Origin of the sequence: Noviherbaspirillum humi (assembly GCF_900188095.1) — a bacterium.
GTDB classification, from domain to species: Bacteria; Pseudomonadota; Gammaproteobacteria; order Burkholderiales; family Burkholderiaceae_D; genus Noviherbaspirillum; species Noviherbaspirillum humi.
Genome location: NZ_FZOT01000024.1, coordinates 1 through 54,144, shown reverse-complemented (window position 1 = coordinate 54,144; position 54,144 = coordinate 1). Strand labels below are relative to the sequence as shown.

Genomic DNA, 54,144 nt, shown 5'->3' with positions numbered 1-54,144 from the left:
GGGGTGAAAGGCAGCGGCTTCGGCCGCTTCGGCGGCAAGGCGGCGATTGCCGAGTTCACCGACCTGCGCTGGATCTCGGTGCAGACCGCCCCGCGCCACTATCCGTTCTAATGCCAACTGCCGCAAATGCGGCTGAAGGCGGCAAACAGCGGCGAGGCGGCGTGCAGGCATGCCGCTCCGCCCCTTTCATGAACAGGCAGGCCCGGAGCACAAGCGCCCAGATGGGAAGCAGCCAGATATTGAGCATTGCGGACATGCAGCGGCAAGCGCATCGCTGCCTGCCGAAGTTCGTTGCGGATTACGTCGAGGGCGGAGCCGAGGACGAGCAATGTCTGCAGCGGAACCGGGCCGACCTGCAGGCGCTTTGCCTGCTGCCGCAACAGCTTCAGGACACGTCGTCGATCGACACCGCCATCCGGGTTTTCGGCCAGTCGTGGCGCGCCCCGTTCGGCATTGCGCCGCTCGGGCTGAGCGGACTGGTGCGGGCCGGCGGCGACATCGACATGGCTCGCGCGGCCGCCTCGGCCGGCGTGCCCTTCATCCTGTCCTCCGCTTCCAATTGCCGCATCGAGGCGGTGCGCGACGCCGCGCCCGAAGGCATGCAATGGCTGCAGCTCTATGTGATGAGCGACCGCGCCATCGCCGAACAGATGGTGCGGCGCGCGCGGCAGGCCCGGTATGCCGCCCTAGTGCTGACGGTGGATGTGCCGGTCAGCGGATATCGCCAGCGCGACATGCGCAACGGGCTCCGGCTGCCGTTTCGGCCGACGCCGCGCATGATGCTCGACATGATGAAGCGCCCGGCATGGCTGTGGCGCATGGCGCATGCCGGCATGCCGCGCTTCGTCAATCTGGTCGAATCCGAAACCGGGCAAGCCTCGCCGCAGGCCCAGGCTGCCCTGCTGGCGCGGGAAATGGACCGGCGCCTAGCATGGGAAGACATCGCCTGGCTGCGCCGCCTGTGGAATGGCCCGCTTCTGGTGGAGGGCTTGCTGCATCCCGCCGACGTGCAGCGGGCGCAGCGCGCCGGCGTGGATGGCGTGATCGTCTCCAACCACGGCGGACGCCAGCTGGATGCGGCGCCATCGACGATCCGCATGCTGCCGGCGGCGCTCGACGCAGCGGCGGGACGGCTGCCGGTATTCATCGACGGCGGCTTCAGGCGCGGCAGCGACATCGCCAAGGCGCTGGCGCTGGGCGCGGCCGGCGTCTTCATCGGCAGGCCAGCGCTGTATGGCCTGGCTGCTAATGGAGAAGAAGGCGTATCCACCGTACTGCGACTGCTCGAAGAGGAACTGGCACGAACGATGACGCTGCTCGGCACATCCGGCATAGGCAATCTGGGACCTCAGTACCTGCATCTGTCGGAACACACCTTGCCGGCGACGGACTTGCAGCGCGAATTTCAAAAGCCTCCAGGCATCGTCAGTGGCACCCAGCCGCTGGCGCGTGCCGGCGTCGGATGAGGCAGTACGCCTGGATTACTCAGTTTTATAAAAGTGCCGCAACGGCACGCTTCAATACCAACAATGAGGAGATTCAAAATGAAGATTGCATTCGGTATCGCCCTATCGGTCCTGGGCATGGCGGCCGGCCTGGCGCAGGCGCAGGACAAGCCCGTCCAGCTCAAGATTTCGACCTGGGTGCCGGCCCAGCATCCGCTCAATCCATCGCTTCAGGCCTGGGCGGACGACATCAAGAAGGCTTCCGGCGGCACCATCAGTTCGTCACTGTTCCCCTCGGAGCAGCTTGGCAAGGCCTTCGACCACTATGACATGACGCGCGACGGCATCGCCGACCTGGCCTACATCAGCCCGGGATACCAGCCGGGCCGCTTCCCGGTCATCGCCGGCGCGGCGCTGCCCTTCCTCTTCGCCAACGGCAAGGGCGGCACCGCGGCGCTGGACGAGTGGTATCGCCAGTACGCGGCCAAGGAAATGAAGGACATCAAGGTCTGCATGGCCTTCGTCCACGACCCGGGCTCCCTGCACTCGGTAAAGAAAGTCACGCTGCCGACCGACGTCAAGGGCATGAAGGTCAGGCCGGCGACGGCCACCGTCGGCCAGGTCATCACCGCCCTCGGCGGCACCAATGTGCAGGCCTCTGCGCCGGAATCGCGCGACATGCTGGAGCGCGGCGTGGCCGACGCGATCACTTTCCCCTGGGCCTCGCTCGGCCTGTTCGGCATCGACAAGGTCACCAAGTTCCACCTCGACGTGCCGCTGTACACCACGCCCTACGTGCTCGGCATGAACAAGGCCAAGTACGACGGCATGTCGGCGGCGCAGAAGAAGGTGATCGACGACCACTGCACCACCGCCTGGGCGGAGAAGATCGCCACGCCGTGGGCCGACTTCGAATTCGGCGGCCGCGCCAAGATCGCGGCGCTGAGCGGCCACGAGATGGTGAAGCTCACGCCCGACCAGCTCGGCCAGTGGAAGAAGGCGGTGGCGCCGGCGGAGAACCAGTGGGCCGAGAGCGTCAAGAAAGCGGGCCAGGATCCCGCCGCCGTGATGAACTCGCTCAAGCAGACCCTGGCCAAGCACAATTCCGGGCTGTGAAGCGCGCATGCAAATCGTCTGGGAGGCCAGCTTGAAACAATCGTTCATGGACAGGGTGATCGATACGATCGAATGGCTGGCCGCCATCTTCGTCGGCCTGGTCGCCCTGGATATCTTCGTCTCGGTGCTGCTGCGGAAGTTCTTCAACACCTCGATTCCGGACAGCTACGACTTCGGCCGCATGCTGCTCGGCATCCTGATCTTCTGGGGCATCGCCGCCACCAGCTACCGCGGCGGCCACATCACGGTGGACCTGGTATGGACCAACGTCGGCCCGCGCGCGCGGCGCTGGATCGACGTCTTCGCCACGCTGGTCCTGCTGTTCGTCGTGACGGTGCAGACCATCACGTTGTTTGACAAGGTAAGGCAGACCTATATCGACAATGTGCTGACCTATGACATGAACATTCCGACCTGGCCGTTCTTCGCGATCGGCTGGCTGGGCGACGTGTCGGCGGTGCTGCTGATCGCGATCAGGACTTACCGGCTTGTCTTTCAGCCCGAAGCGCTGGAAGACAAACACGACGCCAACTATAACGAGTAGGGTAGGACACATGAGTTCTGATGCAGTTGCCTTGATTGGCTTCGTTTCGCTGTTCGTGCTGATGCTGCTGCGGGTACCGGTCGGCATGGCCATGGGCCTGGTCGGCATCACCGGCTACAGCTACCTGACCGGCTTCGCGCCCGCCATGAAGCTGATCGGCCAGACCTCGATGCGCACGGTGACCGACTACACCTTCGGCGTCATCCCGATGTTCATGCTGATGGGCGCCTTCGTCTCGATCTCCGGCGTCAGCAAGGAACTGTTCCGCGCGGCGAACAGCTTCCTGGGGCATCTGAAAGGCGGGCTTGGCGTGGCGACGGTGGTAGCCTGCGGCGGCTTCGCCGCCATCTGCGGCTCTTCGGTGGCGACGGCGGCGACCTTCGCCGGCGTGGCTTATCCCGAGATGCGGCGCTACGGCTACCCGAAGTCCTTCTCCAGCGGCGTGATCGCCGCCGGCGGCACGCTCGGCGCCATGCTGCCGCCTTCGACGGTGCTGGCGGTCTACGCCATCATCACCCAGCAGGACATCGGCAAGCTGTTCATGGCCGGCATCCTGCCGGGCATGCTCGCGCTGGCGATGTACGTGCTGACCATCTCGATTCTGGTCAGGGTCAGGCCCGATCTGCTGCCGGCCGGCAAGGCCACGTCGTGGGGCGAGCGATTCCGGGGCCTGAAGGATGTCTGGGCGCCGCTGACGCTGTTCGCCTTCGTCATCGGCGGCCTCTACGGCGGCCTGTTCACGCCGACCGAAGCGGGCGGCATGGGCGCTGGCGGCGCCTTCCTGCTCGGCGTGCTGCGAAGGAAGCTGTCGCGCGCCCAGATCCGTGAGGCGCTGCTGCAGGCCACGCGCACCTCGGCCGCGGTGTTCACCGTGCTCATCGGCGCGCTGCTGTTCGGCTATTTCCTCACCATCACCCAGGTCCCGCAGAAGCTCACCGAGATGCTCACCGGCCTGGGGCTCGGCCGCTACGGCGTGCTGGCGCTGATCATGGTGATGTACCTGGTGCTGGGTTGCCTGATGGATGCCATGGCGATGATCATCCTGACCGTGCCGATCATATTCCCGGTGGTGACCGCGCTCGGCTTCGATCCGATATGGTTCGGCATCATCATCGTGATGACGGTGGAACTCGGCCTGATCCACCCACCGGTGGGCATGAACGTGTTCGTCATCAAGAGCGTGGTGCATGAGCTCAGCTTCTCCACCATCTTCAAGGGCGTCATTCCCTTCGTCATCACCGATCTGCTGCGCCTGGTCATCCTGATCGCCTTCCCGATCATCGCGCTGTATCTCCCCCAGCGCATGGGATAGGGCCGGCGAAACGCTCCTGCAATGACGTGCCCGGCGCTGCCGCGGGGCAGGCGCGTCATGGGAAAGGGCATCACCCATATCACCGAGGCTTCACATGGATTCCCTGATTCATCGCCTGCAGGCATTGCTGCGCGCCGATCAGTGCCTGGTCGGGCTGGACATCGAGCCGCGCTATCTCGGCGACACGATGGAAAAACTGTCCGGCGCGCTGCCGCTGGCGGTGGTGCGCCCGGAATCGGTGGCGCAGGTATCGGCGATCCTCAGGTCCTGCAACGATGCCGGCGTGGGGGTGGTCCCGCAGGGCGGCGCGACCGGGCTGGCGGGAGGCGCGACGCCGGCCGGCGATTGCATCGTCCTGTCGCTGGAGCGCATGCGCGGGGTCGAGGAAATCGATCCGGCGGCCCGGACCCTGACGGCGTGGGCGGGCACGCCGCTGCAGGCGGTGCAGGAGGCGGCCTGGGATGCGGGCTTCTTCTACCCGGTCGATATCGGCGGCCGCGGCTCCTGCCAAATCGGCGGCAACGTCGCCACCAATGCCGGCGGCAACCGCGTCATCCGCTACGGCATGACGCGGGACCAAGTGCTGGGGCTGGAAGTCGTGCTGGCGGACGGCACCGTGCTGACCTCGCTCAACAAGATGATGAAGAACAATGCCGGCTACGACCTGAAGCAGCATTTCATCGGCAGCGAGGGCACCCTCGGCGTGATCACCCGCGTGGTGCTGCGCCTGCAGCCGCAGCCGCGCAGCACCTGCACCGCGCTATGCGCGGTATCCGGATATGAGGATGTGCTCCGCCTGCTGCAGGCGCTGCAGGGCAGCCTCGGCAACGCGCTTTCCGCCTTCGAAGTGATGTGGCCGGATTTCTACGAACTGATCACGACCCGGGTTCCGGGGCGGCCGGCGCCGCTGGCGCAGGGCCATGGCGCCTATGTGCTGATCGAGGCCAGCGGGTCTGACGCGGCCAGGGACCAGGCGCTTTTCCAGGCGGCGCTGGAAGGGGTGCTGGAGCAGGGCATCGTGGAAGATGCGGTGATCGCCCAGTCGCAGGCCGAGGCACGGCGCTTGTGGGCGATCAGGGATGGCTCGGGCGAGTTTCGGTCGGTGTTCTGGCCCCATGTCGGCTTCGATGTCAGCCTGCCCGCGGGCGATATCGGCCGCTTCGTCGCGGCCTGCACCGATGCGGTCCGCCGGCGCTGGCCGGAGGCGAAGACTGTCTTCTTCGGCCATGTCGGCGATTCGAACATCCATATCGGCGTCAAGGCCGGGGAGGGCGATCAGCCGACCGATGACATCGACGCCATCGTCTACGGGCTGGTGCGGGACTGGGCCGGTTCGGTCTCGGCGGAGCATGGCATCGGCCTGCTGAAGCGGCACTACCTGCGCTATTCGCGAAGCGAGGAAGAGATCGCCCTGATGAAGCGCATCAAGCGCACGCTCGATCCGCGCAATATCCTAAACCCGGCGAAGATATTCGAGATGCAGTAGGCGCAGGCCGGGGCCATCGCGCCCTGCCGTCCGCGTCCGGGCTTCCCGCTTTCCCCGAATTGTCCGGCGCTTCAGGCGGCCGCAAAGTCCTGGATCATCTGGTTGAACACGGCCGGGCTGGCCGCGTTCATGCCGTGCGAGGCGCCGGCGACGGTTTGCTTGTCCGCATCGCGCATCCATTCGGCGAGCGCGCCCACGGTATGGCGATACATGCGCGGACTCCGTTCGCCTTCGATCAACAAGGTCCGGCACCCCACCTCGGCGGCGGCGGCGCGGGTGTAGGCCGGCAGAGGATCGCGGAACTGCTTCGGAAGCGTAGATGCATTATCGAATGCCATCGTGCGGAAGCCCGAGGGGCTCCTGCGCCATACGCCCGGCATGCTCACCGAGTCGACGAAGAGTTCCAGTCCGGCTTCGGTCGCGCCATTCTCGATCAGCTCCGCGACCTTCGCCCGCACCGCATGCACCGCCGGCGGCAGGACCGCTGCCGGCTCGCCATCGATCTGCAGCGGGCCGCCCGGATCGGCGAGGGTCAGCGTCTTCACCAGGTGCGGATACTCGCGCGCCAGCTGGAACGCAACGCAGCCGCCGCGTGAATGGCCGACCAGGTGCACCGGCCCGAGGTCCATGGCACTGATGAATTCGGCCAGTTCCGCCACATGGGTCTTCCAGCCGAATTCCGCCTGGATACTCGCATCGTCGACCGGCCAGTAATGGCTGAGACTGATCGAGATGCAGAGGAAATGCGCCGACAGGGAACGCGTCTGGCTGTTCCAGTAGCGGTAATCGCAGAGCGAACCGTGCACGAAGACCAGCGGTTCGCCGGAACCCGAAGCCACGTAGGGAATGCAGACGCCGGAAGGGATCCTGGCGAAGCACAGCTCGCGGGTGACGAATACGGATGGGTTGATTCTGGCGTTCATGGGCACCTCCTTTTCATCACTATGCCCGATACGCTTATCTAAGAAAATCGCGTAATATTGATCGTATTTATCAGATTTTCTGATGCCAACAGTCCGACACCCATGAAAGCACTCGACCTGGACGTTCTGGCCATGATCGTGGCGGTGGCCGATACCGGCAACATCAGCCGCGCGGCGGAGGTCGTGCATCGCTCCCAGTCTGCGGTGAGCATGCAGATCAAGACGCTCGAAACGGCGCTCGGCAAGCCGCTCTTCGTGCGCCGCCCGCGAAGCGTCACGCCGACGCAGGACGGCGAGGTGCTGCTGACCTTCGCACGGCGCATGCTGGCCCTGCGCGACGAAGCCTGGGCGGCGGTGGTGCGGCCCGACGTCACCGGCCGCGTCGTCATCGGCGTGCCCGACGACTATGCCGCCTCGCTGCTGCCGTCCATCTTCAAGAAATTTTCCGCGACCTATCCGCGGGTCGAGATCCAGGTGGTCGGATTGCCGAGCGTGGCGCTGGCGCCGATGGTGAAGGAAGGAACGGTCGACCTGGTCTGCGCGACGCGGGTCAAGGGCTTGTCGGGGGAATTCATCCGCTTCGAACCGATGGTTTGGGCCGCATCGCCGAGCGTGAACGACATCTGGCGCGAGCGGCCGCTGCCGATCGCGGTTTTCCTGCCGGGCAGCGTCGCGCGCGAAAACGCCGTGCGCAGCCTGGAACGGGCGAAGATCTCCTACCGGACTTCCTACGAGAGCCCGAGCCTGATGGGCTTGCTCAGCATGGTGGAGGCAGGGCTCGCCGTGGCGCCGCTTGCCCGCTGCGCGGTGCCTGCCCACCTGAGCCTGCTCGGCCAGGCGCAGGGACTGCCGGAAATGCCCGCGCTGGAAGTCATCCTTGCGCGCAGCGCCAAGTCGAATCGACCGCCGTGCGACTTCCTCGCCGAAAAGATCATGTCGGAGCTGCGGCGCTGAGTACGGTTTCAGCACACTTGCTTCCGAAGAAGTTTTGCTACACTGCCCGAAGACGCGGCCGCAACGGCCATCCGGTGCATGCGGCACGGTGCGTCAAACGACAAGAAAACGGAGGCCGGCACGAGGCCGGCGTCGTACCCACCACATCAGGGAGATCGGCATGCGCACCATGGCAACCTCATCGTTGAAATCATCTCGTACTGGCAAGGGAAGCAGAAAGGCACCGTGGGCGGCGCTTCGCGCGGCGGCGATACTGTGCCTGGCAACCGGACTCGCCGCATGCGGCTCGATGGCGCCGGGAGCCAAGGAGCGCACCGCGGCGGCATCCGAACTGGCGCCTTCCGGCAAGCTGCGGGCGGCCATCAATTTCGGCAATCCGATCCTGGCAACCAAGGATGCCGCCACCGGGGAAGCGCGCGGCGTTTCCGTGGATCTGGCGCGCGAACTCGGCAGGCGCCTCGGCGTGCCGGTTGAACTCGTCACCTATAACTCTGCCGGCAAGGTGGTGGACGGCGCCAGGACGAAGGAATGGGATATCGGCTTCGTCGCCATCGACCCGAAGCGCGCGCAGGACATGGATTATTCGGCGCCCTATGTGATCATCGAAGGCGCGTACCTGGTGCCGCAGGCATCGCCGATCAAGGTCAATGCCGACGTGGACCGCAAGGGCAACCGCATCGTGGTCGGCGCGGGAAGCGCCTACGATCTGTATCTGTCGCGGGAGATCAAGCAGGCGGAGCTGGTGCGGGCGCCCACCTCGCCGCTGGTCGCGGACATGATGGTCCGGGAATCCATGGAAGTGGCCGCCGGCGTAAAACAGCAGCTCGAGGCGGATGCGAAGCGCTTGCCCGGGCTGCGCCTGCTCGACGGCCGTTTCATGGTGATCAATCAGGCGATGGCGACGCCGAAGGAGCGGCCTGCCGGCAGCCGCTACCTGAGGGAGTTCGTCGAGGAGATGAAGCGCTCCGGCTTCGTCGCCGAGGCCTTGGCGCGCCACCGCATCGAAGGCGCCGCGGTGGCGCCGCCTGAGCAAAGGTAGCCGCACATCAACAAGGAAAAATAAAGGATCGGCACATGAGGCTTTTGGGTATCGCCGTCATGGTTTGCATTGGATACGGAATCTGGCATGCAGCCATTGGAGGAAAGCGGGTCAGCGACGCGCAGGTTCGGGAACTGTATCAACAGTATTGGGAAGCCTTCGACCGCGGGGATGCAAAGGCGGTCTGCGACTTGTTTTCCGACCAGGTGCACGGCCGATTCTCGAGCACCGCGCGCTCCATGCCCGTCACGGAAACGCTCGACAAGGCAACTGCCTGCGCATCCGTCGGGCAATTCCATGAGACGAAGCAGCGTCTCGAAGAGCGGGTAGGCAAGGCGCTTTACACCAACTTCGAGTACACCATCAAATCGATCGAGATCTCTCCCGACAGGAAGACCGCGACTGTCGAAGTGGCTACGGGAATGCGCATAGGCACCGAGCAGGGCGCGCTTCTCGACATGCGGTCGGAACAGACGGACGTGGTGAAGAGCAGCTTCGGCAAGGCGCAATTCGTGCAATCCGACGGCACGGTCAGCTTCTTTCGGTAGCACGGCGCCCGGCCGACCCGGCATGTCGCATGGCCGGGTCGTCCCGCGGCGCAGAAAGCCTACTGCACGAAAACTACGTCATCCTTGGGTTGCGGCGGAATCTTGATGGCGATCGCCTTCACCGGACCGTTCGCCACCATGGAGCCCGCGTGCGCCGTGCCTTTCGGGATGATGATCAGCGTTCCCGGCTTGAATTCCTTGCGCTCGTTCCCCAGCCACATCGAACCGCTGCCTTCGATGATGTACTGGATCTCATCGGTCTTCGGATGAATATGCTTGGCGACGTTGCCGGACTGGATGCCGACCGTCGCGTTCTCGGTCGTCACCAAGGGGCGCGCGTTCATTTCCGGGTTGGGCGTCGTGGGCAGGTCGGCATGCTTGAGGGCGGCCAAGTCGATCATCATCGGCTGCAGCGGCGCAGCTTGGGCATGGGCATCGTTGACGATGTGCCGGGCAAGGGGCGAGCAGAGCGCGCCCAGAACGAAGGCGCCGCATACGGCGGCGGCGAACGTGGCATTGGAATAACGCATGAAGTCTCCTGATTGTTGTGGATGAAAGCCATGGCCGGGCGAGGCATGTTTTCGCTGCGGCAAGGTGAAGTATAGAGCCAAGCCGGCGCGGCGGCTGCGCGTCATGGGCTGCGCCGGCGCATGGCCGGGCAGGACTGTTCCATGGAGCGGATGAGGAGGCGTTGCCGGCGGGCCTGATAGCCGACGCCGGCGGCCGATTCAGTGATGGCCGCTTTCATATGTCGTCCGGGACCTGGACGCCAGCCGGGAAAGCTTTCTTCTGCCGCCTGGGGAGAATCGTTTTACCGCCTGGCTAGAAAGGCGTTCATGTCGGCGATGCGGTAGGGCTTGGGGAGGAAGTCGAAATGCTGCGTCGCGGCTTCGGCGGCAACCAGGTCGGCGCGTCCCGATACCAGCAGCACGCGAAGCCAGGGATACATCTCGCGCGCGCGACGGGCCAATTCGATGCCGCTCATGCCGGGCATGGTCACATCGCTGATGAGGACCTGCACGTCCGGAGTGGCGCGGAGGCGATCGAGGGCTTCTTCCGCATTCGAGGCGGCAATCACTTCATGGCCGAGGAAGTGCAGGTAGTCGATCGCAAGTTCGAGCAGGTCGAGGTTGTCGTCAACCAGGAGTATCTTGCGATGTACCTGGTCTCGCGTTTCGGTTTCTCCCAGGTACTCAGATGCGGGCGGCATGATCGTCACAAGAGAAAAGTGCGCGGCAGGGGCGCATAGGTCAGCGACATCGCCGAAAAGGGCATGTTCCCTGAAACCCGATCGCTTCCTGCTCTCGGGGCATTCATTCGCGTTCCGGCCTGACGATGGCAATTACGCTGTAGTCATCGTCCGGGTTGAAAGGCACGACGACGTACCGGCTGTGCAGCAGCGTGTTCAGCAGCGCCTTATTGGCGAGCAAGTCGGCAGTCTGGAGGATGCGGTATATCCGGCCGTACTCGTTCTCGATGTCGACCTTGATGGTCTCCGCAACGGGCGCGGCGGGCAGATGCGCGAGCTGAAGCATCAGGTCCTGGTCACCCGGCAGGGCCATTTCTTCTTCAAAGGAATCAGGTTTCATTGTCGTATTTGCCATCAATCGATAAAGGATTGACGCAATCCGACTTTTTCGGTTCTCCAGCTTGACAAATTTCTGTCAGCTACCTGACATAACGTTGCATATTGCTAATGCCGCAGCGCCACAGCGGCTCCCTGATTTCCCGCAGCGCTCAGAAGGGCTGCGGGCTTTTTTTGCTTCAATCGCAGAAAAATTCAACGCTGCTGTGCGGCAATCAACCGCCAGGTTTTTACTGGCGCGGCGCTTCCGGTTGCGGATGGACGAAAGCCAGGCCTTCCTCGAAGGAGCGCAGAATCATGTCCACATGCAGTTCAATTAACTCCTCCGGCGCGAGCGCATCTTCGAAGGGCAGGCGGATCGTCACCAGCAACGCCTGCGGCAGGTCCGCCCGCAATTCGGCGGCGGCCGCCAGCCATGGCTCGAGCGCCGCATCGGTCGGATAGGTGATGAATACCGTCGAGACGAGGCCGCCCTTGTCGGCCCCGGGATTTTCCGACGCTGTGCCGATCACCACGCTTCTGGCATCGACCTCATCCTGGCGCAGCGCCCGCACCAGCAGTTCGCTCAGCAGGTCGTCGCGCTGGGAGCCAAGGCCGGCGCAGAGCACGACCGATTTCGCCGGCACGTCGAGCGGTCCCTGCCAGCGGCCGAAGCGGGCTTCGCGCAGCTGCCGCAGGTGAGCGCCGACGCTGGCGTCGATGAGTGAAGCCGGCCGCCGGCGCGGTCTGGCCAGACTGCCGGAGGAGGGCGTCAGCGCCTCGGCGATATCGATGATGGAGACGCGTATGCGCGCTTGCTGCGAGGCATCGATATCGCCTGAACTCAACTCATTGACCGCCAGCCCGAGTCCGGGCAGCAAGATCTGGTCGCAGTATCGTGCAAAGCCGTGTCGCCGCAGGTAGAGTTGCGCATCGCGGACGATGGCCTTGGTATCGCCGCTCAGCGCGCGCTGATAGAAGCGCTGTGCCGCCGTGACGTTCGGCGCCTCGCCGAGGAACACCGAAAGCGGTTCCAGCGCCCGCACATGCCGCCCCATGACTACCAGGCACAGCGTCAGTGGCGTCGACAGGAGCAGGCCCACTGGTCCCCACATCGCGCTCCAAAATAGCGCCGACAGGATCACCGCCAGCGGCGACAGTCCGGAACTGTGGCCGTACACCTTCGGTTCGACCACGTTCGCCACCAGCAGCTCGAGCACCAGGAACAGGCCGACGCAGTACAGGGACAGTGCCCAGCCGGGATCGATGGCGGCGACGAACAGGAGGGTGGCCGCGCCGGCGCCGAGAATGCCGAGGTAAGGCACGAAGCGCAGCGCGCCGCTAAGCGTGCCCCACAGCGCAGCGTGCGGGATGCCGCCCAGCCACAGCGCCAGCCCGACCGCCGCGCCGAAGGCGGCATTGACCACGAACTGGAAAAAGAAGAAGCGCGACACGCCCTGCGTCGCGTCGGCAAGCGTCTTGATGGTGCGGCTGGTCCGCGCATGCCCGGCGAACTGGACCAGCCGGTCCTTGAGCGACTCATGCTCCAGGGAGATGAACACCATCAGCAGCAGCACCAGGCCGGCTTCGCCGATCGGTCCGAGCGCCAAGGCCAGCAGCCGGGCCAGCGTGTCCTGGGTGGTGAGGCGCGGCGGGCGGATTTCCACCGGCACCGGCTGGCCGGGCGCAGGCGTCAACCCGGCGCCCTGGCGCGGCTTCGGCACATCGGCTGGCGGCTGCGGCACCAGGCCGCTCAGCTCGGCCTGGATGCGCGCGAAGGGGCGCTCGGTCAACTCCCGCACCTTGGCTACCTTGACGCGGATCGCCGCCCGGTACTGCGGCAGCTCGCGGGTGACCGCCGCCAGTTGTGACGCCAGGACGAGGGTCATGCCGACCACGCACGCGGCCGCAAGAAGAACCGCCGCCAGCGTGGCCGGCAGCCGTCCCCAGCCGAGGCGTTCCAGGGCCCGGATCAGGGGCGCCAGGATCAGGCTGAGGATGGCGGCCAGCGCGACCGGTTCGAGCACCTCGCGCCCGAAATGGAGCAGGGCCAGCAGGCAGGTCGCGCTGACCAGGGAACCGGCGGTCAGCCGGGAAAGGGATGGGAGTTCGCGCATGGGCTTGCCGTTGACGACACGGCCAGCGGTTCATGTCGACGAAAAAAGGCAAACGATATCGGAAAGCGCGCGATAGCGTCAAACGCCGTCCTTGCGCGGTGCGCGGGCCGAATCCTCATCGAATAACGGCCGGTGGAGCTCGTGAGATCGGACGTTGCCGGTCGACCGGACCGGCCGTTCCCGATGAAGCGCCGGTTCCCGGAACGGACCAGCCCATGTCCCGCGGCTATCGACAGGCGCCGTTCGATACTCCCGGCCGGTTGACGTCACCTGCCGCGTGTCCTACCTTGAAACTCTACCCATGGAGGAACCATGTCCAGGAAAGCAGAGAACGCAGAGAAAGCGGAGAAAGCGCAGCATCTTGCCCAGGTCGAACAACGCATTGCGGAAGAAGAGGAGCGGCTCATGCTTCAACGCCAGCGCATCGCGGAAGCACGGGCGATGGGGTGGCCGACAGAGGAACACGAGGTCTTGCTCTCGATCATGCAGAACAAGCTTCACGACATGCAGGTACAGCGGCGCCCCCTGATGCCGAAGCAGAAAGGCGCCCACTGACATTCCTGCCGGCGCATCACCGATCGGCTGACGGTTGCCGGCCCGCGGGAGAAGCGGGCCGGCCGCTGCCGGCGCATGCGTCCATCACGAACACCGAACGGCTCAAAGGCAGTAATCGACTCGCGCCGTTGTCAGGGCGATGGCGCGCTGCGCAGCGGGTGAAGTAGCCTGACGGGTCAGGACTGCTTTCCGCCCTTGCGATGCGCCCTGGGTTTGGCCGCATCCGCGCTGCGCCTGTCCGCTCCGGTGTTTCCCCGGGCAGGCGGCCTGTCTCCGGTCTGCTTGCGGTGCGCACCGTTGCGGGCGGTGGCGTCCTGCTCTCCGGGAGCATGGCTGATGCGCAGCTGCTGGCCGGAGACCGTCACCGTTTTCAACTGCTCGAAGATCTCCCTCGGCATGCCTGCCGGGAGTTCGAGCGTGCTGTAGTCAGCATGAATGTCGATGCGGCCGATATGCCTGGCCTCCAGGCCCGCTTCGTTGGCGATGGCGCCGACGATGTTGGCCGGCTTCACGCCATGCGCATGTCCCACTTCGATGCGGTAGGTCTGCATGCCCACGGGATTGCGGCCGGCGTCGCGCGCCTTTTTCGGTGCCGGCGTCTCGCTGGCCTGCGCGCCGCGTTCCTGCAGGTCCCTGCGTGGCGGCTTGCCGGGACGGTCGCCGGCGTCCTCCGGCGCAGACGGGCCGGCCTTCCCGCTCCTGCCGGCCGCCATGGACTCGCCCTCGCGGCTGATGCGCAGTTGCTGGCCGGCGACCCACACCTTCTTGAGGTGGTGGAGGAGATCGTCCGGCATGCCTTCTGGAAGATCCAGCGTGCTGTAATCGTCGTAGATTTCGATGCGGCCGATATGCCTGGCCTCCAGACCCGCTTCGTTGGCAATGGCGCCAACGATATTGCCCGGCTTCACACCGTGCACGTGGCCCACTTCGATGCGGTAGGCCTGCATGCCGGCTTCCGGCGGGCGGTCGACGCGCGGCTTTTTGGCGAAGGCGCGCTCGCCGAACTCCCGATCCGCCGGCCGGTCGGGTTGCACGAAGGTGCGGTTGTTGCGGTCGGGCCGAGCCGGGCGGTCCATGCGCTCGGCGCGATCGCCGGACGGATGGCCGCGCTCCGCGCGTTCATGCTGCGGCTCGCGCCGGTCCTGGTCGAGCAGCAGCGGCACGTCGCCGCGCGCCAGTTTCGCGAGCGCCGCGGCGATCTCGACCGCCGGGACATTGCTTTCGCGTTCATAGTCTTCGATAAGGGAGCGGAATTCTTCCAGCCCTCCCGCCGCCAGCGTTTCGCTGATCTGGTCCTTGAAGCGGGTGATGCGCACGTCGTTGACCGCCTGGATGGACGGCAGGGTCATGGGCGAAACCGGCTGGCGCGTCGCGCGCTCGATCGCCTTGAGCAGGTTGCGCTCGCGCGGCGCGATGAACAGGATCGCTTCGCCGCTGCGTCCGGCGCGGCCGGTACGGCCGATGCGGTGCGTGTAGCTCTCCGGGTCGTACGGCACGTCGTAGTTGATCACGTGGCTGATGCGTTCCACGTCCAGTCCCCGCGCCGCCACATCGGTCGCCACGAGGATGTCGATCTTGCCGTCCTTGAGCAGCTGGATCGTGCGTTCGCGCTGCTGCTGCGCCATGTCGCCATTGATGGCGGCGGCGGAGAAGCCGCGCGCCTGCAGCTTGGTCGCCAGCTCCTCCGTGCCGAGCTTGGTGCGCGCGAAGATGATCATGCCGTCGAAGGGCTCGGCTTCCAGGATGCGCGTGAGCGCATCGAGCTTGTGCAGGCCGCTGACCAGCCAGTAGCGCTGGCGGATGTTTTCCGCCGTCCCGGTTTTGGCAGCGATGGTGACTTCCGCCGGGTTGCGCAGGTAGGTCTGGGCGATGCGACGGATCGCGGAAGGCATGGTCGCGGAAAACAGCGCGGTCTGACGCGACTCCGGCGTTTGCTGCAGGATGGTTTCGACGTCGTCGATGAATCCCATGCGCAGCATCTCGTCCGCCTCGTCGAGCACCATGGTCTTGAGCTGGGAAAGGTCCAGGGATTGCTTTTCCATGTGATCGATCACGCGGCCGGGCGTGCCCACCACCACCTGCACGCCGCGCCGCAGCGCGCTCAGCTGCGGACCGTAGCTCTGGCCGCCGTATATCGGCAGCACATGAAAGCCGGGGATGTGCGTGGCATAGCGCTGGAAAGCCTCGGCGACCTGAATGGCCAGCTCGCGCGTCGGCGCCAGCACCAGGGCTTGCGGCACGCCCTGGCTGACGTCGATGCGCTCGAGGATGGGCAAGGCGAAGGCCGCGGTCTTGCCGGTGCCGGTCTGCGCCTGGCCGATGACATCCCGCCCTTCCAGCAGGACCGGGATGGTCGCCGCCTGGATGGGCGAAGGGGATTCGTAACCCAGTTCCTGCAGCACTTTCAGGATGGGCGGTTTCAGCTTGAGGTCAGTAAAAAGGGGGAAGGTATTGTCGGACATAACGGATCTCGCAGGGTCTCGAATCGAGACGGATGATGGATTTGCCGTGCAGTCTACTCCGATGCGACCGGGTACGATATTGGCCGGGCGTTTTTGCCGCATCGAAGACGCGCCGAATGCCGGCGCAGGCGTTGCGCCTGTTGTCTTGCGGATAGATGAGACTCGAAGGCGGCGCTCAGCGGCTGGATGAGGGCGGCCGGGGGCGCGAGGCGTCGGCCGGGGCGGGATGAGGAGCGCGCGGCTGATTCAGGATCCGGCGCAGCGCGCCGATCTTGCACCATGCGAAGTAATCGATGAACAGCACGAAAGCCAGCTCGCTGCCGGGCCTTTCGTCCTGGAGCCAATCCGGCAGGTGGCCGATGAACACCAGGTTGAGCAGGCCCACGGTGACGGCGACGAGCGCCTGCAGGCGATACAGCAGCAGCCTTCCTTCCTGACCCGACTCCTGGCAGTAATCGCGGTACAGGCTGTGGAAGAGGTCATGCGGAAGGCGGACCACCGCCCACAGAAAATACGCGAAGCAACGAAGCATGATGCAGTGTCCTGTAGCCGGTTGCGGCGTTGATGGAACGCCAGTCCAGTGCAAAGTGCGATACGCAATGACACGTTAACCGGTTACGCTTGAACTTATCGGGCGCTGCGTCAAACTTTGCGCTGCTTGCGGCAGCAAGGGCAAGTCGTTCAGCCGCCGTCCGGTGAATCGCGGCATCGGATTGGAAGCACCTGACGCGGCGGTATTGCTGGCTTTTTTGTCGAACGGAGATACGCCATGAAATTCCGCATGAACAGGAAAACCGCATTCGCCCCCGCGCTGATGGCGCTCGGCGCCGCCTTGCCGCTGCAGGCCGTGGCCGCATGGCCCGAGAAGCCTGTCCAGATGGTGGTGCCTTTCGGTCCAGGCGGCGCCAACGACCTCATGGCCCGCGTCGCCGCCACCGGCTTGTCGAAGCGGCTGGGGCAGCCGGTCATCATCGAGAACAAGCCGGGCGCGGGCGCCATCGTCGGCGCCGAGTACGTCGCCAAGTCCAAGCCGGACGGCTATACCTTCCTGATCGGCGCCGCCGGCGTCGTCACCAACAGCATGCTTCGGGCCAAGATGCCTTATGCCGATAGCGACCTGGTGCCGGTGGGCATGATCGCGGTGGCGCCTTCGGTCATCGTCGTCAATTCGGATTTCCCCGCCAGCAATCTGAAGGAGCTGATCGCTCAGGCCAAGTCCCGGGGCAAGGAGGGGTTGACCTTCGCCACCGCGGGGAGCGGCAGCACGCCGCACTTCGTCGAGGAAATGCTGAAGGAAGCAACAGCAATCCCGTTCGTGCTGGTTCCCTTCAAGAGCGGCCAGGAAGGCGTTAACAGCGTCATCGGCCATAACGTGGACGTCACTTCGGAAGCGAGCATCGTGGTCCTGCCGCAGGTCAAGGCCGGGCGGCTGAAGGCGCTGGCGACGACCTATCACAAGCGCATCTCCGCCTACGACCAGCTCCCGACGGCCGCGGAGCAGGGCTTCCCCGGCGTCTCCATCGGCCACTGGGCCGGCGTGTTCGCGCCGAAGGGCACCCCCCAGGAGGTGATCGACAGGATGAGCCGCGAGCTGCAGGAGGTGATGAAGTCCAAGGAAGCGGTCGATCAGCTGGTTCCTTCCGGCATCGAGCCGGCGCCCGGCACCACGGCCGATTTCACCGCCTTCCTGAACAAGGAGCGCACCCGGCTGGGCGCCTTGGCGAAGAAGGCGAACATGAAGTCGGAGTAGCCATCCGGCGGAAAACCGCATGCCCGAACCTGGCGGGAACCGGGCATGCGGTTTGACTGCTTCACTGGCCGGGCGCGAATCTGCCCGCCTGAAAATCCGCCACGGCCTGGAAGATTTCCTGGTTGGTGTTCATCACGAACGGCCCGTACTGGGCGATCGGCTCGTTGAGCGGCTGTCCGGCGATCAGCAACACCCGCGCAGCGCCGCCGGTCTTGATCGTCACGCCATCGGCTCCGGCTTCGTTCTTCAGGATGGCCATCGATTGCGCCGGCACCGTGCTGCCGCCGATGTCGGCCTCGCCCCGGCACACGTAGACGAAGGCATTGTGGCCGGCGGGCAGTGGCTGGGCGAAGCTGCCCGCCGCATCGAAATGCAGGTCGAGGTAAAGCGGCTGCGTCGCCTCCCGCTGCACCGCGCCGGCCACCCCGTGGCTTTGGCCGGCGATGACGCGCGCGGTCACGCCTTCCTCGGTTCGGAATTCCGGGATGCTGCCGCTGGCGATGTCGCGATACCAGGGCGCGCTCATCTTGTCCCTGGCGGGCAGGTTCAGCCATAGCTGGAACCCTTCCATGCGCCCATCCTGCTGCTCCGGAAGTTCGGAGTGGATCACGCCACGGCCGGCCGTCATCCATTGCACCCCGCCATTCTCCAGCAAGCCTTCGTTGCCGGCGCTGTCGCGGTGGCGCAGGCGGCCGGCGATCATGTAGGTCACGGTTTCGAAGCCGCGATGCGGATGGTCCGGGAAGCCGCCGATGTAATCCTGCGGATCGTCGGTGCCGAAGGCATCGAGCATGAGGAAGGGGTCGAGCCGGCGCTGCAGTGGCTGCGTCAGCACCCGGGTGAGCTTCACGCCGTCGCCGTCGGTGGCAGCGACGCCCTTGATCAGCCGCTCCACCGTGCGCGAGTGGCGGACGATGGCTCCCTTGATGCCGGGGATGTCGGACGTGACGGAGATTGCTTGGTCGGACATGGCGAATTCCTTTCTGGTGTTCGGAGACTGGCTAGCGGCGCCCGGGAAGCCAGCGGCAGCCAGCCCTCAGGCGGCCACCGACTCGTCGATCTCTGCGCGGGCCGCGGCCAGCCCTTGCTGTTCCGCTTCTGCGCCGAGGGCCAAGCCTTCGGCATAGACGAATTGCACGTCGTTCATGCCGAGGAAGCCCAGCACGGTTTTGAGGTAGGGCGCCTGGGTATCCGCCGCGGTGTCGCGATAGACGCCGCCGCGCGTCAGCGCCGCATACACCTTCTTGTTTTTCAGCAGGCCTTCCGGGCCGTTGGCAGTGTACTGGAAGGTCACCCGGGCGCGCGAAATGGCATCGATCCAGTTCTTCAACTGCGCCGGCACGCCGAAGTTGTACATCGGCACGCCCAGCACCACCACGTCGGCCGCCTGGATTTCCGCGATCAGGGCATCGTCCTGGGCCACACGGGCGGCCTGTTCCGGCGTGCGCTGCTCCGCCGGCGTGAACAAGGCCTGCAGCGCCGCTTCATTCAACTCGGCCGCCGGGGTGCGCGCGAGGTCGCGCACCGTGACGGCGGCGCCGGGGTGGGCAAGCTTCAGCCGTGCGGTGATGGCGTTGGCCAGGCTGGTGGAGTGGGAACCGTCGGCGCGGGCGCTGGAATTGACTTGCAGGATGTTAATGGCCTTGTCCTTGTCTGGGGTATCGGGGTATCGGAGAATCGATGAAGCCATTCTAGGCGTCGCAAAAACATACCGGAAGACGCTAGAATGGATAACATTGTTCCGCCAATGGGACAATGTTATCCATCAACCGACGAGAAGGGGCGCTGCCATGGACCTCGAGCCGAATGACTTGCTGCTGTTTGCCCGCGTGGCGGATGAAGGCAGTTTCAGCCGGGCGGCACAGCGGGTCGGCCTGCCCAAGTCCACCGTTTCGCGGCGCATCGCCGCCCTCGAAGGCCATCTCGGCGAACGTCTGCTGCTGCGCACGACGCGCCAGCTGACGCTTACCGATTTCGGCAGGAGCATGCTCGAGCATGCGCACCAGGTGGCGTCTGAAGTCGAGGCGGCTGCCTCCCTGGCCCAGCATCGGCAGGCGCGCCCTGCCGGGCGGCTGCGGGTATCGATGCCGGGGGATCTGGCCAACGTGGTGCTGGCTCCGATGCTCGCGCGCTTCCTGCGGGATTACCCCGCCATCCAACTGCAACTCGACCTGTCCCCGCGCCGGGTCGACTTGATCGGGGAGAACTTCGATCTCGCCATCCGCGCCGGCAGCCTGCCCGACGATGCAACGCTGGCCGCCCGGCGCCTGGCGGTCTTGTCGGTGGGGCTGTACGCATCGCCGGCTTACCTGGCACGGCAGGGCCGGCCGGCCCATCCCGCCGACCTGGCCGGGCATGCGGTGCTGCGGCTGCTGCAGCCGTCGGGCCAGGCGGCGAACTGGATTTTGAGCCGCAGGACCGAGCGCTTCGACCTGGCCGCGATGGCCACCGTGCAGAGCGGCGCCGTCAATTCGCCGGAACTGCTGATCCGCCTGGCCTGCCTTGATGCCGGCATCGTCGCCGTGCCCGATCACTTTGCCTATGCCCAGGTGCAAAGAGGCGAATTGGAGACCGTCCTGCCCGGGTGGAACCTGCCGTCCGAAACGGCCTGGGCCGTGTTCCCCGGCCGCCGCCTGATGCCCGCCCGCACCCGGGTCTTTCTCGACGCCCTTCAGCAGGAATTCTCCGGGCCGGCCTGCCAGGCGCAGGAAGAGAAGGTGCGCAGGATGCTGGACGGCGTGGAGAAGCGGCCGCCTGGCGATCAGCCGCGTTGAGCGTTTTACGCTTTCTTGCCTCGCTTGCCGGTCGGCCCGATGTCCTTTCCCTGCCGCCGGCTCTCCAGGGCACCCGATGCCGCGGCCTTGAGCAGGCGCCGGAAAGTCGGGCATTCGGCATGGCTCGGCGCCCGGCATGCGGCAGCGTGCCGCAGTCCCCGGCTCACCGCGCGCAATTGTGCGATGGTGCGGTTGATTTCATCGGCCTTGCTGGACAGAAGCTGCCGGTTGATGGCAGGGCCGCCGCTCGGCGACAGCATCGAGCCGATCTCATCCAGGGATAATCCCGCGGCCTGGCCTAGCGCGATCAAGGCGAGCTGATCCAGCACCTCCGGATTGAACTGCCGCCGCAGGCCCTGCCGGCCCGTCGAGGCAATCAATCCCTTGCGTTCGTAGTAGCGCAGCGTCGATGCCGGAACGCCGGAGCGTCCGGCAACCTCGGCGATATCCATGGCAAACCCTCCTTGACTTGAAGTCGACTTCAACTTCTATAGTGGGCTCATCAAGTTCACCCGTCAAACGAAAGGAGCATTGCCATGACCGCCACCGAAGCCTTTGTGCGAATCATTTTGCTTGGAACCGGCGCCACCGCCGTGATGGATGCCTGGCTTCTGCTGCTGAAACGCATGGGTGTGCAGACCCTGAATTTCGCGTTCATCGGCCGATGGGTCGGGCACTGCTTCCGCGGCACGCTGGTTCATCCATCCATCGGCAAGGCGCTGCCCATTCCCGGAGAACGCGTCCTCGGCTGGCTGGGCCACTATGCGATCGGCATCGCGTTCGCGGGCTTGCTGGTCGGCCTGGAAGGGACAGCCTGGATGCGCGCGCCGTCGCTCCTGCCCGCCGTCGCGGTTGGCCTGGGCACGGTCGCGGTGCCCCTGCTGGCGATGCAGCCCGCCATGGGCATGGGCATCGCCGCTTCCAGGACGCCGACTCCGTTCAGGAACTGCATGCGCAGCGTGGTCAATCACGCCGTCTTCGGCCTGGGCCTCTATCTCGCCTCGGCCGCCGTCGAATGGTTCATCCGGTAAAGGCTCTGTATCCGTGGCCGCAAGTCCGATCCCCGCTGGCATGGGAGAAGGGGACTGCTGGTGGGCGTGCGGACAAAAATAAATCCGACCGGGCCTCGAAAGTAATTGCATAGCTAACTTTTTATGCCTAAAATGCCTTCATGTTCGACCACTGCCTTTATTTCAATACCACTGCGCTGGCCCGCTCGCTGGAGCGGGTATGGACGCAGGCTTTCAAGCCATTCGGCCTCACACCCTCTCAAGCCTTCATGCTGCGGGTGGTGCTGGCCAAGCCGGCGCTGCTGCAGAACGAACTGGCCCGGGAACTGGCCATCTCCCGGCCCACCGCCAGCCGGACGCTGGATGGCTTGCAGAAGCTGGGACTGGTGGAACGCCGCGCCACCGAGACGGACGGCAGGGAGTTTGCCATCCATCCGACGGCCTTGGCGCAAGGCATGAAAGACGGCCTCAATGCCGCAAGCGCCGCGGTGACGAGGCGGCTGAAGCAGGAACTCGGTCAAGGCCACTTCGACGAAGCCGTGTCGAGGATGAGGAAAGTGCGCTCCACGCTGGAGTGAAATTTTTTTACCAATGTAGTTGCATAGCTAACTAAACGGAGAATGAAATGCCCATACTGAACGTCAAGGTAAGCGCTGCAAAGTCGCCTGAACTGACCAGGGAAATCGCCGAATTCCTTCTGGACCTCACCACGCGCATCCTCAGGAAGAAACGGGAAGTGACGTCGATTGCGATCGACTACGTCGACCCGGAAAGCTGGATAGTCGGCGGCAGATCGCTGAGCGAGCAGGGAAAGAACAGCTTTTATTTCGACATCAAGATCACGGACGAAACCAACACGAAGGATGAGAAAGCGCTTTATATCCGGGAGGCGTTCGACGGCTTCGCCAGGATCCTCGGCAGCGTGCACGAGGAAAGCTACATTTATGTGCAAGATGTGCGGGCGGCATCCTATGGCTACGGCGGCCTGACGCAGGAGTATCGCTACCACCACTAGATGAACCTCGCTTCGGCATGTCGCACGAGGGCGGCGCGCGGCCCTTCCGGAAAACCGGATGGAAGCGGCCGGGTTTCGCCGTTATCGCACGAACCGGCATCGGTGGACGAACACGACCGTCATGCCGGCTTAGTCCTTTCTCCAGCACTTATTGTCCGGCCCCGCCGGACCAAGCCATGAAATACAATGGCGGTAATAACCAAGAGGAGACCGCTCATGCAATTTCATCTCGACGGATTTCGCCCCGGCGATCCGCATCTTCATCCCGCTTCGCCCCTCGCCCGACCGCACACCGATAGCGCGCCTGCGCAGGTGGATGTCCTCATCGTCGGCTGCGGCCCGGCCGGGCTGACGCTCGCCGCGCAGCTCGCGGCGTTTCCTGAAATTCACACCGCCATCGTCGAGCAGAAGGACGGGCCGCTGGAGAAAGGGCAGGCCGACGGCATTGCCTGCCGCACGATGGAAATGTTCGAGGCCTTCAATTTCGCCGAGCGTGTCCTCAAGGAATCCTGCTGGATCAACGAGGTCACGTTCTGGAAGCCGGACGAAGATAACCCGCGCAACATCGTGCGCCATGGACGCGTGCAAGACACCGAGGACGGCCTGTCGGAGTTTCCGCACGTGGTGCTCAACCAGGCGCGCGTCCACGATTTCTACCTCGAGACCATGCGCAATTCGCCCAGCCGGCTGGAGCCGCATTACGCGCGCAAGCTGCTGGATGTGAAGGTGGACGAGTCGGCGGCGGATTATCCGGTGACGGTGACGCTGGAGCGCACGGATCCGGCGCATGCCGGGCAGCGGGAGACGGTGCGCGCCCGCTACGTGGTCGGCTGCGACGGCGCGCGCAGCGCCACCCGCGCCGCCATCGGACGCGAATTGATGGGCGAGGCGGCGCACCAGGCCTGGGGCGTGATGGATGTGCTGGCGGTGACCGACTTTCCGGACGTGCGCTACAAGGTGGCGATCCAGTCCCGCGCGGGCAGCCTGCTGATCATTCCGCGCGAGGGCGGGTATCTCGCGCGGCTGTACGTGGAAATGGACAAGCTGGGCGAGGATGAACGCGTGGCGCAGCGCCAGATCACGGTTGAGCAGCTGATCGGCGCGGCGCAGCGCATCTTCCATCCCTACACGCTGGATGTGAAGGAAGTGGCCTGGTGGTCGGTGTACGAGATCGGCCACCGCATCTGCGACAAGTACGACAACGTCACCGCCGGACAGGAGAATGAAAAGCTGCCGCGGGTATTCATCGCCGGCGACGCCTGCCATACCCACAGCCCGAAGGCGGGCCAGGGCATGAACTTCTCGATGCAGGACACCTTCAATCTCGGCTGGAAGCTGGCCGCCGTGCTGCGCGGCCAGTGTCCTCCCTCGCTGCTGCACAGCTACAACGCCGAGCGCCGGACGGTGGGAAAGCAGCTGATCGACTTCGACAGCGAGTGGGCCAGGATGATCAGCGAAAAGCCGGCCGATGGCAGCGGCGGCGGCGTGGACCCCAAGGAGTTCCAGAAGTATTTCGAGCAGCACCTGCGCTTCACCGCCGGCATGGGCACGAAGTACAGCGCCTCGCTGATTTGCGGCGACCAGACGCATCAAGCCCTGGCCACGGGCTTTGAAGTGGGAACGCGCTTCCACTCGGCCGAAGTGCTGCGCATTACCGATGCCAAGGTGGTCCATCTGGGCCACGCAGGCAAGGCCGACGGACGCTGGCGGCTTTACGCCTTCGCCGGCAGGAACGATGCTTCGGACGACGGCAGCGGCGTGCGCGCCCTGTGCCGCTTTCTCGAAACCTCGCCCGATTCGCCGGTGCGCCGATACACGGCCGCGAACCAGGACCCGGACGCCGTATTCGACCTGCGCGCCGTGTTCCAGGACAGCCATGTCGACCTCGCGATCGAAACCATGCCGGCACTGTTGTGGCCGCAGAAAGGGCGCCATGGCCTGCATGATTACGAGAAGGTGTTCAGCGCCAGGCTCAAGCATGGCCCCGATATCTTCGACCTGCGCGGCGTGAATCGGGAGCAGGGTGCGCTGGTGGTGGTTCGGCCAGACCAGTACATCGCCCTGGTGCTGCCTTTGGATGCCCACCGAGCCCTGGCCGATTTCTTTGCGGGCTTCATGTTGCCGCAAGGTTGAGGCGCAGTCGGGATCGCTTCAGACGAGCTGGAGCGATCCACCCCGCGTCCTTGATTGTCTTCCGGGGCCGGTTCAAGGCAGGCAACATCGCGCCCAAGCCCACGGCGCCGGAAGAGCCTTCTACGTTACCTGCGGCCCGAGCGATGAGATGTTCGTATAGATCTTCCGCAGCAACTGCTTGAGCAGCACCGCTTCTTCCAGCGATATGTTCGTCAGCGCGATTCTTTCGTACAGGTCTGCCAGCGGGGCAACCTGAACCGCCAGGTTCTTGCCGGATTTGGTTAACACCACCGTCACCGAACGCCTGTCTTCGAGCGAAGGCTTGCGCTTCACCAGTTCCTTCTTTTCCAGTGTGCCCACCAGGCGCGACAACGTCGAGATGTCGATGGACGTGTGCTCGGCAAGCTGCGTCATGCGCTGGCCGTTTTCGTGCAGCAGCGAGGCAAGCACGCGCCACATGGGCAGCGTGATGTTGAACTTCTGGATCTCGATGGAAAAGGATTCGCCGATGCGCACGCCTGCCCGGTTGAGCAGGTAGGGAAGGGCATTTTCAAGGGAATAGTCCTGCAGGACAAAATGATCAGCTTCGGCCATGGTGAAAGATTAGCACAAAAGTGCTTGCGTTTTCAAATAAAAGGTGGTGCAATATATTTGCATCTGCAAATAAAAATACCGCCGGAACGATGCTGAGCCACCGGTGGCAGGCATGAAAAGGTACGAACCTTTCTCAATGACAGGAGACGAGCATGCGCTTTCATTTCTCATTGGTTCCCGTGGCGGTCGCTGCTTTGCTGTCGGCATCGGCTGCATCGGCGCAGGTCAAGATAGGCTTTACCGGCGTGCTGTCGGGCGGCGAAGCGGCCGTCGGGCAGGATCAGATCGACGGTTTCATGCTCGGGCTGGAGCAGCTCAACGGCAAGCTCGGCGGGCAGGCCGCCACCGTGCTCCGGGAGGATGACCGCCTGAAGCCCGAACTCGGCTTGCAGACCGTGCGCAAGTACATCGAAAAGGACAAGGTCAATGTGATCCTCGGCCTGGGGTTTTCCAATGTGCTGATGGCCAGCCTCAAGCCGATCGCCGAGTCGGGCGTCGTCGCCATTGCCACGCAGGCCGGTCCGTCGCCGATCGCCGGAGCCGCCTGCTCGCCAAACCTGTTTTCGCTCGCCTGGCAGAACGATGGCGCAGCCGAAGCCATGGGCAAGTTCGTGCAGGAAAAGGGATACAAGAAGGTTTATCTGCTGGCGCCGAACTTCCAGGCAGGCAAGGACATGCTCGCCGGATTCAAGCGCTACTACAAGGGCGAGATCATCGATGAGGTGTACACCCAGATCGGCCAGACGGATTATTCCGCCGAAATCGCCCAGCTCGCCGGCAGCCAGGCCGACGCGGTATTTGCCTTCTATCCGGGCGGAATGGGCGTGAACTACATACGTCAGTCGAGCCAGGCCGGCCTGTTGAAGAAACTGCCGAATTTCTCCGTATTCACCGTCGATGGCACCACCATGCCAGCTCTCGGCGACGCCGCCGTCGGCACCTACTCGGGCGCGATGTGGGATGTCGCCGTCGACAATCCCGAAAACAAGAAATTCGTCTCTGCGTTCGAGGCCAGGTACAAGCGAACGCCGAGCGAGTATGCCGCCACGGGCTACGATGCCGCGCGTCTGCTCGATGTCGCCGTCGCCAAGGTGGGCGCCAATCTCAACGACAGGAAGGCGCTTGCCGCAGCGGTCAAGGCGGCAGGCCAGGAATTCAAGTCGGTCCGGGGCCCGTTCCGCTTCAACACGAACAATCTCCCGATCCAGAATTACTATGCCTTCGAGGTGGTGAAGGAGGGCGGCAAGCAGGCCATCAAGATGCTCGGCACCGTGCTGACCGAGCACAAGGACGCCTATTCCGCCAAATGCGGCATGTAGCAGCCCAGGCGCGCCTGACCCTTGCCGCTGCGGTATCCCGGCCGGCGGGCTGTCCTGGATGAAGTGCAAGACCGCTGCAGGGCAATCGTGCGGTCAGGCGTTGTTTAGTTCTGCGGCGACCCAGCCGCAGCGGCCTCTCGGCAGCATCTGGCCCCAATGGTCGATTTTCGCCGTATTCAGCATCACCAGTGAACCGGCATTTTATTTGTAAATGCAACAATAAGCGGCTGTGCACTCGACACCCGACTTGCAAGGAGAACTACTGATGAATGACCGAGCCAGATTCACCTACGGCGACCTCGGATTGCGCGATGCGATCGGACGCAGCTCCCCTGTCGCGGATGCGCCGTCGATAGACCAATTGATCGACAATGCCCGCGAACTGGTGCCCCGGCTGAAGGAAAGGGCGCAGCGTACCGAAGCGGAGCGCCGCGTCTCCGACCAGACCAGCCGCGAATTCCGGGATGCGGGCTTCTACAAGCTGATGCAGCCCGCGCGCTTCGGCGGCTATGAATACGGCTTCACCGCATTCATCGACATCATCAGCGAACTGGGGCGCGGATGCACCTCCTCTTCCTGGAGCTGTTCGCTGGGCGCCGTTCACCAGTGGCTGGTCGGCACCTTCCCGCTGCAGGCGCAGGAAGACGTCTGGAACGCCAATCCCGATGCCATCGTGTGCGTCTCCTATGCGCCATCCGTCAAGGCGGCGCGCACCGACGGCGGCTACCTGATTGAGGGTAAATGGCACTGGGCGTCGAATATCGACAACTCGCAGTGGGCACTGGTCGGCGTCATGTTTCCGCCGGATGACGAGCATCCGGCGCCTTACCCGGGCTTTCTGCTGGCGCCGCGCGAGGACTGGGAGATCGACGATACCTGGTTCGTCGCCGGCCAGGCGGGCACCGGCTCCAAGACGGTGGCCATCGACAAGCCGACTTTCGTGCCTGAGCACCGGAAGATCACCTTTGCCGAACTCTCGTCGAATGCACCGCCGGGCAGCCTGGTGAACCTCAATCCGCTCTATCGCATCCCGTTCCTGTCCGCCGTGCCGGTTTGCCTGGTGTCGCCGCTGCTGGGCACGGCCCAGGGCGCGATCGACGAATTCATCGCGATGGCCGGTTCGCGCGTGACGCGCGGCGCCGTCGCCGGCGGCGGCGCGCAGCTGTGCGACTTTTTCCCGGTGCAGTCGAGACTGGCCGAAGCGACCGCCTCGCTCGACGCGGCGCGCTTGCTGATCTACCGGGACACCGCCGAGGTCGAAGCCATGGCGGCCTGCGGACAAAAGATCAGCGTCGAACATCGCATCCGCAACCGGCGCGACCACGCATTCGCGGCCAAGCTGTCCCGTGAAGCCATCGATGCGCTGTTTACCTGCGTCGGCGGCGCCGGCCTGGCGCTGAGTCAGCCGCTGCAGCGCATGTGGCGTGACGGCAATGCGATTTCGAAGCACATCAGCCTGAACTGGGACGCCGTATCGTCCATGTGCGGCCAGCACTTGCTGGGCCTCGAACCCAAGGGCCAGTACTAACAAAGCCGGGGAAAACATGTACTCCTGGATCGATGGCCTGGAAGCCGCACCGCCGAACGCCGATTCGCGGCAGCTGCGCATGGCGTTGAGCGCTTTCATGACGGGCGTCTGCCTGGTCACCACCGTCGGCGAGGACGGCAAGCGCGAAGGCATGACGATCAACTCGTTCTCGTCCGTGTCGCTGCAGCCGCCGCTGGTTTTATGGAGCATTCGCGACGATGCCAGGAGCGCCGACGCGTTCCTCGGAAGCGGCCGATTCGCCATTCATGTCCTGGCGGAGGAACACCAGGAACTGGCCCTGCATTTCGCCCGACCCGCGCCCGACAAGTTCGAAAAGTATGTGTCCGAGTTCGAGGCTGGCCTGCACGGCTGCCCGCGCTTGCGCGGCGCGCTCGCCACGTTCGAATGCAGCACCTATTCGCGGCACAAGGAAGGCGACCACACCATCCTGATCGGCAGGGTGGAGCGGTTTTCATCCTGCGCTGCGGCGCCGCTGGTGGCGCACGCCGGCAGGCTGGGCCCGGTGGACGAGATTGCCGACGCGCTCAGGAAAGCCAGGGAAACCGCTTCCTGAATGTTTGAGAAAAACCGGCCTGGCGGGCCGGCGAGTTGGCTCGCGAAGCGCCGGATGATTGCTTATATGGATTCAACAGGAGACAAGCATGCAAGGAAAGATAGCGCTCGAAGAACATTTCGCCATCGCCGACACCATCGGCGATTCCCAGGTCTACGCCCGACCGGAAGTGTGGGAGGGACTGAAATCGAAGCTGCTCGATTTCGAGACCCAGCGCCTGGAGCAGATGGACAAGCATGGCGTCGAGTACGCCATCCTGTCGCTGAATTCGCCGGCGGTGCAGGCGATTCACGATGTTCCGCGCGCCATCGAGGTGGCACGCAAGGCCAACGACATCCTGGCGGAGCAGGTCGCGCGCCATCCGAAGCGCTTCGGCGGCTTCGCCGCGCTGCCGATGCAGGATCCGGAAGCCGCGGCGCGCGAGCTGGAGCGATGCGTGAAGGAGCTCGGTTTCCACGGCTTCCTGGTCAACGGCTTCTGCCAGGTCGGCGACGAGAATACGGTGGCCTACTACGACGCCGACCAGTACCGGGATTTCTGGCAGGCGGCGGCCGCGCTGGAAAAGCCGTTCTACATGCATCCGCGCGATCCGCTGCTGCAGCGCGAGCCGATCTACGAGGACAACCACTGGCTGACCGGCCCGACTTGGGCATTTGCGGTGGAGACCAGCGCCCATGCGCTGCGCCTGATGGGCAGCGGCCTGTTCGACCGCCATCCCCAGCTGCAGATGATCCTCGGACACTTCGGCGAGGGAATTCCGTTCAACATCTGGCGCATCGACCACATCCTGCGCAAGGGACGCCGGGGCCTGCGCGCCGACCGCGAGATCGGCGACTACCTGCGCAGCAATGTCCACCTCACCACCAGCGGCAATTTCCGGACGCCGACGCTGCTGAGCTCCATGCTGGAGATGGGCGCCGACCGCATCATGTTCTCGGTCGACTATCCGTTCGAGAAGCATGAGGATGCGGCGACCTGGTTCGACAGCGTTCACATCAGCGAGAACGACCGCGTCAAGATTGGACGGCAGAACGCGATCAGGCTGTTCGGGCTGGACCTCTGACTCGTTGCGCCATGCCGGCCGTCGCACGCGGGATACCGGTTGCGGCGGCTGCGGGCACGAAATGAGGGGGATCGATCCCGGGATCCGGTGCGCAGACCCGCTCCCACCTTGGAACAGGGGCCCGCGCAAGCGCGGGCGCTCAGGGCTTCAGGCGCTCATGAACCGGCCAGCGCTTCCTGCACCAGTTCGGCCTGTTCCTTGTCGCTCATGCGCTCCCAGGTTTCAGCCGGGATATTCATCGCTGCCTGGGTGCGCTCGCCGGCATCGCGCCAGGCATCTGCGATGGCATCGCCTTCGGTGGGCTGGTTTTGCTCGGAACTGGCATCCGCCGTGCTCCAGCTCCATCCCGATTTCCGGGTCACGCTGTCGAAGGCATAACCCAGCGCCTCCAGAATTTCCTTCCTGTCGGCCGCGCCCGACGACACCTTGCCGTTCTTGAAGCTGGAACCGCCTTTGGATTTCTTGAACATGTCGGAGCCGATGCCTTTCGTCTGCTATTTGGAGCGGAACACGATGCGCGCCTTGCTCAGGTCATAGGGCGTCATTTCCACGGTCACCTTATCCCCAGGCAAGATCTTGATGTAGTTTTTGCGCATCTTTCCGGAAATATGACCGAGCACCTTGTGCCCGTTTTCCAGTTCGATCGTGAAGGTTGCACTGGGAAGGTTTTCCAGGACCTTGCCCTGCATCTGGATGACATCGTCTTTGGACATTGATTGCCTTTCGTTGGTTTTTGAAGGGTGGCATTGCGCGCGCAGTCTACTGCAATCCTCGCGCCGCGTGCCGTTTGCCACCGCGTGATGAGAATGAAGATGGAGGCGATCCGGAATTAATCAACCATTTTTAGGCGTGCGACCGGCATCGCGTGGCCAGGCATGTTCCCTCCATCGATCGCTGCATGAGGCTGGCTTCCTGGCGCTCCTCGCCACATAGGTAAGCGCAGGGCATATGCGATCGTGAAGATGGATGCTTCAAGACCCCGCCGGCTGGGGGCTGGTATGACCAAGAATAAGAATCGTTAACATAGGTAAATAATCGGTTTGCGGTTCTATGCTAGCCTAGCAATGCCACTGGGGAACCCCGCCGGAAGCCGGGAGCGGACCACTCCAGGAGAGAAGCAGGCGCAGGATGGCTGCAATGGTGTTTTGGCAGCGGCATCAGAAGTCGATTGATCAGTTTCAGCGGTAGCGGACTGGCGCCACCCGGCGACCGGCCCAGCCAGATTCCAGAATTCATAACAGGAGACAGGAATGAAACGGTTCGCTTTGCTCGCTCTATCCCCCTTACTCATCGTAGCCGGCGGAACCGCATCCGCCGCCGACCCGATCGCCATCGGCATCAGCATTGCGCAATCCCCGCCGGGCTCCGTGGTCCAGGGCACTCAGGTCAAGGACGGCGTCGAGATCGTGAAGGACATGATCAATGCGCAGGGCGGCGTGCTCGGCCGCCAGATCAAGCTCGTCTACGAAGACAACCAGGGCATTCCCGAAAAAGGCCGCGCCGCCACCGAGAAGCTGATCGCCCGAGACAAGGTGGTTGCCGTCGCCGGCGGCCATCAGAGTTCGGTGTGCCTGGCCGAGATGGAAGTGGCGCATCGCTCCCAGGTCCCCTACATCAATACCAACTGCTGGTCGGACGACATCCGGAAGAAGGGCTATCCCGAAGTCTTCAACCCCTCCAACTACAACACCCGGGTGTCCACGGCCATGGCGGAGACCATCGGCGCCATGGGCGTCAAGCGCGTGGTGGCCTTTGCCGAAAACACCGACTACGGCATCGGGCAGGCCAAGCTGATGGCCGAGCTGATCAAGGCGAAGGCGCCCGGCGTCGAATTCAAGTACGAAACCCTCGACCGCGCCGGCAAGGACTTCACGCCGGCCATTCTGCCCCTGCGCGCCAATCCGCCCGACATGGTGGTCAACATCATGCTGCCGCCGGCCGCCTACATCGTGATGAATCAGCTGTACGAGCAGGGCGTGGCGCCGAGCGCGAAGACCTGGAGCTACGACGGCGCCGGCATCGCCGACTACCCGGACTTCTGGCAGAACGTCAAGGAGGCCGGGAAATACATGGTGTCGTTCGGCCTGTACCACCCGAAAATGCCGATGCCGGCTCTGGGCCAGCAGGTCGCCGCCGAATACAAGAAGCGGACCAAGAACGACCCCAACCGTCTCATCTTCCAGGCCGCCGACTCGCTGCTGCTGATCGTGGATGCGATCAAGCAGGGCAACAGCGCCGAACCGGCGTCCATCATCAAGACCATGCAGGGCATGAACTTCAGCGGCGTCCGCGGCAGCTTCCAGTTCTCGAAGGAGCCGGGCTACAAGTTCCAGCAATGGGTGGACATCCCCTATGTGAACTATCAGCTGACGGCGGTGAATCAGCCGATCGGGGATTCCGTCCTCATTCAGGGGCCGGGCGAAAAGCTCGACGTAAAAAAGCTGGTCAAGCCGGCCAAGTAAGCCCGCCCACCCATCCCCGCGGGGATGGGCGCCCACCTTCCCCTGGAACCGGTATGGAATCACTCGAAGACGTACTGGCCGGCTACGCCGAATGGTTAGGCCACGGCTATGGCAGCCGCGCCCGCGCGTGGAGCGCGAGGCTGCAGATCAACCGGCCGGAAATCGAAGCGTTTCGGGCCCTGCCGACGCCGGCATTGCCCGCCTATGCGGCTGCGCCGGCCCGGCTCGAAGCGCCGCATGGCGCCGGCCCGCAGGGCGGCGAAGCAGTTGCCGGCGGACTGGACGCGGCGACCGCCTGGCAGCGCGCGCGCAGCCATCCCGACTGGCATATCTTCACCCGCATCGCCGACACGCCGCCGCAAGCAGCGCCCGGCTTCCTTGCCGGCATGCCGATTGCCATCAAGGACCTGATGGCGGTGCGCGGCTATCCCTTGAGCTGCGGCAGCGGCCTGCCGGGACGGATGCAGGAGCAGGATGCCGAGGTGGTGGCCCGCATCCGCCGGCATGGCGGCGCCATCGTCGGCATCGCCAACCTGCACGAGCTGGCTTACGGCATCACCAGCGACAACCCGCATTTCGGCCGGGTGCGCAATCCCGTCGCGCCGGACCGCATGGCCGGCGGTTCCAGCGGCGGATCGGCGGCGGCGATCGCGGCCGGCATGGCGTCGGCGGCAATCGGCACCGATACCGCCGGCTCGATCCGCATACCGGCGGCCTGCTGCGGGATAGTGGGCTTCAAGCCCAACTATGACGCGCTGCCGCGCAGCGGGGTCGCCGATCTGGCGCCCACGCTGGACCACGTCGGCCCCATGGCCGACTCGGTGGAAACATGCGCCGCGCTGTTTGCGGCGATGCTCGACATGCCGGGAGTACCTTCATGGCGCCGCGGCGACCTTTCCGGGCTCAGGATCGCCAGGCTGGGCGGCTACTTCGAGCATCCGCTGGACCCGGCGGTGCGGCAGGCGGTCGACGCGGCATGGCAGGCGGCGGCAGGCGAGGGCGCCCAATGCAGCGTACGCGACCTCGACGGCTGCGAGATGGCGCCGGCGGTGCAGTTCCATACCATCTGCGCCGAGGCCACCGACGCCAACTGGGAACGCCTGCGGCAGGCGCCGGAGACGCTGGGCGAAGACGTGCGTGTGCGCCTCGAGATCGGCCTGTTCCTTCCCGGCCATCTCTATGTCAAGGCGCAGCGCCTGCGCCGGCAGCTGGCGGACCGCATGAACGCCATCCTGCAGGATGCCGACATCCTGCTCTGCGCCACGCTGCGCGCGCCTGCGCCGGCCGCCGGCGCCGCCACCGTCACCATCGACGGCACGACCTATCCGATGCACACCGCCACCACGCAGCTCACGCTGCCGTTCAACCTGACCGGCTTGCCGGCGCTGGCGCTGCCCTGGTCCCGCACCGCGGAGGGCGTGCCGGTCAGCATTCAGGTCGTCGGCCGCTCCGGCGCGGACTGGCAGGTGCTGGCGGCGGCGCACCGGCTGCAGCAACTGGCTCCATGGCGTCCCGGCGCGGACGCGGCGAACGGGAGGAAACCCAATGCTCACGGCTGACCTGTTCATCAACGGCCTGATCATCGGCCTGTTCTATGCGCTGATGGCGGTCGGGCTGTCGATGATCTTCGGCGTCCTGAAGATCGTCAATTTCGCCCATGGCGAGTTCTACATGGTCGGCGCCTATGCCTATGTGCTGATCTCCCTGAAGCTGGGCGTGTCGCCCTGGATCGCGCTGCCGCTGGCGGCGGCGGCCGGCGCGGCGCTCGGCTGGCTGGTGGAACGCCTGCTCATGCGGCCGCTTTATGCCGGCTACGGCAGCTGGAGCATCATGAAGGACGAGTATGCGGTGGTGGTGACCTTCGGCCTGTCGCTGCTGCTCATCAATCTGGTGGACAAGATCGTCGGTCCCTATCCCTACCGCGGCCCGAGTTTGATCGAAACTTCCCGCTTCGCGGTCGGGCCGATCATGCTGAACGGCCAGAAGCTGATCGCGGCCAGCCTGTCGCTGGCGATCCTCGTCGGCCTGGCGCTGTTCATCAAGCGCTCGCTGTGGGGACGGCAGATCCAGGCGGTGGCGCAAAACCGGCTCGGCGCCTCGCTCGCCGGCATCGACGCCACCCACGCCACCAGCATGATCTTCGCCATCTCCGGCCTGCTGGCGGCCTTGGCGGGCGGCCTGCTCGCGCCCGCCATCAACCCGGCGCCGGACGTCGGCGCCTTCCCGGCGGTGAAGTCCTATGTGATCGTGGTGCTGGGGGGAATGGGCTCGATTTGGGGCAGCATGGCCGCGGCGCTCCTGCTGGGCGTGCTCGAATCCTTCTTTGCCGTGTACGTGTCCTACGACTATCGCGACGCCTTCGGCTTGCTGATATTGATCCTCGTGTTGCTGTTCCGGCCCCAGGGACTTTTTGGCGAGAAGGGACGGGAAGTATGAGCACGATACGCAACCTCTGGTCCAGCCGCCTGCGCACCGACTTCCGCGCCGCGCTGGTGGTTCTGTTTCTGCTCGCGCTTGCGCCGCTGGCGGTGACCAACTCCTACGCCTTGGGCATCCTGATCGTCAGCATGTATTTCGCCATGCTGGCGCTGGGATGGAATCTGCTGGCCGGATTCACCGGCCAGTTCTCGCTCGCGCCTGCCGCTTTCGCTATGCTGGGCGGCTATGCCACCGCACTGCTCGGCTATCACTGGCAGGTGCCGCTCGCCGTCGGCATGCCGGCGGCCATCATGGCGACCGCCGGCATCGGCTGGGCGCTGGGCCGCATCGTGCTGCGACTGAAAGGACCCTACCTGTCGCTGACCACCTTGTCCTTCGCTGAGATCGCCCGAGTGCTGGTCGGCAACTCGCATGAATTCACCCGGGGCGACCAGGGCTTGAACGTGCCGACCCTGATGGACAGCCGGCTCGGCTACTACTATCTGTTCCTGGCGGTGCTGGCCCTGATCGTAGTCGGCCTGTACGGGTTGATGCGGGGCCGCGCCGGCCGCTTCTGGCTCGCCATCCGCGACGACGAAATCGGCGCCGAAACCCGCGGCATCGACGTGGTTCGCTACAAGACCCTGGCCTTCGCGCTGTCCTGCGCGATCTGCGGCTTCGCCGGCTCGCTGTATGGCACCTTCAGCCAGCTGGTGAGCCCGGAGCTGGGCCTGCTGCTGCAGACCGGCCTGGTGATCTCCATGGTCGTCATCGGCGGCATCGGAACCCTCACCGGCCCGCTCATCGGCGCGCTCCCGGTGTACCTCGCGTCGGAGTGGCTGCGCGATTTCGGCAACATCCAGATGATCGTGTTCGCGTTCGCGGTGATCATCTTCGCCCGCTTCTTCCGCACCGGATTATGGGGGCTGGCGACCGCCTGGCGGTCGCGTCCGCTTCGCGCGGCGAAGCACGGACCGGTCGCGCAGGGATCGGAAAAAACGGCGGGAGACGCGCCATGACGCTGCTCAGGACGATCGGCTTGTGCAAGCACTTCGGCGGTGTGGCGGCGGTCGACAAGGTCGATCTCTCGGTGAACGCCGGCGAGATCCTTGGGCTGGTGGGGCCCAACGGGTCGGGCAAGACGACCCTGCTCAACATGCTCTCCGGTTTTCTCGCGCCCGATGCCGGCGAAATCCGCTTCGGCGACGAGAACGTGACGCGCATGGCGACCGTGCAGCTGGCGCGCCGCGGACTGCTGCGCATGTTCCAGATGACCCGCGTCTTTCCCCGCATCTCCTGCGTCGACAATCTGCTGGTGGCCGGCATGGCCATGGGATTGACGGAGAAGGAAGCGGCGGAGCGGGGCGCCATGCTGCTGGAGGAGCTGACCCTCACGCCCGTGCAATACCTCGACGCCGGATCGCTGTCCGGCGGACAGCGCAAGCTGCTGGAATTCGGCATGTGCTTCATCAAGCCGCCGCGCATCGCGCTGCTGGACGAGCCCTTTGCCGCCGTGCATCCCGTCATGCGCGAGACGATGGCGGGGTTCATACGGCGCCGCCATGCGCAGGGCCAGACCTTCATCCTGGTCAGCCACGACATGCCCATCGTCGTCGAGCTGTGCCAGCGCACGGCATGCATGAACCTGGGCCGCGTGATCGCGGAAGGAGCGACCCGCGCCGTACTGGAAAGCCCGCCTGTCATCGAAGCTTACCTGGGGAGCTCGAGCCATGCCTGAACGCCTGCTTTCGCTGGACAAGGTGACCGCCGGCTATGCGCAGGACATCGACGTGCTGCGCGATGTCTCGCTCGACGTGCATGCCGGCGAAGTGAGCGGCCTGATCGGACTCAACGGCGCCGGCAAGTCGACGGTCGTCAAGACCATCTGCGGCTTCCTGGCGCCCAAGGAAGGGAGCGTGCGCTTTCGCGGCGAAGACATCAGCGGCCTGCCTCCCCACACGCTGATCGACCACGGCATATGCTGCATACCGCAGGAGTCCAGCCTGTTCCCGTACCTGACCGTCGAAGAGAACCTGCTGCTGCCGCTGCAGGGACGGGCGCGGCAATACGGCGCGGTGCTCAGGCAGCGCTACGAGCAGGCGCTCGACGAATTTCCCACGGTGCGCGAAAAACGGAAAGCCCAGGCCGGCGATCTTTCCGGCGGCCAGCAGAAGCAGGTGGAGTTTGCGAAGGCATGGCTGCAGCAGCCGATGCTGTGCCTGATCGACGAACCCAGCATCGGCCTGTCGCCCTTGCTTGCCGAAAGCGTCTTCACCTGGATAGAAAAGTTCGCGCAGTCGGGAATGGGCATACTGCTCATCGACCACAATGTCAGGCGCGTGGTCAGGATGTCGGACCGGGTGCATGTCCTCAGCCTGGGCCGCATCACCGCCGCCGGCCAGCGCAAGGACTTCGAAGGCGACCTGCATGAACAGGTGAAGCAATGGCTGGGGCTGAATTTCTGATGCGCCGCCTGACATGCCTCGAATTGAACGCCGCTGCGTTCGCGCCGTTCGGCGCGGTCATCGATGGCGAGGGCAGGGCGCCCGAATCGATCAACGACGGCACCACTCAGCGCTATGCCGACTTGGCGCGCCTGGATCTGTGCGCCAATGCCGGCGACGGCGCTCCCCTGATCCATTTGTACGTCGCCTCGGCACGCAGGTTTCCGCTCCGGCTGGCGCGGCTCGAACGGCATCGGCGAGCCAGCCAGGTTTTCATTCCGCTCAACGGACAGCGTTTCATCATCGTGGTGGCGCCGGGCGGACCGTTGCCGGACTGGGAGCGCATGCAGGCTTTTTTGAGCAAGCCCGGGCAGGCGGTCAGCCTGCATCGCGGCTGCTGGCATCACGGCCTGGTCGCGCTGAATGACAGCGACCGTTTCGCCGTCATTGAAGGCGGCGCCTACCGCACGGACACCGAAGAATTGGACGCGCCGGAAGACATTCTGCTCGAACTGCCGGAATGAGATGAAGACGGCCCAATGCGCGTGAGGTCATCGTGGTTGCTCCGGAATTGGCCCGACACCTCCTGAACGCCGTTGGAACAGTGCCCAGCCCAAACCGCCTGGCTGGCGGCTACTTGCGCAAATCGAGACATCCTGATTGCTCCGGTTCTGTCCATGGCCGCCCCCAAACCCGTTCGTCGTCATAGGGTTATCCTGCGGAAAAGCGGACATTTGAACTTTGCTCAAACCGGACATTTCTACTTGGGACCTACAACTCGTTATTCCTATAATTTGCATTATGTAAAACAAAGCTTGAAGCGAAAAGGATCATTCCTGGAGCCAGTCGTCCTCCAAGTTTCCGCTGGCTTGGTTCGGCAACCGGCTCCATTCCCGGGATGACCGATAATCCGGCCATCCGCGAAGGCCGGCCGCGAGAACGTTACCCTCATTGGATGCGCTAGTTCATCGGCCGCGGCCATTTTCAAACGCGGAATGCGCTTACCGCCTCGGTGAGTTGCATCGCCTGCTCCTGCATCGATCGCGCGGCGGCCGCAGCCTGTTCCACCAGCGCCGCGTTCTGCTGGGTCACTTGCTCCATTTCCGATACGGCGTGGTTGACCTGTTCGATGCCCGCGCCCTGTTCCCGGCTGGCAGTCAAGATGTCGCCCATGATGCCGGTGACGCGCTGCACGCTGGCGACGACTTCCTCCATGGTCGACCCCGCCTCGGTGACGAGCCTGCTTCCCGCCGAAACCGTCTCGACGGAGGCCGTGATCAGGCCCTCGATTTCCTTGGCGGCCGCGCCCGAGCGCTGCGCCAGGCTCCTGACCTCCGCCGCCACCACGGCAAACCCGCGGCCCTGCTCGCCAGCCCTGGCCGCCTCGACCGCCGCATTCAGCGCCAGGATGTTGGTCTGGAAGGCGATGCCCTCGATGACCGATACGATGTCGGCAATCCGCTTCGCATCGGAATCGATCGACTCCATCGCCTCGACGACTTGGGCAACCACCTTGCCGCCTTTTACCGCGACATTGGAGGTTTGTACCGACACCCGGTTGGCGCCTTCGGCATTGTCGGCATTCTGCTTCACCGTGGCGGTCAGCTGTTCCATGGAAGACGCGGTTTCGCCAAGCGAGGACGCTTGCTGCTCGGTGCGCGCCGAGAGATCCAGGTTCCCCGCCGCGATCTCGCTCGATTCGTTTGCGATGGTCTCGGCGCTGCTGCGGATCCGCTGCACCATCGAGCCAAGATTGCCGTTCATGCGCTGGAGCGCGGCCAGCAGCTGGCCCAGCTCGTCGTCGGCCAGTTTTCCGAACCGGCTGGTCAGATCGCCTTGGGCCACTTTCTCGGCGACCGCCACCGCTTCACGCAGCGGCCGGGTGATGGACCGCGACAGGAGGACTCCGCCAATGGCCGCGCCCAGGAAGCCGAGCGCCATCAGCCCGATGCTCACCTTCATCGCCTGCTCGGCCGACGCGTGGGCCTCCTGCACGCCCTCCTTGGTGGCGTCGACGATCCGGGTGCGCGCCTGATCGAGCAACTCGGCCGGCGCGCGGTCCTTGCCATTGACGGCTGCATCTGCCGCCGCGAAATCGAAGTCGGAGTGGGTGAAAAGCTCGAAGCCTTTGCGGTAGTCCTCGCCCATCTTTCGATGGGCTTGCGCGAACCGGTCGATCAGGTCGCGCGACTCCCCGGCCGGCAACGCGTCGTGCAGCTTGCGCGCGCCCTCTCCCACCGACTTCTCGCGCTTCTGGAACGCCGTCCAGTACTTGTCGAGCTGCTTCGGATCCTTGCCGCGCAACAGAATGTTCTTCCATTCCTGCACCTGGGTCTTGAAGTCGACCAGGAGCGTGCCGACCGCCTGCTCGTTCTCATAATCGACTTCGATGATGCGGGTGTAATTGGCCGAGGTTCGATCCAGCTGGAAGATGCCGATCGAGCCGGCAAGCGCGACGATGAGCGATACGGAGACGAAGGCGAGTGGAAGCTTGCGGGATAGGTTCATGAATGGCCAGTGGAGTATTGCCGTTGGATCGGCTTAAAGGTGCTCGTTCTTGGTGCGGCGCCGGCGGAATGCACTATCCAGGCGCAAAAGATGCCGCTTGATGAACGCGGTTTCGAGCTATTAATGTGTCAAACCACGCTTTTGGGCTGCTGAGTTGCGAAGTAGCAATTATAGTGCCGCGCTGCGATCCCTGATGAAATCGGCGGCATATCCAGGCAAGGTGCGACCGAAATCCAACGATATCGGCCGCAGCGATGGCGCAACCCTCGGAATGCGTGACTCAGGCGGGGAATGAAAAACCCGGGCAGAACTCCAGGTCGTGCGCAGCATTGGCGGCACAAGCAATTCATCGCCGTTTCGCTGCCGTCAGCGTGCAGGCCCAGAAAAAAGCCCGGTGACCGCGTGGCGGTGACCGGGCGAATCCAATTCGAGAGAATCAGAGGAGACGGATTGATGATAGCCAGCGGCTGCCATCCCGTCCAATAGGCAAGGCAGATACGTATTATTCATCGCGCGAATGAGATCGATGTTTTTCCACATGGTGGACATGAATCCGGTGATGCCATTTCGCTGAAGTTCGCAGCAACCTTTAACGGTTGTTCATGCCGCCACGCTGATGGGTGCATTAAGGATGCGTGAGGATTATTGGGGCCTGCAGGCGTCCCGGGCCTGCTTGATCGCCTGCCGCGCCAGCCAGGCGCCGAGCAGCTGCGCCGCGTCGTCGTCGCCCATGCCATCCGCGCACAACTGCTGCAACTCCTCTGCGATCGCCTGCCTGTCCTGGGCATCGCTGTCATCGAAATAAGCCAGCAGCGACGCCAGCGCACCGGCCTCCGGCAGGTACTGCCGCACCAGCACGTGCAGCGCGACCGGCCTCTCGGGCGCGATCATGGGCAGCGGCCAGATCCAGTCGGCAACCGCAACCAGTCCGCGCAGGCAATCGGCAGTAATCAGGGTAGTCATGAGCGCAGTATGGCGCAACGCGCCAGCAGGCGCCACAACGCGCAGCGGAATGGACGATCCAGGTTCGCCGCAACGAGGCCCGGAGCGGCGTATCAGCCGTTGGAATACGGACGCTGCCGGCCGGTGCGGCATCCGCGATCGCGCCGTTCTTCATCGGCCCGCGCAGCGCCATCGCCCTGCGCTGGGCCAGCTTTTCCGGAGTTTCGGCGGCAGTCGGTGCCGATGTGTGCGTCTGACGGCCCCCGGAACCCGCGGTTCACGATCGATCAACTGGAGCCGGATCGTGTCGCCGTTTGATGTTGCGCCACGACCACGCTTGGCCAGCATCAGGCCGAGACCGATACCCGGGGGGCGGCCGGCACGCCCGGTGCGGTGCCGATGTGCATATGGGGATTGGCCGCGAACAGTTCGGCCACCCACTCGACGAACACCCGTACTTTCGCCGACAGGTGCCGGTTTTGGGGATACACCACATGGATCGGCAAGGGATCGCTGCGCCAGTCCGGAAGAATCTGCACCATCCGCCCCGTATCGACATACTTGCTCACCAGGTAGTCGGCCATCTGGATGATCCCCAGCCCGGCCACGCCCGCCTCGACGTAGGCATTGGAATCGTTCAAGGCGATCCCGCCGCGCATCGGCATGACGATGTACTCGTCATCACGCCGGAAATCCCAGTCGTAGGTCTTGCCGGTCTTCGGCGAAAAGAAATTCACGCAACGGTGCTGGGCAAGGTCGCGCGGATGCTGCGGCATGCCATGGCGCGCCAGATAGGAGGGCGTCGCCGCCGTGATGAAGTTGATCACGCCGACGCGGCGCGCGATCAGGCTCGTATCCATCAGTTCCCCGCCGCGCACGGCGCAGTCGACGCCCTCCTCGATCAGGTCCACCGGCCGGTCGGAACTGCCGAGCTCGAGCGCGATGTCGGGATAGCGCTCGAAAAACGTCGGCAAGGCCGGCACCAGGATCTCGCTCGACAGCCCGGTAGGCGCGTCCACCCGCAGCCGGCCGCTGGGCGACAACCGCGAGCGCGACAACGATTCCTCGGCATCCCGGACATCGGACAGGATGCGCAGGCAGCGCTCGTAGTAGGCGGCGCCGTCGGTGGTGACGGTCACCTGCCGCGTGGTCCGGTGCAGCAGCTTTGCCGAGAGGGCCGCTTCCAGCGATTGCACCAGGGTCGACACGGTCGCCTTGGGCAGCTGCAGCATCTCGGCGGCTCGCGTGAAGCTTCCGGTATCCACGACCTGTACGAAGATTTCCATGGCTTGCAGCTTGTTCATTACCCTTCCCCGTGTTGAGCCCTTATTGTTCAGGATTCTGAACAATTGATTCGTAAATGAACTATTTATCATATCTCAGCTGGGGACTATAGTGCCGTTACGGTTGCAGATGAGTTCATTCCATTGCAAGCGTGCACGAACCGACTCCGGGACTACCATGAACACCAGACAACCGCCCGCCCTTGCCGCCGTACCCGCCGACCTGGCAACCCTCCAGGAGGGCAAGCGATGAGCCCGGCATCCCAGATCCGCCCCCAAACGCTTGCAGTGCGCGAGCTGGAAGTCGGCGGCGCCGAGGGGCCGCTGGCGGCGCGCCTGTACAAGGCCAGCGCGGATGGCCGGCGCGACGTGCTGATCGTCTTTTTCCACGGCGGCGGCTTCGTCGATGGCGACCTGGAGCAGCCGGACCCCTTCCTGCGCCACCTGGCCGAGGCCAGCGGGTATCCGGTGGTGCTGTCCTCGAGCTACACCCCGGCCACCGTGAAACCGTTCCCGGCCGCGGTCGAAGATGCGCATGCGGTGCTGCTGTGGGCCAAGAAGAATCGCAGCAAGCTCGGCTGGACCGGCAAGCGCATGCTGGTGGCCGGCATCGAGGCCGGCGCCAACCTGGCCGCGGTGTGCGCGCTGATGGCGCGCGACCGGGGCGCGCCCACGCTGGCCGGCCAGATCCTGATCATGCCGATGCTCGATCCGGGCCTGTCCACCTGCTCGATGCGCGAGATGCCGAGCTGCCCCGACGAAGCCCGTGTGGTCGACGAATGCGCGGCGGCCTACCGCGATTACCTGCCCCATCCGGCCGACCGCAGTCATCCGTACGCGTCGCCGCTGCAGTCGAGCCGCTTGAAGAACCTGCCGCCGGCGCTGATCCTGTCGGCCGAGGATGACCCGCTGCGCGACGAGGCGGAGGCTTACGGCAGCAAGCTGATCCAGTTCGGGGTGCCGACCACCGTCAGGCGGCTGCAGGCCACCCGCCTGCAGGAACCGAATGCGCGCAACGAATGCGCCTGCCAGGCCCATGCGCTGAGCGAGATCGCGAACTTCATCGCCGGCCTCGACGAGGAATCGCCGCCCGAGAGCTGTTGACCCTGCACTGCACGACTGACCACGCACCATTAATCGAGCCTTAATAACGCGCCACGCGCGGGGACCCGCTTTTTCCTGAAATTTCCCGAAGCAGACCGGAAAGGCCTGGCTTCGCCCGATGATTAACAAATAAGCAACAAAGGAGGAATATCATGAGACAGATGAATCGATTCGGGACCGCGCTGCGGCCCCTCTTGCTGGCCCTGGGAGCGACCGGCATCGCCGCCGCGCTGGCCGGCTGCTCCGATGCCGCCGGCCAGGCCGCCGCTGGTCCCGCGCCGGATGCCGGACCGGCGGTGACGGCCTCCGCCGTGCTCGAGCAGCCGGTGGCGGAGACCCAGGAATTTTCCGGGCGCCTGGAAGCAGTGGAGCGCGTCGAGATTCGCCCGCGCGTCGCCGGCTTCATCACGTCGGTCAACTTCAAGCCGGGCACCGACGTGAAGAAAGGCGACGTGCTGTTCGTCATCGACCCGCGCCCGTACCAGGCCGAAGCCGACCGCGCCGAGGCGGCCGCGAAGTCGGCCCGGGCCCGCGCCGACCTCGCGCGGCTGGAGCTTCAACGCGCCGAGCGCCTGCTCGGCGACAAGGCCATCGCCCAGCGCGAATATGAGGAAAAGGCTGCCGCCCAGAAGGAACTCGATGCCAGCGCCCTCGCCGCCGCGGCCCAGGCCGAGGCCGCGCGGCTGAACCTGTCCTATACCCGGGTCACGGCGCCGATCAGCGGGCGCGTCTCGAAAGCCGAGGTCACGCTCGGCAACCTGGTGGACGCCTCCGCCGTGCTGACCTCGGTGGTATCGCTCGACCGCATCTATGCCAGCTTCGACGGCGACGAGGAAACCTTCCTGCGCGTGAGCCGGCGCGCCCGCGCCGGGCAGGCGGTGCCGGTGCGGGTCGGCCTGGTCAACGAGGACGGGTTTCCGCATGAAGGCGCACTGGAGTTCGTCGACAACCAGCTCGACGCCCGCAGCGGCAGCGTGCGCATGCGCGCCGCCTTCGCCAACGCCGACCGCAGCATGACGCCGGGCCTGTTCGCGCGCGTCCAGATCGGCGGTGAAAGGTCCAGGGCGCTGCTCGTCACCGACCGCGCCATCGGCACCGACCAGAGCCGCAAATTCGTGTTCGTCGTCGGCGACGGCGGCAAGGCCGAGTACCGCGAGATCAAGCTTGGGCCGGTGGTCGATGGCCTGCGCATCGTGCGCGCCGGCCTGAAGCCGGGCGACAAGGTCATCGTCAACGGCCTGCAGCGCGTGCGGCCGGGCGCGCCGGTCAGTGCCCAGGTCGTGCCGATGGTCGCCGGCGCGGCGCAGGCCAAGGACGCGAATGCCACGCTGGCCATGACAAACACGGCAAACAAGGAATAACACGCCATGAACATTTCACGCTTTTTCGTCGACAAGCCGATCTTCGCCGCGGTGCTGTCGATCCTGGTCTTCGTGGCCGGCCTCATCGCGATGTTCCTGCTGCCGGTCTCGGAATACCCGGACGTGGTGCCGCCTTCGGTGGTGGTGCGCGCCCAGTACCCGGGCGCCAATCCGCAGGTGATCGCCGAAACCGTCGCCACGCCGCTCGAGGAGCAGATCAACGGCGTCGAGGACATGCTCTACATGAGCTCGCAAAACACCTCGGACGGCGCGCTGATGCTGACCGTGACCTTCAAGATCGGCACCAACGTCGAGCAGGCCGAGACCGCGGTGCAGAACCGGGTGCAGCGCGCGCTGCCGCGCCTGCCGGAAGAGGTGCGGCAGATCGGCGTCACGACCGTCAAGAGTTCGCCCAACCTGACCATGGTGGTGCACCTGAATTCACCGGACGGCCGCTACGACGACCTCTACCTGCGCAATTACGCGCTGCTGAACATCAAGGATCAGCTGGCGCGCATCCACGGCATCGGCGAAGTGCAGCTGTTCGGCTCCGGCGACTACGCAATGCGCGTCTGGCTCGACCCGCAGAAGGCGGCGGCGCGCAATCTGTCCGCCGGCGACATCGTCGCCGCCATCCGCGAGCAGAACGTGCAGGTCGCCGCCGGCGTGGTCGGCCAGGGTCCGTCCCGGGACGCGGACTTCCAGCTGACCGTCAACACCCAGGGCCGGCTGAAGACGGTCGAGGAATTCGGCGGCATCGTCGTCAAGACCAATGCCGACGGGGCGCCGACCCTGCTCAAGGATGTGGCGCGCCTGGAGCTCGGCTCGAATTCCTACGCGCTGCGCTCGCTGCTGGACAACAAGTCCGCGGTCGCCATCCCGATCTTCGAGGCGCCGAACGCCAACGCGCTGCAGCTGTCGGCCGACGTGCGCGCCAAGATGGCGGAACTGGCGAAGGACTTTCCCGAAGGCGTCGGCTACGAGATCGTGTACGACCCGACGCAGTTCGTGCGCGAGTCGATCAACTCCGTCGTGTACACCCTGATCGAAGCGGTGGCGCTGGTGGCGCTGGTCGTCATCGTGTTCCTGCAGACCTGGCGCGCGTCGCTGATCCCGCTGCTGGCCGTGCCGGTGTCGGTGGTCGGCACCTTCGCCGTGATGCTGCTGTTCGGCTTTTCGATCAACACGCTGTCGCTGTTCGGCCTGGTGCTGGCCATCGGCATCGTGGTCGACGATGCCATCGTGGTGGTGGAGAACGTCGAGCGCAACATCGCCGGCGGCCTGAATCCGCACGACGCCACCGTGCAGGCAATGAAGGAAGTCAGCGGCCCGATCATCGCCATCGCGCTGGTGCTGTGCGCCGTGTTCGTGCCGATCGCCTTCGTGTCCGGCCTGACCGGCCAGTTCTACCGCCAGTTCGCGCTGACCATCGCGATCTCGACCGTCATCTCCGCCTTCAACTCGCTGACGCTGGCGCCGGCGCTGTCGGCGGTGCTGCTGCAGCCGCATGACGCCCCCCGTGACCGCCTGACGCGCTTGATGGATGCGGTGTTCGGCCGCTTCTTCGCCGCCTTCAACCGCTTCTTCGGCCGCTCCTCGCAGCGCTATGCCGACAGCGTGCAGGGCGTGCTGCGCCGCAAGCGCGCAGCGCTGGCAGCCTATGCGCTGCTGGCCGTCGCCGGCGTGTTCGTATTCAAGGCGGTGCCGCCCGGCTTCGTGCCGTCGCAGGACAAGGCGTACCTGATCGGCTTCGCTCAGCTGCCGGACGCCGCCTCGCTCGACCGTACCGACGCGGTGATCCGCAAGATGTCCGACATCGCCGCCGCCATACCCGGCGTGGAGTCCTCGGTGGCCTTCCCCGGCCTGTCGATCAACGGCTTCACCAATGCGCCGAATGCCGGCATCGTCTTCACCACGCTCAAGCCGTTCGACCAGCGCCAGGGCAAGTCGCAAAGCGCCGAAGCGATCGCGGCCGACATCAACCGCCGCATGGGCGCCATCGAGGATGCCTTCGTGATGGTGCTGCCGCCGCCTCCCGTCAACGGCCTGGGCACCACCGGCGGCTTCAAGATGATGATCGAGGACCGCAGCAACCTCGGCCATGAAGCACTGAACAAGGCAGTCCAGGCGGTGCAGGCCAAGGCTGCGACGGACAAGCGACTGCAGGGCGTGTTCTCGGGCTACCAGATCAACGTGCCGCAGCTGTTCGCCGATGTCGACCGCGTCCGCGCCAAGCAGATGGGCGTGCCGCTGGCCGAGATCAACCAGGCGCTGCAGATCTACCTCGGCTCGCTCTACGTCAACGACTTCAACCAGTTCGGCCGCACCTATCAGGTGCGGGTGCAGGCCGACGCCCAGTTCCGTTCGCAGCGCGAGCAGATCGCCCAGCTCAAGGTGCGCAACGGCAGGGGCGAGATGATTCCGCTGTCCTCGATCATGAAGATCCGCGACGCCTACGGGCCGGACCGGGTGCAGCGCTACAACAACTATGTCGCCGCCGAGATCAACGGCGCGCCGGCACCGGGCGTTTCCTCCGGCCAGGCACAGGCGATCATGGAAGAAATCGTGCGGGAGACGCTGCCCAAGGGCATCAGCTACGAGTGGACCGACCTCACCTACCAGGACATCCTGGCCGGCAACACCATGCTCTATGTGTTCCCGCTGTGCGTGCTGCTGGTGTTCCTGGTGCTGGCCGCCCAGTACGAAAGCTGGACCCTGCCGCTGGCGGTGATCCTGATCGTGCCGATGTCGATCCTGTGCGCACTCGTCGGAGTCAAGCTGAGCGGCGGCGACAACAACATCTTCACGCAGATTGCGCTGTTCGTGCTGGTCGGCCTGGCGTCGAAGAACGCCATCCTGATCGTCGAGTTCGCGCTGGAGCTGGAACGCCACGGCCATGGCATCGCCAGCGCCGCGCTGGAAGCCTGCCGCCTGCGGCTGCGCCCCATCCTGATGACGTCGATCGCCTTCATCATGGGCGTGGTGCCGCTGGTGTTTTCGCACGGCGCCGGCGCCGAGATGCGGCATGCGATGGGCATCGCGGTGTTTGCCGGCATGCTCGGCGTCACGTTCTTCGGCCTGTTCCTCACGCCGCTGTTCTATGTCCTGGTACGCACGCTTGCGAAAGGGCTCGGCAAGCCGGCCCAGGCCGGCGCGCCGTCGGTCGGCATCGCGGACCGTTCGCCTGCACTGTAAGGAAATCACTGATATGAAAACCACCCAATCATTGGGCGTCGCCCTGCTTGCCGCGCTGCTGCTCGCCGCCTGTGCCGCCCCCGAATTCCGGCAGCCGGACGTCGCCATCCCGGCGGCGTTTCGAGAAGCCCAGCGGCCCGCCGCAATCCCGGGAGGCGAGGCGGTAGTCAGGGCAGCCGACGGCACCACCTGGCAAGTCGGCCGGCCGGCCGAGGCGCAGCCGCGCGGCGAATGGTGGCGCGCCTTCAACGACGCGACCCTGAACGCCTTGATCGATCAGGCCACTGCCAGCAACCAGACCCTGGCGGTGGCAGCTGCCCGGGTCAGGCAGGCGCGCGCAATCGCCGGCATCGCCGAGGCGGATCGGAGTCCGCAGGCCGGCATCGGCATCAGCGCCGACCGCGTACGCCGCTCGCCGCTGGAAGTGAACCTGCCGCCGGGCACGCCGGTGCCGACGGCCAACGTCTATGCCGCGCGCCTGTCGGCCAGCTATGAGGTCGACCTGTTCGGCCGCGTCTCCTCCAGCGTCGCCGCCGCCCGCGGCGAGGCCGGCGCCATGGAAGCGACCTACCGGTCGGTGCTGCTGTCGTTGCAGGCCGACGTGGCACAGACGTATTTCCGGATGCGTTCGCTGGATGCCGAGCTGGCGACGCTGGAGCACACGGTGCAGCTGCGCGAGGAAAGCGTGCGCATCACCGGCCGCCGCTTCGAGCTGGGCGATATCGGCGAACTCGACCTGGTGCGCGCCAGGAGCGCGCTGGCCACCGCGCGCGCCGAGGCCGTCGGCCTGCAGCGCCAGCGGGCGGCAGCCGAGCATGCGCTGGCGGTATTGCTCGGCCAGCCCGCCTCCGCCATCAGCGCACCGGTCAGCCCGCTGGACGAAGCGCTGGCGCTGCCGGTCGTCCCGGCCGGCCTGCCGTCGGCGCTGCTGCAGCGCCGGCCCGACATCGCCATCGCCCAGCGCGGCATGGAAGCGGCGAATGCCCGCATCGGCGTGTCCCGCGCCGCCATGTTTCCCGCGCTCACCATCGGCGCTGCCGCCGGCGGCATCGGGACCAGCTTCGCCGACGTGTTCAAATGGAGCAGCCGCTCCTGGCTGCTGGGCGCGGCGCTGGCCGCTCCCCTGCTCGACGGCGGGCGCATCCGCAGCGACGTGGCGCGCAGCGAGGCGGCGCTGGAGGAGGCGGTTGCCGCCTACCGCCAGAGCGTGCTGACCGCATTCGCCGAAGTCGAGGACAACCTGGCCGCGCTGCGCATCCTCGCGCTGCAGGGCGCCGAAATCGATAATGCGGTCGCATCGGCGCGCCGCTCGGCGGACCTCGCGCAGACGCTGTACCGCGCCGGTCGCAGCAGCTATCTCGACTTGCTCGATGCCCAGCGCAACCTGGCTGCCGCCGAGCGCAATGCGGTGCAGTTGCGGGGTGACCGCGCGGTCACCACCGTGGCGCTGATACGCGCGCTGGGCGGCTCTTGGGATGCGCCGCTCGCCGGCGGAAACCAGGTGATCGGCGCTGCAGACGGCGACTGAAACACGCCGGGCCTGCCGCCGGTTCGCTTGAGGCGGCAAGCGCCGGCCCGGGATACCCTGCCCCGTTGGCTACCCTCGGCGCCGCGAAACACGCCGCATGCCGAGGATCGCCTATGCAGGATGCGGCCGTTGCTTCGTTCGTCGCCGGCCATTTCCGGTGCGGCAGCATGGGGAAGCCAGGGCAGCACCACGGCAGCGAAAGGACGATGCGCGGGATAAGAAAACGAAATGCCATGTCTACATCAATGACAGGAACGATCTCGATGGCTTAACCGGAGCCCAAAATGATTCTCGGAAATCCAGGCCGATTCTTGCCGCCCGCCCTGCTGGGCCTGGCACTGTTGTCCGGGTGCGCGTCGCCAACTATCGGACCCGATTTCTACGGCGCTCCCGCGGCGGTATCGCAGATCAACCGGACCATTGCGATTCATCCAGACACAAGGTGGGTGAATGCGGAAGGCGGAGAAACCATCAACTTCGTCACGCCAGGCGGCACATTCGCCTGGCAGTTCTTTGCAACCGCTCCGCGCCGCTTCGATCTCAATTTCGTCGCACCCCCGGGCATGCTTGACCACCGGGTGGAAGCCTTCATCTCTCCAGACCGCCGCTACATCGGTTCGGGCGACCGCAGAAAATAACGGCGGCACCCACCTGACGGCTGTTCGTCCGAGCAAAACCGCGGCGGGCGGCATGACGCCGCCTGGGTCTCATTTTTGCCTTAGCCCCGTGGCCGCCTCTGGCGTTTCCGACCGAGGATCCCTTGCAAGGCCAGAACTGCTACAGTTTCTCGAGCCACTACCGGTCAATTCTTGGAGCAGATAATGAAAGGCAAGATTGCATTTGAAGAACACATGTCCCTGCATGAGACGCTGGAAGACTCGCGCACGTTCGCCGGAGGTTCAGCCAACTGGGAAGACTTCGCACGCCGGATCCTGGACATCGACAGCGAACGCCTGGAGAACATGGACAGAAATGGCATCGAGTACGCAATCTTGTCGCTGAACGCACCGGCGGTGCAGGCCATTCTGAATACCCGGCAAGCCATCGAGGTCTCGCGCCGCGCCAACGACCGGATGGCCGAAGCGGTAGCCAAGCACCCGAAGCGCTTCGGCGGGTTTGCGGCATTGCCGATGCAAGACCCGGATGCGGCGGCGGCCGAGCTGACCCGCTGCGTGAAGGAACTTGGATTCAAGGGCGCGCTCGTCAACGGCTTCACGCAGAAAGACACGCCCGACTCGGCAATCTACTATGACATTCCGGCCTACCGCGGGTTTTGGTCGGTCGTATCCCAGCTTGACGTACCGTTCTATCTCCACCCCCGCACGCAAATCCCGGCCCGGGCCCAGCCGTATGAAGGGCATCCCTGGCTGATGAGCTCGCCCTGGGGCTTCGCGGTCGAGACGTCGATCCATGCGCTTCGGCTCTGCGGATCCGGGCTGTTCGACGACTTCCCCAACCTGCGCATCATCATCGGTCACCTCGGTGAACACATTCCCTACGACCTGTGGCGCATCGATGCGCGCATGCGGTTTTCACCTCGCGGCTATACCGGCAAGCGCTACCTCGGTGAATACTTCAAGGACCATTTCTATGTCACCACGAGCGGCAATTTCTGCGATCCGTCGTTCCGCTGCTGCCTGGACGTGATGGGTACCGATCGCGTGCTGTTCTCGGCGGACTATCCGTTCGAGACCATGGAAGATGCCGCTAACTGGTTCGACAATACGCCGCTTTCCGAAGACGACCGCCTGCGCATCGGCCGCACTAACGCCATTGAACTTTTCAAACTCGCGCTGTAACCGTCCTCATCGCAACGCAGCCGGTCTCTGACCAACTCAGCCATCGACCGGCAAGTCAAGCACGCGCTCGCGCAGAAAAGTCGTGCGACGCAGGGTTCTGCCCCAGGTGCCGCGCTGCATGGCGGCGCTCTGTCCTCCTGGAGCCTTCCACCGAAACAAAGCCCTGGCAAGCAAATCCCTGCAGGGGGCGCGCAACGGCCTATACTGAAATCAGCCAGTAAAGTGCTGAAGCGGGCTTTGAGCAATACATTCGTCGCCTCAGTTAATGCCAGTACATTCTCATGGATGGAGGCATCATGTACCGCTCGATTCTCGTTGCCTACGATGGCACTGCCGAAAGCCGTTCAGCCTTGCTTGAATGCATTCGGCTCAATCCGCCGCCCTCCACGCAAATTCATCTACTGGCCATCGCGTATGTAAGTCCCGCACCGCTGATGGGCGAGTATGTGACGGAAGCCACTTACTCCAGTATCGAAGAACAGACGGCGATTGAAAAAAGCAAGTTAAGTAAAGCGGTCGATGAAGGGTGCAAGCTGCTGCAAGATGCCGAGCTCCAGGTGGTGAGTCACGTGGAAGCCGGAGAACCTGCGGATGTCATTCGCGACATGGCGGACCACCTCGATGTGGACCTCGTCATCGTGGGGCATCATCGGCACAAATCCTGGGTCCAGCGTTGGTGGCGCGGATCGACTGATGCCGTCCTGCTGGAGAAATTGCGATGCACCCTCATGATTGCCGCAGATTTTCCAAGTGGGAAGCGAGGCACTGTGCAGCGCTGATCGAGCTCACAGGGGTTGGCCCTGGCGACATTACCTACTGGCTGGCATATGGCGTAGAAGTCGACCGGACAGGGTGGCCCCTGCGCAAGCGCCGCAACGCCGCAATGCGCCCTTCCTGCTTGAACCCTTCGGGCAGCCACGGGACCTCCACGGTCCTGCCTGCACACAGGACCGACTCAGCAGGCGCCACGCATGCGTGGCGAAACCCCTGCTCCATCCTGCGTCGTTGCGGCTCCTTGCCGTAGCCCCGCTACGTCGTGATGCCACCCTTGCAGGGCGCGTACCGGCTTGCAAGCCGGTACAGCTGCGCAGGCGGGCAGCATGCTGCCCGAATTCCCTGCTTCGCCTTGGCGTTTCACCGTTTCGCGTGGCTGCGCTCATGTCACAAAGATACTTAACAGGCTCTAAGAACCTGTCAAAGGCGCGAATCATTGATTGCGCTTGGCAATCTCATTGCCGACATAGCCACCGCCAACCGCACCAGCGATGGTGGCAAGGGTACGACCGTTGCCGCCCCCGACCTGATTGCCGAGCAAGCCGCCGACGACCGCCCCTACACCGATTCCAACCGGATGATATTGTTCGGTCCGAGCCTGGGGAGCAGGCTGCGAGTACACGGGTGTGGGTGCGGGTGCGGCTTGAGCGATTTGTGCCGGCTGACGGTGGGTGACATAACGGTGATGGACGACCGTCTTGTGTTCAGCGACCGGAGCGGTTGCCGGTACCGGCGCTGCGGCCGCCGCGTTCACAAGCGGTGCCGAGGTTGCGGCCGGCGGTATCGCCTGGGCGACCGGCGCAGCGGCGCTGTGTGAGGAGGGAAGGATGCCGGAAATGGCAGCTGCGCCTACCAGGCTTACCAGCATGACGGAAGCGGCAGCACCGGCGATGAGTGGGTGGATGCGACTGGTTTCCATAAATTTTTCTCCGTGAATGAGTGGTCTCGTACTCCAGTAACGGGCCAGGCCGTCATTCGGTCGCTAATGAACTGTATCCGAGGTAAGCAATTGTTAATGGACGGAATCGACCCAGCGTAATGAAGAGCGTGTAAATGGATTTTTTCAAAATAGCAGTGTTGTATGCGCTTACGGCGATCGCGGAGATTCTTGGGTGCTATCTGCCTTGGCTCGTACTCAAGCAAGCGAAGCCGACATGGCTGCTTCTTCCGGGCGCGATGTCGCTCGGCGTGTTTGCCTGGCTTCTGACCCTGCACCCCGCTGCTGCCGGTCGCACCTATGCAGCATACGGCGGCATGTACATCGCCATCGCCCTGCTTTGGTTGAATCTCGTGGAAGGAGTGCGGTTGACTCGCTGGAACTTGGCAGGAGCAGCCTTGGCGTTGTGCGGCATGGCGGTCATCGCAATGCAGCCTTCAAATAGCTAGCCGCCTAGTGTGATGAGAACGCGACGATGGGCATCGGCTGCCACGGCCTGAAAACAATAAAGGCACCAACCCTCCTTATTACTTTGCAAAGCCTGTCTCCAGAAGCGCCGGGCAGCCAGCTCCTTCCCATCCAGTTGTTCTCATCCAATCGATTTTGCCCCGTCACCTGCGGCGTATTTATAAATCGGTGCCGCGCATGCGCATTGGTTGCGCTTTGGCCGCCAGCCTGCTTCCCAAATTCAGCAACATCCGCTCGTCGAGTCCACGATTGTCTCGCCAACTTTTGATGAGTGCTGCGACCCACAGAGAAAAGCCGGTTCGACTGCCACAGACAAACCAACACTCGGGCCGAGGTCGTTGGATCCGCCCCGACACCGGTTCAGCGCACCAGGAGCAGCGCTCCCGCACCACGCCTGCAAATACCGCTTTGTTTTCAAGGGCTTGAGCATTTTTCCGCCTTATGCGGCATGGCTGGCACGGTCCTCGCGATATAGGGCTCGAGTGCGACAGATTTCACTCACCACACCAACCAGCCATCCAGGAGAATCGACATGAAAACCATCATCATCCAAGACCTGCACATCGAAACCGCCCTCGACGGCGAAGCCCTGCGCGCCGTGCGCGGCGGCACCTATGCCTTCCGCATGCCGGCCTGGTCCGCTCCCAGCTTCGACCTGCACCTGTCCGACACCAAGTTCGACGCTTCCCAGCAACTGATGCAGGGCCAGAACACCCAGGTCAACAACGGCAACAACGTCGCCTTTGCCTCCGGCATCACGGCCAACGTCACGCCGACCCAGAACGGCAGCAACAACATCAACTTCCATTGATCCACCCGCCACACCCTTAATCCCATTCACGAATCAGCCCAGGAGAACCATCATGAAAACCCTCATCCTCAAAGACCTGTCCGTTGCCACCACCGAACTCGGCGCCGCCCACCTGTCCGCCATTGTCGGCGGCATGGGTTCCTGCCTGCCGGCCATGCCGTCCTATTGCCTGCCTTCCCTGCCCTACGGTGGCCCGAGCGTATCGCTGAGCAAGAGCGACACCAGCTTCAACGCCAGCCAGCAGCTGAGCCAGTGCCAGGACACCCTGGTCAACAACGGCAACAA

Annotated in this window: 53 protein-coding genes; 36 read left to right on the top strand and 17 right to left on the bottom strand. The window is 64.6% G+C overall.

Annotated features, from left to right (window positions below; genetic code table 11):
- Positions 1-254: 254 nt before the first annotated feature.
- The 5 genes from CHB88_RS22225 (at position 255) to CHB88_RS22205 (ending at position 5,903) form a co-directional block, all read left to right on the top strand.
- The gene (locus tag CHB88_RS22225; RefSeq protein ID WP_245845176.1) at positions 255-1,466 is read left to right on the top strand and encodes an alpha-hydroxy acid oxidase; all 1,212 of its coding nucleotides are present in this window, start codon (positions 255-257) and stop codon (positions 1,464-1,466) included.
- A gap of 78 nt (positions 1,467-1,544) precedes the next feature.
- On the top strand, positions 1,545-2,561 hold the full coding sequence (locus tag CHB88_RS22220) for a TRAP transporter substrate-binding protein (protein ID WP_245845174.1): 1,017 nt from the start codon (positions 1,545-1,547) through the stop codon (positions 2,559-2,561).
- Between the two features lie 31 nt (positions 2,562-2,592).
- Positions 2,593-3,105 carry a TRAP transporter small permease gene (locus tag CHB88_RS22215; protein WP_089401552.1) on the top strand — a complete coding sequence of 171 codons (513 nt, stop codon included), beginning with the start codon at positions 2,593-2,595 and terminating at the stop codon, positions 3,103-3,105.
- 10 nt (positions 3,106-3,115) lie between these two features.
- Positions 3,116-4,417 carry a TRAP transporter large permease gene (locus CHB88_RS22210; RefSeq protein ID WP_089401546.1) on the top strand — a complete coding sequence of 434 codons (1,302 nt, stop codon included), beginning with the start codon at positions 3,116-3,118 and terminating at the stop codon, positions 4,415-4,417.
- A gap of 94 nt (positions 4,418-4,511) precedes the next feature.
- On the top strand, positions 4,512-5,903 hold the full coding sequence (locus CHB88_RS22205; RefSeq protein WP_089401545.1) for an FAD-binding oxidoreductase: 1,392 nt from the start codon (positions 4,512-4,514) through the stop codon (positions 5,901-5,903).
- A gap of 71 nt (positions 5,904-5,974) precedes the next feature.
- Here CHB88_RS22205 and CHB88_RS22200 read toward each other — a convergent pair whose 3' ends face one another.
- Positions 5,975-6,826 carry an alpha/beta fold hydrolase gene (locus CHB88_RS22200; RefSeq protein WP_089401544.1) on the bottom strand — a complete coding sequence of 284 codons (852 nt, stop codon included), beginning with the start codon at positions 6,824-6,826 and terminating at the stop codon, positions 5,975-5,977.
- Between the two features lie 102 nt (positions 6,827-6,928).
- Between CHB88_RS22200 and CHB88_RS22195 the strand changes: the two genes are divergently transcribed.
- From CHB88_RS22195 to CHB88_RS22185, 3 genes are all read left to right on the top strand, one after another.
- On the top strand, positions 6,929-7,780 hold the full coding sequence (locus tag CHB88_RS22195) for a LysR family transcriptional regulator (protein WP_176442605.1): 852 nt from the start codon (positions 6,929-6,931) through the stop codon (positions 7,778-7,780).
- A 289-nt stretch (positions 7,781-8,069) separates the two neighbouring features.
- The gene (locus CHB88_RS22190; RefSeq protein WP_089401543.1) at positions 8,070-8,819 is read left to right on the top strand and encodes an ABC transporter substrate-binding protein; all 750 of its coding nucleotides are present in this window, start codon (positions 8,070-8,072) and stop codon (positions 8,817-8,819) included.
- A gap of 44 nt (positions 8,820-8,863) precedes the next feature.
- Positions 8,864-9,367, top strand: coding sequence for a Cif family virulence factor (locus CHB88_RS22185; RefSeq protein WP_143131431.1), 504 nt, complete (start codon positions 8,864-8,866; stop codon positions 9,365-9,367).
- Between the two features lie 59 nt (positions 9,368-9,426).
- On the opposite strand, the gene CHB88_RS22180 is transcribed toward CHB88_RS22185, so the two are convergent.
- The 4 genes from CHB88_RS22180 to CHB88_RS22165 all read right to left on the bottom strand — a co-directional run bounded on the left by CHB88_RS22180 (position 9,427) and on the right by CHB88_RS22165 (position 13,048).
- Entirely contained in the window at positions 9,427-9,897 is a 471-nt protein-coding gene (locus tag CHB88_RS22180; RefSeq protein WP_089401541.1) for a cupin domain-containing protein, read from the bottom strand.
- A 281-nt stretch (positions 9,898-10,178) separates the two neighbouring features.
- A complete protein-coding gene (locus tag CHB88_RS22175) occupies positions 10,179-10,577 on the bottom strand; it encodes a response regulator (RefSeq protein ID WP_089401540.1) in 399 nt (132 codons plus the stop codon).
- Between the two features lie 103 nt (positions 10,578-10,680).
- Positions 10,681-10,956, bottom strand: a complete 276-nt coding sequence (locus tag CHB88_RS22170; RefSeq protein WP_143131430.1) for a hypothetical protein — start codon at positions 10,954-10,956, stop codon at positions 10,681-10,683.
- A gap of 226 nt (positions 10,957-11,182) precedes the next feature.
- Entirely contained in the window at positions 11,183-13,048 is a 1,866-nt protein-coding gene (locus tag CHB88_RS22165; RefSeq protein ID WP_089401538.1) for an AI-2E family transporter, read from the bottom strand.
- A 312-nt stretch (positions 13,049-13,360) separates the two neighbouring features.
- Here CHB88_RS22165 and CHB88_RS22160 point away from each other — a divergent pair, with 312 nt between their 5' ends.
- Complete coding sequence (locus CHB88_RS22160) at positions 13,361-13,603, top strand: hypothetical protein (protein WP_089401537.1); 243 nt, start codon at positions 13,361-13,363, stop codon at positions 13,601-13,603.
- Between the two features lie 176 nt (positions 13,604-13,779).
- On the opposite strand, the gene CHB88_RS22155 is transcribed toward CHB88_RS22160, so the two are convergent.
- Both CHB88_RS22155 and CHB88_RS22150 read right to left on the bottom strand, forming a co-directional pair.
- Positions 13,780-16,065, bottom strand: a complete 2,286-nt coding sequence (locus tag CHB88_RS22155; RefSeq protein WP_089401536.1) for a DEAD/DEAH box helicase — start codon at positions 16,063-16,065, stop codon at positions 13,780-13,782.
- A 175-nt stretch (positions 16,066-16,240) separates the two neighbouring features.
- On the bottom strand, positions 16,241-16,597 hold the full coding sequence (locus CHB88_RS22150) for a hypothetical protein (RefSeq protein ID WP_089401535.1): 357 nt from the start codon (positions 16,595-16,597) through the stop codon (positions 16,241-16,243).
- A 249-nt stretch (positions 16,598-16,846) separates the two neighbouring features.
- On the opposite strand from CHB88_RS22150, the gene CHB88_RS22145 reads away from it, so the two are divergent.
- Positions 16,847-17,815, top strand: a complete 969-nt coding sequence (locus CHB88_RS22145) for a Bug family tripartite tricarboxylate transporter substrate binding protein (protein WP_245845172.1) — start codon at positions 16,847-16,849, stop codon at positions 17,813-17,815.
- A 61-nt stretch (positions 17,816-17,876) separates the two neighbouring features.
- Here the strand turns inward: CHB88_RS22145 and CHB88_RS22140 are convergent, their stop codons facing one another.
- Together CHB88_RS22140 and CHB88_RS22135 are read right to left on the bottom strand one after the other, a co-directional pair.
- Entirely contained in the window at positions 17,877-18,785 is a 909-nt protein-coding gene (locus CHB88_RS22140; RefSeq protein WP_089401533.1) for a pirin family protein, read from the bottom strand.
- A 66-nt stretch (positions 18,786-18,851) separates the two neighbouring features.
- Positions 18,852-19,505 (bottom strand): FMN-dependent NADH-azoreductase, encoded by a 654-nt coding sequence (locus CHB88_RS22135; RefSeq protein WP_425436147.1) that lies wholly within the window; start codon positions 19,503-19,505, stop codon positions 18,852-18,854.
- Between the two features lie 100 nt (positions 19,506-19,605).
- Between CHB88_RS22135 and CHB88_RS22130 the strand changes: the two genes are divergently transcribed.
- Entirely contained in the window at positions 19,606-20,589 is a 984-nt protein-coding gene (locus CHB88_RS22130) for a LysR family transcriptional regulator (protein WP_089401532.1), read from the top strand.
- 5 nt (positions 20,590-20,594) lie between these two features.
- Here the strand turns inward: CHB88_RS22130 and CHB88_RS22125 are convergent, their stop codons facing one another.
- Complete coding sequence (locus tag CHB88_RS22125) at positions 20,595-21,041, bottom strand: helix-turn-helix domain-containing protein (protein WP_089401531.1); 447 nt, start codon at positions 21,039-21,041, stop codon at positions 20,595-20,597.
- Positions 21,042-21,125: 84 nt separating this feature from the next.
- Between CHB88_RS22125 and CHB88_RS22120 the strand changes: the two genes are divergently transcribed.
- From CHB88_RS22120 to CHB88_RS22105, 4 genes are all read left to right on the top strand, one after another.
- On the top strand, positions 21,126-21,620 hold the full coding sequence (locus CHB88_RS22120; RefSeq protein ID WP_089401530.1) for a DUF2938 domain-containing protein: 495 nt from the start codon (positions 21,126-21,128) through the stop codon (positions 21,618-21,620).
- A gap of 140 nt (positions 21,621-21,760) precedes the next feature.
- Positions 21,761-22,177, top strand: coding sequence for a MarR family winged helix-turn-helix transcriptional regulator (locus tag CHB88_RS22115; RefSeq protein ID WP_089401529.1), 417 nt, complete (start codon positions 21,761-21,763; stop codon positions 22,175-22,177).
- A gap of 47 nt (positions 22,178-22,224) precedes the next feature.
- Positions 22,225-22,614 carry a tautomerase family protein gene (locus tag CHB88_RS22110; protein WP_089401528.1) on the top strand — a complete coding sequence of 130 codons (390 nt, stop codon included), beginning with the start codon at positions 22,225-22,227 and terminating at the stop codon, positions 22,612-22,614.
- 216 nt (positions 22,615-22,830) lie between these two features.
- A complete protein-coding gene (locus CHB88_RS22105) occupies positions 22,831-24,747 on the top strand; it encodes an FAD-binding monooxygenase (protein WP_089401527.1) in 1,917 nt (638 codons plus the stop codon).
- A gap of 120 nt (positions 24,748-24,867) precedes the next feature.
- On the opposite strand, the gene CHB88_RS22100 is transcribed toward CHB88_RS22105, so the two are convergent.
- Positions 24,868-25,341 carry a MarR family winged helix-turn-helix transcriptional regulator gene (locus CHB88_RS22100; RefSeq protein WP_089401526.1) on the bottom strand — a complete coding sequence of 158 codons (474 nt, stop codon included), beginning with the start codon at positions 25,339-25,341 and terminating at the stop codon, positions 24,868-24,870.
- A 152-nt stretch (positions 25,342-25,493) separates the two neighbouring features.
- On the opposite strand from CHB88_RS22100, the gene CHB88_RS22095 reads away from it, so the two are divergent.
- The 4 genes from CHB88_RS22095 to CHB88_RS22080 all read left to right on the top strand — a co-directional run bounded on the left by CHB88_RS22095 (position 25,494) and on the right by CHB88_RS22080 (position 29,825).
- Positions 25,494-26,660, top strand: coding sequence for an ABC transporter substrate-binding protein (locus CHB88_RS22095; protein WP_089401525.1), 1,167 nt, complete (start codon positions 25,494-25,496; stop codon positions 26,658-26,660).
- A 265-nt stretch (positions 26,661-26,925) separates the two neighbouring features.
- Positions 26,926-28,188: an acyl-CoA dehydrogenase family protein gene (locus CHB88_RS22090; RefSeq protein ID WP_089401524.1), complete on the top strand. Its 1,263-nt coding sequence runs from the start codon at positions 26,926-26,928 to the stop codon at positions 28,186-28,188.
- 16 nt (positions 28,189-28,204) lie between these two features.
- Positions 28,205-28,762 (top strand): flavin reductase family protein, encoded by a 558-nt coding sequence (locus CHB88_RS22085; protein WP_089401523.1) that lies wholly within the window; start codon positions 28,205-28,207, stop codon positions 28,760-28,762.
- 88 nt (positions 28,763-28,850) lie between these two features.
- Positions 28,851-29,825, top strand: a complete 975-nt coding sequence (locus tag CHB88_RS22080) for an amidohydrolase family protein (protein ID WP_089401522.1) — start codon at positions 28,851-28,853, stop codon at positions 29,823-29,825.
- Between the two features lie 155 nt (positions 29,826-29,980).
- Here CHB88_RS22080 and CHB88_RS22075 read toward each other — a convergent pair whose 3' ends face one another.
- Positions 29,981-30,295, bottom strand: coding sequence for a hypothetical protein (locus CHB88_RS22075; RefSeq protein ID WP_089401521.1), 315 nt, complete (start codon positions 30,293-30,295; stop codon positions 29,981-29,983).
- Positions 30,296-30,319: 24 nt separating this feature from the next.
- Positions 30,320-30,538, bottom strand: coding sequence for a translation initiation factor IF-1 (gene infA, locus CHB88_RS22070; RefSeq protein WP_089401520.1), 219 nt, complete (start codon positions 30,536-30,538; stop codon positions 30,320-30,322).
- Between the two features lie 537 nt (positions 30,539-31,075).
- Between infA and CHB88_RS22065 the strand changes: the two genes are divergently transcribed.
- The 7 genes from CHB88_RS22065 to CHB88_RS22035 are packed head-to-tail and all read left to right on the top strand — an operon-like array spanning position 31,076 to position 37,673.
- A complete protein-coding gene (locus CHB88_RS22065; RefSeq protein WP_089401519.1) occupies positions 31,076-32,287 on the top strand; it encodes an ABC transporter substrate-binding protein in 1,212 nt (403 codons plus the stop codon).
- 53 nt (positions 32,288-32,340) lie between these two features.
- On the top strand, positions 32,341-33,846 hold the full coding sequence (locus tag CHB88_RS22060; RefSeq protein ID WP_089401518.1) for an amidase: 1,506 nt from the start codon (positions 32,341-32,343) through the stop codon (positions 33,844-33,846).
- Positions 33,833-34,723 carry a branched-chain amino acid ABC transporter permease gene (locus tag CHB88_RS22055; protein WP_089401517.1) on the top strand — a complete coding sequence of 297 codons (891 nt, stop codon included), beginning with the start codon at positions 33,833-33,835 and terminating at the stop codon, positions 34,721-34,723. Before CHB88_RS22060 ends, CHB88_RS22055 begins: the two co-directional genes overlap by 14 nt.
- Positions 34,720-35,724 (top strand): branched-chain amino acid ABC transporter permease, encoded by a 1,005-nt coding sequence (locus CHB88_RS22050; protein ID WP_089401516.1) that lies wholly within the window; start codon positions 34,720-34,722, stop codon positions 35,722-35,724. Before CHB88_RS22055 ends, CHB88_RS22050 begins: the two co-directional genes overlap by 4 nt.
- Positions 35,721-36,443: an ABC transporter ATP-binding protein gene (locus tag CHB88_RS22045; RefSeq protein ID WP_089401515.1), complete on the top strand. Its 723-nt coding sequence runs from the start codon at positions 35,721-35,723 to the stop codon at positions 36,441-36,443. Before CHB88_RS22050 ends, CHB88_RS22045 begins: the two co-directional genes overlap by 4 nt.
- The gene (locus CHB88_RS22040; RefSeq protein WP_176442604.1) at positions 36,436-37,170 is read left to right on the top strand and encodes an ABC transporter ATP-binding protein; all 735 of its coding nucleotides are present in this window, start codon (positions 36,436-36,438) and stop codon (positions 37,168-37,170) included. The genes CHB88_RS22045 and CHB88_RS22040 overlap by 8 nt, the downstream gene beginning before the upstream one ends.
- Positions 37,170-37,673, top strand: a complete 504-nt coding sequence (locus CHB88_RS22035; RefSeq protein WP_176442603.1) for an ureidoglycolate lyase — start codon at positions 37,170-37,172, stop codon at positions 37,671-37,673. The genes CHB88_RS22040 and CHB88_RS22035 overlap by 1 nt, the downstream gene beginning before the upstream one ends.
- A 460-nt stretch (positions 37,674-38,133) precedes the next feature.
- Here CHB88_RS22035 and CHB88_RS22030 read toward each other — a convergent pair whose 3' ends face one another.
- The 3 genes from CHB88_RS22030 to CHB88_RS22020 all read right to left on the bottom strand — a co-directional run bounded on the left by CHB88_RS22030 (position 38,134) and on the right by CHB88_RS22020 (position 41,903).
- A complete protein-coding gene (locus CHB88_RS22030) occupies positions 38,134-39,657 on the bottom strand; it encodes a methyl-accepting chemotaxis protein (protein ID WP_089401513.1) in 1,524 nt (507 codons plus the stop codon).
- Between the two features lie 642 nt (positions 39,658-40,299).
- Positions 40,300-40,620 (bottom strand): hypothetical protein, encoded by a 321-nt coding sequence (locus tag CHB88_RS22025; RefSeq protein WP_089401512.1) that lies wholly within the window; start codon positions 40,618-40,620, stop codon positions 40,300-40,302.
- A 326-nt stretch (positions 40,621-40,946) separates the two neighbouring features.
- The gene (locus CHB88_RS22020) at positions 40,947-41,903 is read right to left on the bottom strand and encodes a LysR family transcriptional regulator (protein WP_089401511.1); all 957 of its coding nucleotides are present in this window, start codon (positions 41,901-41,903) and stop codon (positions 40,947-40,949) included.
- 228 nt (positions 41,904-42,131) lie between these two features.
- Between CHB88_RS22020 and CHB88_RS22015 the strand changes: the two genes are divergently transcribed.
- From CHB88_RS22015 to CHB88_RS21985, 7 genes are all read left to right on the top strand, one after another.
- Positions 42,132-42,986: an alpha/beta hydrolase gene (locus tag CHB88_RS22015; RefSeq protein WP_089401510.1), complete on the top strand. Its 855-nt coding sequence runs from the start codon at positions 42,132-42,134 to the stop codon at positions 42,984-42,986.
- 152 nt (positions 42,987-43,138) lie between these two features.
- The gene (locus CHB88_RS22010; RefSeq protein WP_089401509.1) at positions 43,139-44,347 is read left to right on the top strand and encodes an efflux RND transporter periplasmic adaptor subunit; all 1,209 of its coding nucleotides are present in this window, start codon (positions 43,139-43,141) and stop codon (positions 44,345-44,347) included.
- Positions 44,348-44,353: 6 nt separating this feature from the next.
- Complete coding sequence (locus tag CHB88_RS22005) at positions 44,354-47,542, top strand: efflux RND transporter permease subunit (RefSeq protein ID WP_089401508.1); 3,189 nt, start codon at positions 44,354-44,356, stop codon at positions 47,540-47,542.
- A 13-nt stretch (positions 47,543-47,555) separates the two neighbouring features.
- Positions 47,556-49,070: an efflux transporter outer membrane subunit gene (locus CHB88_RS22000; protein ID WP_089401507.1), complete on the top strand. Its 1,515-nt coding sequence runs from the start codon at positions 47,556-47,558 to the stop codon at positions 49,068-49,070.
- 284 nt (positions 49,071-49,354) lie between these two features.
- Positions 49,355-49,708: a CzcE family metal-binding protein gene (locus tag CHB88_RS21995; protein ID WP_089401506.1), complete on the top strand. Its 354-nt coding sequence runs from the start codon at positions 49,355-49,357 to the stop codon at positions 49,706-49,708.
- Positions 49,709-49,891: 183 nt separating this feature from the next.
- Positions 49,892-50,869, top strand: coding sequence for an amidohydrolase family protein (locus CHB88_RS21990; protein WP_089401505.1), 978 nt, complete (start codon positions 49,892-49,894; stop codon positions 50,867-50,869).
- Positions 50,870-51,165: 296 nt separating this feature from the next.
- Entirely contained in the window at positions 51,166-51,648 is a 483-nt protein-coding gene (locus CHB88_RS21985) for a universal stress protein (RefSeq protein ID WP_089401504.1), read from the top strand.
- Positions 51,649-52,076: 428 nt separating this feature from the next.
- Here CHB88_RS21985 and CHB88_RS25925 read toward each other — a convergent pair whose 3' ends face one another.
- Positions 52,077-52,562, bottom strand: coding sequence for a glycine zipper 2TM domain-containing protein (locus CHB88_RS25925; protein ID WP_089401503.1), 486 nt, complete (start codon positions 52,560-52,562; stop codon positions 52,077-52,079).
- A gap of 134 nt (positions 52,563-52,696) precedes the next feature.
- Between CHB88_RS25925 and CHB88_RS21975 the strand changes: the two genes are divergently transcribed.
- From CHB88_RS21975 to CHB88_RS21965, 3 genes are all read left to right on the top strand, one after another.
- Positions 52,697-53,029 (top strand): YnfA family protein, encoded by a 333-nt coding sequence (locus CHB88_RS21975; protein WP_089401502.1) that lies wholly within the window; start codon positions 52,697-52,699, stop codon positions 53,027-53,029.
- A gap of 551 nt (positions 53,030-53,580) precedes the next feature.
- On the top strand, positions 53,581-53,859 hold the full coding sequence (locus CHB88_RS21970) for a hypothetical protein (RefSeq protein ID WP_089401501.1): 279 nt from the start codon (positions 53,581-53,583) through the stop codon (positions 53,857-53,859).
- Between the two features lie 52 nt (positions 53,860-53,911).
- Positions 53,912-54,144 (top strand): hypothetical protein (locus tag CHB88_RS21965; protein WP_143131429.1); only part of this gene is annotated, 233 nt, incomplete at its 3' end.

Coding starts and splice junctions, on each gene's coding strand:
- CHB88_RS22220 (WP_245845174.1), top strand. CDS start 1,545: ATGAAGATTGCATTCGGTATCGCCCTATCGGTCCTGGGCATGGCGGCC.
- CHB88_RS22105 (WP_089401527.1), top strand. CDS start 22,831: ATGCAATTTCATCTCGACGGATTTCGCCCCGGCGATCCGCATCTTCAT.
- CHB88_RS22225 (WP_245845176.1), top strand. CDS start 255: ATGCAGCGGCAAGCGCATCGCTGCCTGCCGAAGTTCGTTGCGGATTAC.
- CHB88_RS22075 (WP_089401521.1), bottom strand. CDS start 30,295: ATGTTCAAGAAATCCAAAGGCGGTTCCAGCTTCAAGAACGGCAAGGTG.
- CHB88_RS22165 (WP_089401538.1), bottom strand. CDS start 13,048: ATGCGCGAACTCCCATCCCTTTCCCGGCTGACCGCCGGTTCCCTGGTC.
- CHB88_RS22080 (WP_089401522.1), top strand. CDS start 28,851: ATGCAAGGAAAGATAGCGCTCGAAGAACATTTCGCCATCGCCGACACC.
- CHB88_RS22200 (WP_089401544.1), bottom strand. CDS start 6,826: ATGAACGCCAGAATCAACCCATCCGTATTCGTCACCCGCGAGCTGTGC.
- CHB88_RS22135 (WP_425436147.1), bottom strand. CDS start 19,505: ATGGCTTCATCGATTCTCCGATACCCCGATACCCCAGACAAGGACAAG.
- CHB88_RS22115 (WP_089401529.1), top strand. CDS start 21,761: ATGTTCGACCACTGCCTTTATTTCAATACCACTGCGCTGGCCCGCTCG.
- CHB88_RS22000 (WP_089401507.1), top strand. CDS start 47,556: ATGAAAACCACCCAATCATTGGGCGTCGCCCTGCTTGCCGCGCTGCTG.
- CHB88_RS22155 (WP_089401536.1), bottom strand. CDS start 16,065: ATGTCCGACAATACCTTCCCCCTTTTTACTGACCTCAAGCTGAAACCG.
- CHB88_RS22050 (WP_089401516.1), top strand. CDS start 34,720: ATGAGCACGATACGCAACCTCTGGTCCAGCCGCCTGCGCACCGACTTC.
- CHB88_RS22100 (WP_089401526.1), bottom strand. CDS start 25,341: ATGGCCGAAGCTGATCATTTTGTCCTGCAGGACTATTCCCTTGAAAAT.
- CHB88_RS22205 (WP_089401545.1), top strand. CDS start 4,512: ATGGATTCCCTGATTCATCGCCTGCAGGCATTGCTGCGCGCCGATCAG.
- CHB88_RS22170 (WP_143131430.1), bottom strand. CDS start 10,956: ATGAAACCTGATTCCTTTGAAGAAGAAATGGCCCTGCCGGGTGACCAG.
- CHB88_RS22130 (WP_089401532.1), top strand. CDS start 19,606: ATGGACCTCGAGCCGAATGACTTGCTGCTGTTTGCCCGCGTGGCGGAT.
- CHB88_RS22030 (WP_089401513.1), bottom strand. CDS start 39,657: ATGAACCTATCCCGCAAGCTTCCACTCGCCTTCGTCTCCGTATCGCTC.
- CHB88_RS22180 (WP_089401541.1), bottom strand. CDS start 9,897: ATGCGTTATTCCAATGCCACGTTCGCCGCCGCCGTATGCGGCGCCTTC.
- CHB88_RS21990 (WP_089401505.1), top strand. CDS start 49,892: ATGAAAGGCAAGATTGCATTTGAAGAACACATGTCCCTGCATGAGACG.
- CHB88_RS22150 (WP_089401535.1), bottom strand. CDS start 16,597: ATGCTTCGTTGCTTCGCGTATTTTCTGTGGGCGGTGGTCCGCCTTCCG.
- infA (WP_089401520.1), bottom strand. CDS start 30,538: ATGTCCAAAGACGATGTCATCCAGATGCAGGGCAAGGTCCTGGAAAAC.
- CHB88_RS21985 (WP_089401504.1), top strand. CDS start 51,166: ATGTACCGCTCGATTCTCGTTGCCTACGATGGCACTGCCGAAAGCCGT.
- CHB88_RS22120 (WP_089401530.1), top strand. CDS start 21,126: ATGACCGCCACCGAAGCCTTTGTGCGAATCATTTTGCTTGGAACCGGC.
- CHB88_RS22010 (WP_089401509.1), top strand. CDS start 43,139: ATGAGACAGATGAATCGATTCGGGACCGCGCTGCGGCCCCTCTTGCTG.
- CHB88_RS21995 (WP_089401506.1), top strand. CDS start 49,355: ATGATTCTCGGAAATCCAGGCCGATTCTTGCCGCCCGCCCTGCTGGGC.
- CHB88_RS22110 (WP_089401528.1), top strand. CDS start 22,225: ATGCCCATACTGAACGTCAAGGTAAGCGCTGCAAAGTCGCCTGAACTG.
- CHB88_RS22020 (WP_089401511.1), bottom strand. CDS start 41,903: ATGAACAAGCTGCAAGCCATGGAAATCTTCGTACAGGTCGTGGATACC.
- CHB88_RS22140 (WP_089401533.1), bottom strand. CDS start 18,785: ATGTCCGACCAAGCAATCTCCGTCACGTCCGACATCCCCGGCATCAAG.
- CHB88_RS22145 (WP_245845172.1), top strand. CDS start 16,847: ATGAACAGGAAAACCGCATTCGCCCCCGCGCTGATGGCGCTCGGCGCC.
- CHB88_RS21975 (WP_089401502.1), top strand. CDS start 52,697: ATGGATTTTTTCAAAATAGCAGTGTTGTATGCGCTTACGGCGATCGCG.
- CHB88_RS22090 (WP_089401524.1), top strand. CDS start 26,926: ATGAATGACCGAGCCAGATTCACCTACGGCGACCTCGGATTGCGCGAT.
- CHB88_RS22025 (WP_089401512.1), bottom strand. CDS start 40,620: ATGACTACCCTGATTACTGCCGATTGCCTGCGCGGACTGGTTGCGGTT.
- CHB88_RS22045 (WP_089401515.1), top strand. CDS start 35,721: ATGACGCTGCTCAGGACGATCGGCTTGTGCAAGCACTTCGGCGGTGTG.
- CHB88_RS22160 (WP_089401537.1), top strand. CDS start 13,361: ATGTCCAGGAAAGCAGAGAACGCAGAGAAAGCGGAGAAAGCGCAGCAT.
- CHB88_RS22095 (WP_089401525.1), top strand. CDS start 25,494: ATGCGCTTTCATTTCTCATTGGTTCCCGTGGCGGTCGCTGCTTTGCTG.
- CHB88_RS25925 (WP_089401503.1), bottom strand. CDS start 52,562: ATGGAAACCAGTCGCATCCACCCACTCATCGCCGGTGCTGCCGCTTCC.
- CHB88_RS22055 (WP_089401517.1), top strand. CDS start 33,833: ATGCTCACGGCTGACCTGTTCATCAACGGCCTGATCATCGGCCTGTTC.
- CHB88_RS22015 (WP_089401510.1), top strand. CDS start 42,132: ATGAGCCCGGCATCCCAGATCCGCCCCCAAACGCTTGCAGTGCGCGAG.
- CHB88_RS21970 (WP_089401501.1), top strand. CDS start 53,581: ATGAAAACCATCATCATCCAAGACCTGCACATCGAAACCGCCCTCGAC.
- CHB88_RS22125 (WP_089401531.1), bottom strand. CDS start 21,041: ATGGATATCGCCGAGGTTGCCGGACGCTCCGGCGTTCCGGCATCGACG.
- CHB88_RS22190 (WP_089401543.1), top strand. CDS start 8,070: ATGGCGCCGGGAGCCAAGGAGCGCACCGCGGCGGCATCCGAACTGGCG.
- CHB88_RS22040 (WP_176442604.1), top strand. CDS start 36,436: ATGCCTGAACGCCTGCTTTCGCTGGACAAGGTGACCGCCGGCTATGCG.
- CHB88_RS22060 (WP_089401518.1), top strand. CDS start 32,341: ATGGAATCACTCGAAGACGTACTGGCCGGCTACGCCGAATGGTTAGGC.
- CHB88_RS22195 (WP_176442605.1), top strand. CDS start 6,929: ATGAAAGCACTCGACCTGGACGTTCTGGCCATGATCGTGGCGGTGGCC.
- CHB88_RS22005 (WP_089401508.1), top strand. CDS start 44,354: ATGAACATTTCACGCTTTTTCGTCGACAAGCCGATCTTCGCCGCGGTG.
- CHB88_RS22210 (WP_089401546.1), top strand. CDS start 3,116: ATGAGTTCTGATGCAGTTGCCTTGATTGGCTTCGTTTCGCTGTTCGTG.
- CHB88_RS22065 (WP_089401519.1), top strand. CDS start 31,076: ATGAAACGGTTCGCTTTGCTCGCTCTATCCCCCTTACTCATCGTAGCC.
- CHB88_RS22085 (WP_089401523.1), top strand. CDS start 28,205: ATGTACTCCTGGATCGATGGCCTGGAAGCCGCACCGCCGAACGCCGAT.
- CHB88_RS22175 (WP_089401540.1), bottom strand. CDS start 10,577: ATGCCGCCCGCATCTGAGTACCTGGGAGAAACCGAAACGCGAGACCAG.
- CHB88_RS22035 (WP_176442603.1), top strand. CDS start 37,170: ATGCGCCGCCTGACATGCCTCGAATTGAACGCCGCTGCGTTCGCGCCG.